The sequence below is a fragment of the Planctobacterium sp. R6 genome, from assembly GCF_055755215.1.
Map to the genome: position 1 here is coordinate 1 of NZ_JBVTQY010000009.1, position 57,156 is coordinate 57,156.

A 57,156-nucleotide genomic window follows, 5' to 3' on the forward strand; every position below is an offset into this window, starting at 1 on the left:
TTCACTCAAACCTGTCATCCACCCCCTGTCTAACAATACGAAAAACTGAGGCGACAACTATCCTGACACAGGGGGACCGAGATGGCAATTGGTTAAGCCCCCCAGTGGTTAAAACGGAAGAAAAGATCACTGTTTTTAGGGATATTTGTTTATTTACTGAAGAGAAAAACGAATGACTAAATCAATAACTATTATCACTATTGGCGCGATACTATTACTCACTTCTGTACCCCTGGCATTTGCTCAGAGCGCAAACGAAAACAGGGCAAAAGCCTATATCGAAGCCGCTGAACATGCCTTGCAGCAAAAAGACTATGAACAAGCACTAGAAGCAGTAACAAAGGCACGGGAGTTTATTGGCCGAGATAACGCCCTGTGTAGTTCACTCAAAGTCAAAACATTAGTGGCGCTTGGTCGATACCCAGCCGCACAAAAAGAGTTGGATTTGTTTTACACGCTGCCATCATCACAAGAACTAATCAGTGAAATGGGACGCCTGCAATTAAAAATTGATAACGGGCCAACTTTTCAATGCAGTGGTAAAGCTAAAGGCGACTTTCCAAATGACTTGATGGGTTTCAAGGTAAACGATGACATATACCACACCACGAAAAGAACCGAGCCAATCGCTTTTACTGTAACTTTTTCACCAGAATCTAAAAAAATATGGAAAATAAAATCAATCTCTTTCAGTAAGAATGAACCAAAACTTGCCATTTTCTATAATACGCTATTGCGTGAGCCGATTTTATCCGACAACCCCAACTGCATCAATGTACAAAACAATTGGTTTTTAATTTCTTGCGATAAGAGAGGCTCGTCAGTTTTGGACCCTACCAACTATGATATTGCCATTTTTCCCACTAAAGAAACGGGACAATTTGGTAGCAGAAGTTACAAAGTTTTTGATCCAAAGCATGGTTACTTTTTCAATCGTATTTCTGCTAGTGATCTTACATGTAAACATATATAGCTTGAGAGTGTGGCATCATTTCACAAATAACCGTTGGCTGTATTGCATTAGAGCTGGCATAGTGCCATTCAGCTTCAAGCTGACACACCAATAATAGATGAAGACTTTAAAAACTTTTTTTAAGATCATCTCGGTACCGTCCAACGTTTTAGGCTTTCATCAACATAGCACGCATCCGTTTCTGGTCTGGCAATACGTTTATATAACACTGAACTACACATGGTTGGGTCGGCGTTACCTACCCCGCCAAGACGGGCGAAAACCACTTCACCAGAGTCACTAACATAAGCAAGCTGCGAAAGATAATAATCTGAAATGAAAGCAATCGGCTGGGGAAATTCATTACCAGATAGGTTAATAACCTCTTCGGTTAAGTAAAACGCATAAGATGAATGACCTTCTTCGCTTGTTACCAATACAGTGTATTTACCCTTTTCTGAGAGCCCCCATAACCACTGAATACTGCCGTCTTCGCGCTGAACATCAAGTAAATGCAGCTGATTATATTCATCTAACTGATAAAGCAACAAATCGTTACTTGTGTTATCCACTCCAATGGTGCTGGCACTGCATAATGAGGAAGAATTTTGGGGAATAGAAAAACACTGAAGTGTTAAATCTGTTGTAAAAGCAAGGGGATTACTACTTACACATACGCTAACATTGAATACAAAAAACATCACCCCTGGAAGGAATAACCTCATATATTTACCCTGCTGTTGCTTAATCACATCAAATTTATTTAGGCAATTTACTTATATTTTTGCCAATAAATATCTAACAAGTAAAAGCAATTAATTAACCTGCTACACAATCGTTAGCTCCCTGTTAACACTAATGTCCAAATAAACCAGCTCAATGCAAAAGTAACGCCTGTTAATAAGGCAAGAAACCATACTAAAAATTTTTTTTGGTCACGTTTTACTATAGAAAAACAAAGCGTCATTAATGGAAGTAAAATGATAGCCAATAGCAACAATGGCGGTAAGAATTTACCAACCCCAAAACGAATAGATAATACAAAATAAACACTGACAAAAAAGCTTGTAAGTAAGAAAACAACAAGGCCAGTTCTTAATTCTTGATAGGTTATCGCAATAACAACTAAGACAACGTACAAGACCAATGATAAATATGGCAGGTTGAGAATACCGGGTATATGCAACACAGATTCGGGAAATATTTGCCAAAGATCCACTACTATTCCTTTTTGTAAATGAATTCAAGCAATGCAATTATGCGTTGGACTACAACATTAACATCTGGCAACTTGTGAATTCAAAAATTTTGCGTTCATAATATTAATACATAGTGACTCAGTTCGTATCGATAAACCAGAAGGACTAAGTGCCATACTCTCAGTAACTTGAAAACGAGTTATTGGAAATTTCGCTGCCTGATTTCCTTCAAACGCCACATATCCCTCGTCACAAATTCCGTCATTATTAGGACCTGGAATTACGGCTCTAACGGTACGGTGCTCATTTTCTACGCAAAATTCAATAAAGACATTTTCGTTTGGTAACTCATTGTTAATATGAAAGCTCTTTATCTGCTCTAATGGGTATACTTCGTTCGATTCATTGATTGTTATGCTGATTTGTTTTTCTATCTCATTTGGCGGTAGCTGCTCAAAAACCTCATAAGCCGTTTGCCATTTTGCAGCCTCACCTTGCAATTCATACATCTTTAGTTTGGCAGCCAACACTTCACGCGATTGCGTTTCCATTGCTTCTATATAGTTAAAATATCGCATTGATAACAATAATTGGCAATTGGGCGACATTAGTTCCACTCTACTACTGCAATGAGCTTCCAGTACTTTTAACTCAGCAGAATCGTCGCCGTTTAGCATTGACAATGCAATTACCTTCAGAGCCCATATGGGGTAAATGTTTCTCTGAATATTTGATAGCGTATGTGAAGAGCTTCGAATATGATCAAAAAGATCAATTACCTGCTGATATTCCTGCTGATTGAAGAGCATTGCAATTTGTTGCCTAAGCTCAGTTAGTGGTATATTTTCTACATCCATCTTGTGTTACCTAATTTCCTTTGCCAATTTAGCTTATTACTACCAATAAGCGTGTATTTTCTATTTCTCTCCATTGCGAACATGGAAAGTACCTAAGAAACTCGGGCCCTACCAGAAGGCACTTTTTAATGACTGATAACGGGATTAAAGCGTGAATAATCTTTTATCTTCTTTACAATTTAGGGCATTTGGCTTAACTGCCGCGCGGTTTTTGCGTTAAAGTGAACAATCAACATTCCCCTTAAATTTTCAATATCACGCACGACATACCTATCAGCAGTTTCTGGCTGGCTAATAACCCATTCAATGTAATCAACAATGGTTTCAGGCTCACCATTTTATGGTCTGCTGAGTCGCGCCTGACATTCAGGTGAGTTAGAATTTCATCTTCCAGGTTTTTAACAATGTCTTTACCAGTTACATTTGCATTCACCAATGTAATACACAGTGAATTACTAATCTTCTCCATCTCAGGATTCGCAGGTAAAGAGCTTAGTGCATTATTACCCCATGCGCTAACGCTTGTTAAACTAAGGAGCAAGAGTACTAGGTTGATGGTTTTGTAAGCAACGTTGCTCATAGTATTATTTTTTCTTTGTGAATTGTTTTTGTTCGCTCGATTAAGCATAAACCGATTTAATCGTGTTGCAACTGTCTGCGTATCACCATAGTTAAACTCACTAACAAGTAAATGAGCAACCTGTTAAATAAAACACCTGAGGTGGGTAATTAAGGATTTAGGCTACAACAATGAAGAAAACCTCATCTTGCACAACAAGACCAGGTAAAAATCCAACCTCAAATTGCATTTTCATGAAATTAGCCTTTTGGGCATCTTTAAACCATTGATTTTTCGCTGTTGAAAGTCTCGATTTGTAATGCGTTGCTCAAATCTTAACTTTCTGCCGTTTCATTTGAATTGCTGTTACAAGGCTGTGTTTTGGCTTGTTTCAGTGCTGATTTCACCACTCATAAAAAAGCGCGGTTTCCCGGGCTCTGATTAATTTTGTTTGATTTGTTGTTTACAAAGATAGGTGCAAAATCGGGTACGGTTTTCCCTGGCCGTCTTTTTCTGAACGCCCGATTACGTTAAAGCCAATGTGTTGATAAAAACCCAATGCTTGTGGATTTTGTTCGTTCACATCAACTTTGCTGGCTTGTTGGTTTTGAATTGCATTGTGAGTTAACAAAGCTCCGATACCTTGTCCACGTACGCCAGGATCTATAAATAACATTTCGATATTACCGTCATGTACACCACAAAATCCGGTTATTTTTCCGGATTGACTGATGGCGCATGTTAAATCGACAGCATCAAAATAATGCTCAAGGATAAGTGGTTTTAACTCCTGAATATCAGATTCTGTCAAAAAATCATGGGTTGCTCTGACGGATGCCTCCCAAATGTCAATTAACGTTAGGTAGTCAGATTTAGTTGCGGCTTGGATTTCCATTGCTAAAGATTCCCTGGATTTTGATTTAAATATTAATCTCAATTGCTGATTGTGCCATCGTAACTGTCGGTTAAGAAGTGCCTGTATATCAATTAGATGTTAGAAAATGTGTTTTTCGGTGCTTACTCAGCTTGTTGTTTACAAGATTTGGAGATTTAGGCAAACATCAGCCAATATTCGGCATTCAGGAAATGGCTTTTTATCATTAGTATTCTCATAACAGAGCAAACAAGCATATGCGTCGGATAACACCTGCCTAATAAGGTATTTAATAATCAGGCTGATTAAAAACCCAACATGAGCCATATTGAATAATATCCCGTAATGCCCTTTAACTTGCCCTGCCCGACAACGAATCAACTCAAACAGGAGTGACTATGAAAACTATTGGTTATGCCGCCCAAAGCCCTGACAGTGCGCTTGCACCCATTCACTTTGAACGACGTGCCCTGCGCGCGAACGATGTGGCTATGGAAGTGCTGTATTGCGGTGTTTGCCACTCTGATCTGCATACGGCAAGGAATGATTGGGGCTGGACCCAGTATCCCAACGTACCGGGCCATGAAATTGTCGGTCGCGTTACAGCTATTGGCAGTGGCGTGAACCGTTACAAGGTTGGTGACACCGTCGCTGTGGGATGTATGGTAGACAGTTGCCAAACCTGTAATCACTGTCACGATGGTGAAGAGCAGTTTTGTAGCAGTATGATCCAAACCTACAATAGTCCGGACCTGCATGACGGCCAGATCACGTTTGGTGGCTATTCCAGGCATCTGGTTGTACGTGAGGAATTCGTATTGCGCGTGCCCGAAGCGTTAGATCTGGCACTCGTTGCCCCGTTATTATGTGCCGGCATTACCACTTATTCACCATTAAAAACCTGGAATGTTAAACCAGGTACCCAGGTGGGTGTCGTCGGCCTGGGGGGACTGGGTCACATGGCCGTTAAACTCGCTTCAGGTATGGGCGCCAACGTCACGGTGATCAGTCGAAGCGCAGATAAACAAGCCGATGCGCTGGCTCTGGGGGCTGATTCTTTTTTGGTTTCCAGTGATGCAGATGCGATGAAAACGGCCGCGTCAAAATTCGATATCATCATCGACACTGTACCGGTAAAACACGATCTGAATCCATACATGCCGCTGCTGGATGTAGATGGTACTCTGGTACTGGTTGGTCAGGTTGGCCCGGTAGCTGAAACCAACACGACACCGATGATCCTGGGCCGACGCCGCATTGCGGGATCATTGATCGGTGGTATTGCTGAAACTCAGGAGATGCTGGAGTTTTGTGCTGAAAAAGGCATTCTGCCTGAATGCGAAATGATCCGCATGGATGAAATAAACCATGCCTTTCAGCGTATGGAAGCCTCTGATGTACGCTATCGCTTTGTTATTGATATGTCATCTCTGGATGTCGCCTAATATATCAACTGAATGCAGGCCTGCCGGCCTGCATTTTTTTAAAAAGTGCCGCCTCGTTTAGCTTTTCATTAATACAAGTCAATATCTCACTCGCTTTCATTGCTTTATTACGCCTTGTTTATTTTAAAGGCGTCTGTTAGTTACGCATAACTGTCCTTTTGGATTTAACAGGCTTATTTTAACAGCGACATATTGCCGTTACCCCGTGGTTAGTGAAGCTATACGTTGGTCCGTTGAAAGCACCAACTCAACCAGTTTTTCCTGATTGTAATCGGCTTTTTTCATTAACTTTTTGATTTCCGGACCCAGCAATCTCAGGTTTGTGCGGCGCTTATCTGAAAACAAAAAAGCCGCAGCCCTGGTATAATACCCACCTAAACTTGTAAAAAACTGACGGGTAAACTCAACACCTGTAGTTTCAAACTCCGACATCTCAAACAGGTCCAGTTCCAACCATATTTTGATGGATTCAGTGGCAAAGTTATTCACATCATAAAAGCCAGGATTACTCAGATCCGCATCAGATAGGATTTTAGCCTCGCGCGACCCCACTTGTCGTTTTGCGATATTGTCTTTGTAGTCGATTGCCGTGCTATAGATACTGCAGGCTACGCTATCGATTACCGACTGACTGTAGCCAAGTTCAACCAGTTTCTTATAGGAGACATCAATACTGATCTGTTCGTGCTCCTGGCGCTGGATAATATTGCCGATATCATGCAGTGCCGCTGCTAAGCCTATACGTTCGTAACATTGGTCTGTGGGCGAAATACCATCAATAATGGCGAGTTTTAGGGCTACTGAAAGTACCCCTTTAACCGGATGAAAAGTATGGCAGACATTGTGAAAAAACAGCTTTTTTAGTTTGTCTTCGTTCTGTTGCAGATAGGTTTTTGCAAAGGCTACGATTTCTAAAAAGGATTCTGACTGAGGCAGATACTGACCATTGTTGTGGCTAAAGATATCCAGCGTCATGAATTCGTGCAAACTGGCGACGGGGTCCTGATTATTGGCGACGTAGTCTGCTGGCAGGAAAAAGCATGTTTCTTGATCTATTACTACGGGGCGCAGTGGGTAGGAAATATCTCCGAACATCTTTCTCCGCTGGGTTTAGTCAGAATTCGTTCTATTAATCATAGAGTTACCTCTCCGGTGTTGCAACATTTTGTTTACAAACCGGGTTAGCTGCAACGCCCTTATAAGCACTACTTGCATAGCAAAACAACAAATGGCCACAATCTTCGATTTTTAGCAGCTAAAACGGCCTGACAACATAGAATTAAAGCAGGTTATTTGCTAGGTTTAACACAGAAGTGTGTTGACCTTTACCGTACAAATTTACGCCAAGGCGCTGCTCTGAGTAGGCAAGTCATAGCGCTCTTGTATGCCAGAACTGCTTAGCGATAAGGTTAAGACACTGACTTTAATGCCCTATTTTAACAATTTCATCAGGCATTTAACGGATCTCACAAACATGTTCCAAATTGGCTGCTACCTAATCCAGGAAAAACTTTTCGAAAGTTCAGGGACCATTGTTTTTCGTGCGAAAAATACCCATTCCGCAAAAAATGGCTTTCCCGAAAGCGTTGTACTGAAGCAACTTAAATATGACTACCCTACCGCTGAACAGTTAGCCCGGTTCAGGCGCGAGTTTGAATTGACCAAAAAGCTTTCCGGTGCCGGGGTTATTGGCACCCACGAGTTGATCCGCCACGAAAACACGCTGGTTATGGTGATAGAAGATTTTTATGGGGAATCGTTAGCAACGGTATACAAAGAAAGGGCGATGCGTTTACCTGAATTCTGGCGTTTTGCCCTCAAGGTGGTGGATTGTCTGGCTGTCGTGCATGATGCCAAAGTTATTCACAAGGACATAAACCCTTCCAATATCCTGCTGAATACTCAAAACCAAAAAATAAAGCTCATTGATTTTGGTATTTCTATTGAACTGGCGTCGGAAAGCATAGACGCCGAAAAACCCGGTGTGTTGAAAGGTACATTAGCCTACATATCGCCGGAGCAAACCGGCAGGATGAACCGGGTGCTGGACTATCGCACGGACTTTTATTCTCTGGGTATTAGCTTTTATCAGATGCTGACCAATACCCTGCCGTTTGATGCAGACGATCCCATTGAGTGGGTACATGCCCATATCGCGAAAGTGCCAAAATCGCCTCATGAACACAATTCCCGTATTCCCAAGCCCTTATCCGACTTGGTAATGAAGCTCATCGCTAAAAATGCCGAGGATCGCTATGTCACGATTGCCGGCTTAAAGCGGGATCTGGAAATTTGTCGCCGGGAACACAGTACAACCGGTGATATCGGGCAATTTGTGTTGGGCGCCAACGATCATTCCGGTGAATTGAATTTATCGCAAAAAATATACGGTCGTGAACTGGAATTAGCCACCATGCTGGGCCTCTATGACAAGGTTGTGAATGGTCGCAAATCGCTGTTAACAGTATCAGGGGCTTCGGGAATTGGTAAAACCTCATTGATCAGGGAAATTCAAAAACCCGTAGTGTCACGGCAAGGTTATTATACCGAAGGCAAGTTCGATCAGTTTGAGCGTTCTACCCCCTACTCGGCCATTGTTCAGGCAACGACGTCTCTGGTCAGACAAATCCTGACGGAAAACCAGGAACAAATCGAAAACTGGAAATACCGTTTCCTTCAGGCCCTGGAAGGAAACGGACAACTGGTTATCGATGTCATCCCGGAGATGAAGCACATTATTGGTGAACAGCCCACCTTAGCTAACATTCAGGGAACTGAACTGGAAAACCGGTTTCATCGCACCTTTCAGCGATTTATGCGGGCAGTTTGTGACACAGAGCGGCCGCTGGTTATCTTTCTCGATGATATGCAGTGGTGTGATCTGGCCACCTTAAAACTGGTTTCGCTGTTACTCAACGATAACCACATTAAACATCTCTATCTGGTTCTGGCCTGGCGAGACAACGAAGTACTTGCAACACATCCTCTGGCACAATCGTTGGATGAGTTAAACAGTACCGATATCATTCGCAGCAACCTAAAATTAAGCCCGTTATCGGCGCAGGATATGAACCGCTTTATTGCCGACTCCACCGGCCTGGATTTGCAATCCTGTCGACAACTTGCCTCTTTGTGCTTTGACAAAACGCTGGGCAACCCCTTCTACCTGAATCAATTTTTATTGTCGCTTTACGATGCAGGACAAATACGATTCAGCCATGAGCGCATGCAGTGGACCTGGGATATTGCAACATTGGTGTCTGCCGACAGCACCGACAATGTGATTGATTTGATGTTAAAAAAAATGAGTAGCCTGTCAACCGACACCCAGGCCTTACTGCAGCGCGCGGCGTGCATCGGCAATCGCTTTGAGTTAAATACGCTGGCGACCATCAGCCACCAAACGCTGCAACAGGTGGCAAAGCAATTAATGGAAGCCCTTAAAGCCGGGTTCCTGGTGCCGGTTGATGAGGCATGGCTGTGGGCACAGTACCTGGACACAGATGTTCCCTTCTCCACCACTACAGAGCTGAAAAATCGGGCAGAGTATCGATTTTTGCACGACCGGGTGCAACAGGCTGCTCATGCTTCCATGTCGAAAGAACAGCGCAGCAAACTACATTTGCAAATTGGCCGCATTTTGAGTGAAAAACTGTCTGGCTCTGAACTCAACGAACGTATTTTTGAGGTGGTTAATCATTTCAACGTCAATATCGACGCCCTGAAAAACAGCCAGGAACGGCTAAACGTCGTGAATATGAATCGCCTGGCCGGTGAGCGCGCCCGTGCCAGTGCGGCATTTGCGACAGCGGCCGATTACTTTTCGGTGGCGCTCGGATTAATTAACGATAACGACTGGCAAACTAAAACCGATATTATCATTGGTATTTATCTGCAGGCTGCAGAAATCAGCTGTATCAACAACAGTTATGATGAAATGGCGGAAATACTGCAGGAATTAGAGCAACGTACCGCAGATAAATTTGCCAAACTGAGTGCCATGAAGATCAGAATTTTGGCACTGATTGCGCAAAACCGTTCTGATGAAGCGGTGGATGTTGGCCTTGCTGCCATGGCTTTGTTTGATATAGACATGCCCCGTCACCCCACTCAGCAAGACGTTGAACAAGCTATTACGTCTACCTTGCTGTCATTATCAGCAGTTGAGGATCATTTTTTAATAGCAGAAAACGACGCGCAGGGACCAGAAACACAAATTGCCCTGGATGTATTAAACGTGTTTGCGGCAGCGGCGTTTCGCAGCCAACCCATGCTATTTGCGTTGCTGGTTTGCAAAATGGTGCAATTGTCGGTAACCCGGGGCTGTACCGGTACCACCTCTTTTGCGTTTGCTACCCTGGGTATCCTGCTCTGCGGTTTAGTTGGTGATATCGACAAAGGGGTGCGTTACGCCAATGTTGCGCAACAGTTGGTGGCACGATTCTCTGCCACAGACATTGAAGTTCGCACTTTCTATGTTATCAAAACCTTTGTCGAAATTTGGAAAAAGCCCCTTGAGCATTCTATCAGAGACTTGCGCAGCAATTTTCAACTGGCATTAACCCGGGGCGATTTAGAATACGCTTCCATGTCAGCCATGATGGAGAAGGTGCATAGTTTTTATATTGGCCAAAATTTGCCGGACTTGCTGCAAGGCACAAAAGCCTATCTGGACAGCATTGAAGAAGCCGGACAAGAGGTATTTCACTATTACGTTGCCATGCTGTGTCAGACCATCACAAATCTGCGTGATCCCGGTCAGCAACCCTGGGTGTTAGAGGGCGACTTTTATCAGGAATCCAACAGTGTGCCGATGCACGAAAGTGTTGATGATCACACGGCCATGGCCAAATTGTATAGCTTTAAACAGTTAGCCGCGTTTTTATCGGAAAACTGGGCAGTAGCTGAAGAATACGCACAAAAACTGCACCCCCTTTTGCCGGGGGTCGTTTCCTCTATTTATTTGCCGCAATTTTATTATTGCACCAGCCTGAATCTGGTTATGCGCTACCGGGACACCGTGATGAGCGAAGAGCAGGTAAATGAACTTCGCCAGTACGCCAGTTTACTCAATGGCTGGGCCCAGGGATGCTCACACAATTTTGCCAGCAAAGCCTCGCTGGTAAAGGCTGAGCTAAGCCGCATCACCGCTTCATTTAACCTTAAAACGATCAAATTGTACGAAAAAGCCATCGAAGAGGCCCGCCTCAGTGGCATGCTCCATGAAGAGGCCATAAGTAACGAATTTCTGGGCCGTTTTTGGTTGCAATACAATAAGATTGAAGTGGCACAGATATACCTGAAACGCGCATTTCATCTATACGATCTCTGGGGCTGTGAAGTTAAGAAATTAAAGCTACTGGAAAATTTTGATCAGCTATTAGGTTTTGACTCAACCATAAAAACCTGGGAGAAAACCCCGACTACCGTTACCTCAGGTTATAGTGAAAGTCAGAACCTGGATCTCAATTCGGTAATGAAAGCGTCTCAGGCTATTTCCGGAGAAATTGTCAGAGAAAAACTGATCCACACCATGATGCTATTGGTTGTGGAAAATGCCGGTGCGCAAAATGCCACACTGTTACTGCGCAACAATGGTCTGTGGCAATGGACAGCGAAAGCGACCCTGGAAGACAAAAAAGTGGAATTGTTTGAAGATGATTTCAGCTTTATGACTGATGAAAGGTTGCCCCTGCAGGTATTGCAATACGTATTGCGAACACAACATGCGTTACCGATTCACAATGCCAGTGAAGATCCGCTCTGTGCTCAGGATGCCTATGTGATAAAGCATCGCCCCGAATCCATCTTGTGTGTGCCTATCTCACATCGCAGTGAAGTGTTGGGTTTGTTATATCTGGAAAACAACATACTCAGAAACGCGTTTACACCGGACCGCATTGAAATTATTCAGTTGCTGGCTTCGCAATTAGTTATTTCGATGGAAAATGCGAATTTGTATGCGGAGCTTGAAGCCAGGGTTCATGAGCGCACCCGCAAGCTGCACGAAGCCAACGAAAAACTGACGCTGCTGGCCACCCTGGACTCATTAACCGGCGCCTGTAATCGCAGACACTTTATCGAATTAGCGAATATCGAAATTGCTCGCGCCAAGCGCTCCGGGCGACCACTTGGCATAATGATGCTGGATATTGATCATTTTAAACGGATAAATGATGATTTTGGGCACGCCGCTGGTGATGAAGCGCTAAAAAAAGTAGTTAAAAATTGTATGGATACCCTGCGCCCGGGAGATTTATTTGGTCGAATGGGCGGTGAGGAGTTTGCACTACTACTGCCGGATACGGACATTGAATTGTGCCAGAATGTCGCGCACCGATTACGGACCTCCATCGAATCACTAGAGATCAATTGTCAGCCTCATCAGTTTTCAGTTACAGCCAGTATCGGCGTTTGCGGTTTTAACGGCAGCAATGATTCGTTGGAACAATTGCTCCATTGCGCTGATCAGGCCCTGTACCAGGCTAAGGATAAAGGCCGCAACAGAGTTGAAATTCACCAGGCATAAATCCCCTGCTAACTTGCAGGTGTGCCGGGTGGCACATTCGGGTGGGTTTTATATGCTACACTGTACAGAGTGCAAAAAAAGTTAGGATTTTTCTGTGCTAAATCCTTTGTCAGGGATTACATTTACAGTAGCTTGACAGAACACTATGATTTTAATGAAAAAAACTGCACTCTCTTGCGCAATATTCATCGCGTTTTTTAATGCCGGTGCGATTGCCGCCGATGACAATCTGAATACATCACCTGAACAATATGATATCGAAAACATTACTGTGTATGCGCAAAAACGCGCGCAAAAAACACAGAATGTCAGCGTTGCAATATCGGTGCTACAGGCAGAGCTCATTGAAAAGTTAAATCTGAAAGACACCACCCAGTTGTCGGCGCAAATTCCCAATGTAAAAATCACTGCCAACACTGGAGAAGGTGCTCCCCCGGTGGTTAATATCCGCGGGGTCGGCAGCCTGGACTACAACAATACCACCACCGCCCCCGTTGCCTTTTATGTGGACAACATTGTTGGTGGCTCGTTGAGCAATTCACTGCTTTATTTGTTTGATATGGAACGAATTGAAGTATTAAAGGGCCCGCAAGGAACGCTGTTTGGCAGAAACACAACAGGTGGCGCTGTGCTACTGACCAGTAAAAAGCCAACCTTTGACACCGAAGGCTATCTGACTGCCGGGCTGGCAAACCAGGCGCACCACAAAATCGAAGGGGTTTACAACACGGCGCTGTCAGAGCGCACCGCAATCAGAGCTGGTTTTAGTCAGCAGGACTATGAGTATTCTTCACATAATCTGGAGCCCGGTTATCCCCAGGCCGGAATGCGTCAGGACAATTTCAGACTGCAATTACAACACCAAACAGAAGATCTGTCGGTACTGGTGAAGCTACATGGCGCTGATTGGGACGGCAATGTAAAACCGGTCAGGAGCAAAGGCTATATCTCAGCGACAGGTGAAATTTGCTCACCGGAATTGGCCGGCACCACCGCCTGCACCGACAATTTTGGCTTTAACGTAGGCAGTAACGATTTTCATGCTGTGCGTCTTGATGACAATAGCCCTCATACTACAGAGCGTTTGGGGGCCAGTGTTGAACTTAACTACCAGCTTTCTGCACAACGGAGCTTTACGGCAATTTCCAGCATTAATCAGTTAGACAGATTGCATACCTTCAATTGCGACGCCAGCCCTGCCCGCCTGTGCGACGGCGATCTTGGCGTTGAAAATCAGGTATTCACGCAGGAATTCCGACTGAATCAACAGTTAGGGCAGCATTATTTAATCGCCGGATTGTTTTATCTGGATGAAGATATTGAACAGAAAAACCAGATTGATTTGTTCCGCGATTTCAGGGCGATATTAAATACCGGGCCTGTTCACTTTTTCTATGATAATCAGGTTTTTACAAATTCACTGGGGATTTATGGCCAGTTGGATTATCAACTCAATGACAGCCTGACATTAACAACTGGTTTGCGTTATACCCGTGAAGATATTGACTACTTTGCGACATCTCAGCTCAATGTGCCTCTGATGGCCGGGGATTTTACCGGTATCAATGTACCGGGTTGGCAAATACCCGGGAAAATAAAAGATAATAATCTTTCCGGAAAAATCGCGTTAGTGCAAAAATTGACAGCGCAAACCAGCCTGTACTACAGCGTTAATCGTGGCTTTAAAAGTGGGGGCTACAACGGCAGTCTGGCCTTTTCTGTCGATGAGGCTCGCCTGGCGAAATATGGTCCGGAGACGCTAACCGCCTGGGAAGTGGGCGTTAAATCCGGTGGCAAGGACTTCAGTCTGAATCTGGCTGCGTTTTATTATGATTACCAGGATCAGCAGGTTTTTATGAACCAACAATCTGCCGAACAATTATCAGCCCCCGCTCAGGTTTTAGACAATGTGGGTGAATCGGTGATTTACGGTGCTGAGGCAGATGTTACCTATTTACCCGGAAGTAACTGGCTGTTACAGGCTGGTATCGGCTACTTACCGGAAGCGAACCTGAAAGAGTTTATCAACATTCAGGGACAAACCATCAGGGATAACCGCCTGCCTTTCAGCTCAGAATGGAACGCCAACGGATTGGTAAATTACAGTACTGATACCGAAATTGGCACTTTGAGCTTTCAGTTGGAATTTGACTATCAATCTGCCTTCTATTTTGACCAGAATCAAAACCCACTTGCCCGCCAGAACGCTTATACACTGTGGAATGGCAGTGCGAGCTGGCAACGAGATAACTGGCAGGTGATGCTGTGGGTTAAAAACCTGACAGATGAAGAATACAGTCAGATCCACTTTGATATGGGCCCGACATTCGGTTTGTTACAGGATCTCAAAGGTGAAGCACGGCGTTATGGGGCAGAAATTAGCTATCACTTTTGATAAAAAGTGTGGCGCTGTTTACTGGTAAATTCCTTTCCTTTTGCTACATTTTCAGGAGTTAACATCACATGCCTGCGTGTTGATGTCTGCATTCCAACCTGATTATTAAGGATAAAGGTTATTATGAGTTTAGTTATTCCCTCACTTCCGCAAAAAGATTCGGCGACCCAGCAAGCGGCAAGAGCTTTTCAGCTCTCGGTAGCAGGCACATCGTTTAATTACATGAATACGTATATGTTAGGTGTAGCATTATCTGCTGACCTGCCAGAAGGTGAAGAATTTAATACTCCTTACAAACTAAAATTGATCCCAATTGTTGCGACGATGATGGCCAACCTCATCGCCAATCTTGAGGATATGCTGGAAGAAGAGAAAGCGCTCACCAAAAAACACTCAATTTTGGATCGCATCCGGGATGCAGCAAAAGAATTGATCGATTTTCAGGACACCAGCATCAGCGATAAAGTGGACGCAATCGGTGACATATTTGATGCCCTTGACGATATTCCGGAAGCGCTGGGCGTAGAGCTGCGCAGTTTGCCTTCCAAATTGCAAAGTAGCTTAAAAGCCATCAAAAAATTGGCAAAAGAAGTGGAAAAAAACGGACCCACTGCAATTTTAAAAAGCTCGATGTGGGATTTACTGTCAGCCACCGATCGGCGTGAAATCCTGGAAGCGGAAACCTGGCAGCGATATAAGCAATTGTTTCAAAAGATCCCCACCCCGTTAATGCTGCAGATTGATGATGATAGAAAGCCCTGGATGGCTGACGCGCAGTTCCAGTGTATGGAAGACTGGTTTTTGGGTTATCTCCAGGTCGGGGGCTTTAATACGACAATGCTGCGAGGTGTGCGCTTAAACGCACCAGAAAATACCGACATTGTTGATCTGGACAAGTTACTGACGAAGTTTCCGGTAACAGACAGCATATTAAAAACAGAAGTTGGTGACGACACCGTTAGCTTAAAAGCCGCTGCAGAACAAAATCGTCTCTACGTAGTGGATTACGCCTGTCTTGAAGGCGCCAGCTGTGTACCGGTGCACGGCGAAGAGCGCTTTTTAGGGGCACCTATGTGCCTGTTTTATCTGAACCCGAATCCGCCCGCCGGATATCCACAATCAGAAGGCGGAGCTTTACAGCCCATTGCGATTCAGTTGCTCCAAAGCCCTGATCCGGTAAAAGCCCCGCTGTTTACACCCAAAGATGCCGGCAATGCTAATGATGAAAATGGTTATAAATGGATGATTGCCAAATATTTTGTCAATGTCAGTAATGCCATTCAGCATGAATCGGTGGCGCACCTTGGCGATTGTCACCTGGAAATTGACCCCATGGTGGTGGCGGCAAACCGCAACTTCGCGAAGGTGCATCCGTTAATGGTGTTGTTAAAACCGCATTTTCGGTTCACCATTAATATTAACCAGAGTGCGCTGCACAGTTTGATTATTCCCGGTGGTGTGGTGGCGACGAATGTTGGCCCAAGAATTCAGGATACCTGGGATATGGTGGCTGAGGCCCACAAAAACTGGAAGTTTGATGATAATAATCCTGAGGTGCTGTTTGCACGACGTGGTGTCGATACCCTGCCCAGCTTCCCGTTTCGCGATGATACCATGCTGTTGTGGCAGGCAACCTTTAACTGGGTATCTGATTACATTGATATTTACTATCGCGAAGATGACGACGTGCGCCAGGACTTTGAATTGCAAAACTGGATCAATGAGATGGTTTCCGGAGACTATGCCGGATTTAAAGGCTTTGAACACCTGGAACAAAACCCGGAATCCAGTGGACACCCCTGGGTATTAGGTTCGGTAGATTATTTAAAACGCATTATTGCTCAGATCATTTACATTGCGGGGCCTCAGCATGCGTCTGTTAACTTTGCGCAATATCCACTCATGTCTTTTATGCCCAGTGTGGCAGGCACTATCTATGAACCGGCTCCGGGAAAAGATACCGTAATTAACAACGAAGAAGATTGTTGTAAGTACTATCCTCCATTGGATGTATCCTCGTATACCTACCTGTTCGAATACCTGTTATCCAGCCTGCAGTACGATACCTTTGGTTATTATGATGAGGGGGATGAGAAAGACCAGGGCCCCTACTTTGACGATACCCGGGTATTAGCACCGCTGACGAAGTTTCAGGAGGCGTTACAAGAGATTGAAACTACCATCACAGAGCGTAATAAGACCCGGCCAATGGAATATCCTTTCCAGGTTCCGTCTAAAATTCCGAACAGTATCAGTATCTGATACGAATTAAAAAACCGGAGAGCGCAATGCTTTCCGGTTAGTTCGTACCTGGTGTAATGTTGGTGGAGCCATTCAGGCAACGCTTCAGCGGACTGTCCGCCCAAACAGACGCATCAGGTGGAGTCACGTAGCGGGCGACGATTTCGGCGTAGGTGTTGTCTTGCAACATCCTGTCCATTGCGCTTTGCAAGGCATTTACAATAGTTAAATCGGTGCTTTTATGCAGTGCCAGGTGATTGCCGCCAAGCGCATCATCATTGAGTTCCAATACCGGCACAACATCAGCCGGCGTTAAGCCAACCCGTTTAAGTTGATATGCCAATGTTAGCGAAGAACCTATCATAAGGTCGAGTTTGTTGTGGGCAAACATCTCGCTGTCTTCATGCTTGTTGGAAAAGGTCAGGTATTCCTCGCCTTCTGTCATGCCCAAATCATTGAGAACATCCTGGTAAATATCTCCTCGAGCAATACCCACAGTGTAATTCAGTAAGTCTTGTTCGCCATTAACGATAATATCAGTACGTGACTTTAATCGGTAAAAACACGCATTGCTAAATACCAATGGGCCTGCCCAGCGAAACAGCGCTTCCCGTTTTGGGTAACGCGCAGTGGTAAAAACTCCGGTGTTTTCCTGCGACAATGCCGCGGTATAAGCCCGGTTCCAGTGTACCAGACTAAAATCACATTCAATCTCTGCTAACTCACAGGCGGTAGCCACAATTTCATAGTTGATTCCCGTTAGTTGCTCTTCTTGCAAAAAATTATACGGAGGGAATGACTCAGTAAACAGTTGTAACGGCGTATTATGGGCATTAGCCGCCTGGCTCGCGAACAAAACGCCGGTCATTGCGGTGACGATATAACGCGCCATTTGCATCATTACTGTAACTCTATCATTGGCAACTGGCACACGGGTTTGCCTAACGATTAAAAAAGCGATAGCGGCTGGCTACGCCTTGCAACAGGTTTGAAAAGGATTTAGCCATCCTGGGACCAAAATAATTGTCCAGCATCGAACCCAATAACGGGAACTGCATCCCGAACTCTGACGTCCAGTTGACCCGGGTTTTATCGCCCTCTTTGGTAAACTCCATGCGCCCACCCGGATGATGAATGCGCAACGGCTTTGCGTGCGTGATGCGATATTCTATGACTTTATTTGGCTCAAAGCGGATGATTTCTTCCTGCAGTGTTGCGCCACTTAATTTCACTTCTCTGACGGCACCAACGCCATTGGGATCATCCTTACCTGACTTTAATAGCTGTGCAGCTTTGATGCCCGGATAAAGATTATAGTTACTGTGATCAGTTAACATCTTAAATGCCGCATCAATTGGCATATCTAACAATTCTTCTACTTCTATTTTGTACAAAACAACTTCCTAAACAATGGGTTAGTCGTCAAATACAGTGCTACAACCACCGTACTCATTAAATGCTTTATCCCAACGACGAACGTCGTTAGCTCTGCGCCACCTCTGATGAAAAAACTCCATTAAACAGGGACCGCTTTCCGTCTGGATAAGCAGTGTATCATTTTCCTGTACCTTGTCGTATTCAGGATAGACTTCCTTTGCCCCCCAGAAATGACCACCGTTGTGTTGTGCATACTGCAACCAAAACGACTCAAGCGGCATCCACTGTTGCTGTTGGTTGTGCCAGGCCAGATGGTTGTCATTAAACATCCGGACATCGCCATGGCGCGGGGTACCCTGGGCTAACAATTGCCAGGATAAACAACCTGTCAACAGGATTGCAAGGCAGCGACTTGTCCGGCAATTAAGCATTGTTCCTCTCAGCAGATAACAGCGTAACTTCCCGCTGCGGAAATGGAATGGCAATATTATGGGTTTTCAAGGTTTCCCAAATGATTTTATTGACCTGATATCGACAGGCAAACAATTTGTCAGTTTCCACCCAATAACGCAATTCAATGTTTACCGAGCTATCGGCAAACTCTGCAATCCCGATGAGCGGCGGCGGTTCCTGTGCGACAACATCCATACCCTGTAAGGCATCGCGTAGAAGCGCAATAACCTGATCCAAATCACTGTTATAGGCCACACCTACCTGCATTTCCGTTAATGTATACTTGCGAGAGTTGTGCAGTATTTCACCCACAATATGCCGGTTTGGGATCAGGATTTCGACCCCATCTTCATCTTCCAGTTTGGTAAAGGCCAGGGTGATTTCTCTGACAACCCCGGCAGCACCTTCAACCCGGATGGTATCTCCCACCACAAAAGGCCGGGCAAGAATAATGTTAAACCCTGCCCCATAATTAGACAGCAAACCTTGTACCGCCAGTCCAGCGCCTAAACCTAATGCACCAATTGCGGCCACGAAAGGCGTTATACTGATGCCAATCATGTTTAAACAGATGATGGCTATCATTACCAGAATAGTGATCTTAACCACATTCCCGATAAACTGAGACAAGGTAATATCCAGGTTTTTACGTTTGCATAGCCCCACCACGGCAGACGAAATACGTCGGGCTATAATTAACCCCAGGATAAAGACAAAGAGCGCTCCCAGTAGCTGGAAGCTATACTCCACAAGAAAGTTAACAATCAGGCTGTAGATCTGTTGTACTTGTTCTAATTGTTGATTAGCAGATTCATTCATGGGTTATTCTCAAGTTTTGAGAGGTTCAAATATTAATTCAAACAGGTGTTTATGCCCCAAACAAGCTAACCTGTATATTCTTAACTGACATACTACTACAACATCTGGCTTTGCTACACATAGGCAATTAGTCTTAGATTAAAAATTGCTCATTGTCATTGCTTCTGCTAAAAATAGGCATGCACAACACAAGTGCTGACACAAGAAGCCGATGTTTTACCTTGTTACAGCACAATTTCAAACTCATCTAAACAGCTACCATGAACAACGGACGACAGCATTCAGATATCGATGGCAAGATGGAACTAAAGGTTGCAGCTGAACTTGCGCGGGTTAAGCAGCAGGTATCAGATCTGCAACGGCAATTAAAAGAAGCTGAATCGCTGGCAAATCTGGGCCTTTGGCAGTGGCACATTGCTGAGGATATTGTGGTGTGGTCGGAAAATGCCTACAAAATATTTGAGGTTGAACCGGGTTCTCCTGTTACCTACCAAAAAGTGTTGGAAAGAATCCACCCCGACGACAGAGAAAAGCACAACCAACGCACCCAGGAATGGCTTAAAAATGCCGGGGGAGCACCTTATGAATATCGACTGCGAATTGATGAACGAATAAAGTACCTGAAAGCGTATGGTAAAGTAGAACAGGATCACGATGGCAAGCCAGTGCGATTTTTTGGGGCCATCCAGGATATTACCGAACAGGTGACGCTACAAAACAAGTTGGAAGCGTCACTGACTCATGTGATCAATGACTTTATCCCCATTTGTGCCTGGTGTCAGGCCATAAAAGATGAGCAACAAGGCTGGTTATCCATCGAAGAATATTTACACAGCAAAAATGCCGGTGCGTCTCTGAGCCATGGTATTTGCCCGTCCTGCATGCAAAAGGCAGAAGCCGATTTCGAAGCGAATATGGAAAAACTGCACAACATTAAACAAATGAAATAACGCTAATCTATTGTTTTCAATATATTTTACATTGTGCCGCGGATGGACTTGCAGGGACAAAATTAAGACACTGTCAACCAGTCGCTTCTCAACTTACGCATCCAGGTTAATTATGGCAATTTCTGGTGCTGCGCAATTTTCCGTTCGCGAAGAATTCATAATATTTATCGCGCACTATTATTAACGTGTCACTGCTCAAAATTTTATAACGTCATCAAGACAGCTTAGGGCGTCTTCGTCAACACTTTTGAGATGCGCAGATATGCTAACGACAACACTATAATTCGAAAAAGCGGAAAATGAAGCGTTTCCGGCAACCACAATTTTTTTATCGTTAGCGAATGAAAATGCAGGAACGCCAACAACATCGATTGTTTTATACACAGACTCTGTTTCTATTGGATTGAAGTAGGTTGAGTCAGGAATAATGTAAGATTCAACGCCAAACGCAGCGAGAGCGGCCTGAACTGAACTTTTTTCATATTCAGAACCTGCAAGATGAACATGTCTGACTTCAAGTGCATTGCTATTTGCGGCACAGAACTCGACATCTTCCCAGACGGAAAAGTCTTTAAAACAAGCTGAACAATCTACCGACCAAAAATGAGTCAGGGTTACTTTATTTTCTGAGGATAAAAGATTTTGATATGCAAAGCTCTCAATAACTTCCCCATTAAAATCACGTTTAATATTGATAAGCGTCGATTCAATTTGAAAAATATTTAAGACATGCAAACCAAAAAATACCAGTAGCGACAAAGAGATCGCTGATTGAATGAAATACCTCTTGTTAGAAATTAGATGAAGAAGCAGCGACACTAACGTTGCAACGATGGGGACAACTAAAATGACAAGGACATGAAACAGGCGATCAAATATTACAACGCTACCGAAAGTGACAAGCCAGGGTAGAAGCAGTAACGAAATCCACCACAATCGTTTTTTTAATGAGTGATTTGTTTTCAATAAGTAATATGATGAAAACAAGAACGTAAAAAACAAAATTGATAGCTGAATTCTCCAACCCAAGGCTCCTGAAAGAATACCTGCCAGCAGCGCAATAATTACCACTAAGACCTTGCTCATCAATTTACTCTATACCTCTGTTTGAGCATATGCCGAGGCAAGGATATGCCCCAAATACCCCACAACCGAGCATTTTGTTGCGCAATTATCTGCCCTGCTTGTACAAAGCCCATCGAACCTGGTGGTTAAATTTATTAGGTTCTTAGCCGTCATGCCGATTTAAACCGCCACTTTTCAAATTTAGGTGACACGGAAAAAGCGTTTTCCAGATCTTGCAAATAAACGTCAGCTTGAGCTGCTCCCCATTCTTGAAATGTATAATCCCAAATACCAAGCAGGTCATTCCGAGCTAGAGGTTTAATTTCAATTTTAAGCATCGACCCCGGCATTTTTTCTTGCCTCAGCAATAATGCTGCTCATATCCAAGGGTATAGATGCACCGCTGTTTAGACCATCGTCAATGGCTGTTCGCAGGGCATCCAGCTTTGCCTGATAGACTTCATCCTGTTGCATTTTTAGGCGAAGAGCTTCACGAATAACTTCACTTGCATTATTGTACATGCCTGTATCAAGTTGCTGCTTAATGTAATCTTCAAATACGGTGCTTAAGTTAACGTTCATGGTAAGTACCTCCAAAATCTAATTTACACTCACATGTCTGATATTGTCAATTTTGGACATTAAGAGAGTTGCATCCAAGGACACTTTTTAGTCGTTGTTCAATGGCGAAACAGTGATCGAAATTCAACAGCGAAATGTTGATCGAGGGTTGCAAGGGGCTATGACATGCCCATTGCTCGATGGGGAGAACCACTATAAAGAACGGCTGAGAAGTGTCTGAGTTTTTAGTGGCGATTCAGCTTAAAGCAATCAATAAAGTAATTACTGTCTACGATGCGTCTACAAAGCGAAAGAAGATGACAAATGGCTTAGAGAATTGAATATTAGAATTCTCTCTAAGTTTTTGATTTTATTAAAATAAAAATGGTGCCCGGGGCCGGACTTGAACCGGCACGATCTTACGATCGAGGGATTTTAAATACTTTCAAAATCTCTTTTAAATCAGTATGTTATTGATTTTATTAAAGTTCCTCCACCTGCCCTTCCCCCGCTATGCCTTTTCTTACTGTCACTTTGCAGGCATTATGTAGGCAATGCTTTCAACATAAACATCTATTGAGGCATGGGAATTTTCAAGCATTTGGAACAACACTGAACATCTGCTTTAATTATGTTTTATTGTCGATGCGTTTCATTTTTTTACATTGTGATATTTTTTTCTTGGGACACTTCCGAACCTATGCTCATTAATTAATGTTTCTAAGTGAACAACAGCAATTCAAAGGCCGGCTACCTTAAACCTGCCTGTGTGAACAAAGTCCTCAGCCAGATTGTAAAGGTCCCTTGTCAGATAAATAAAATCTTGTAGATAGATACCAATTTTCATTAGGTAAATTTACAGCTAAGTACAAAACTTTGTGTTAAATATTGGGCTAATCAATTCAAGTAATGAGACCAAAAGGATTTTTAAAATCTTTCCTAATCCTATTAAAACAGCGGGTGTTAAAGAAAATAAGGGGATTAGAGATTTTTACAACCTTTATCAACCCCTTCTTAGCCCTATTGTGTAAGAACAAATTAAAGCTCTATAAAATTGTTTTCACCAATTTAGTGTAATAAAAACGGTGCCCATTTTTTCGTCATGTTTTATTTTTACTTCATAGCCTTTATCTAAAAAAATTTGTTTTACTTCATTTAAAACACTATCACTAACCAACTCTGATCTACACGAATATGTAACTTGCTGCCGATATTCTGGGTTAGCAGCGATAACCTTTAAACGCTTAGTAAGAGCCTCGATTATCCCATCTAATGTTTTAACGCTTTTATCTCTTTTTTCACCTAGTGCCAATGCAGTCGGAATGTCAAATTCATTACTTGTCAACTCTGGTAACTTCGACTCTTCTTCTCTACTCTCCGGTAATTTCGACTCTTCTTCTTTACTCTCCGGTAATTTCGACTCTTCTTCTTTACTCTCCGGTAATTTCGACTCTTCTTCTCTACTCTCTGGTAATTTCGACTCTTCTTTTCTGGTCTCTGAAGATTTGGAATTTCTCATAGATGTGAGCATTTTCTCTAACTCGAAATATTTCGGATGCTCTTCTCTGAAAGCAATTTTTATAAATTCTTGTTTGTAATAATCTATAATTTTGATTATTTCACCTTCATTATATCCATTAGTATATTTATATTGTGTAGATGAAATGCCATAGAATTGCTTAAATCTATTTCTAAATTGCAGTTTAGATTCGATATTAAGATCTTCGATTATCTTTATCTCATCCAATCCAAGCCGCAGAGATTCTGAGCACATATACATTTCAATAAAATATCCGAATAGCTCAACCCCAAATCCCAAATACTTTTTTAAATACTCTTCCAAATCTAAATTGGTAGAAGTCTCATACGATTCAAAGTAACTATTTATAACATCATTTACACCAGCACTTTCAATACCAACATCTTCCAACAATCCAAAAGTAACTGGATTTAACAAAAATCTAACAAGAACTTTATTTGGAAAATGTTCCTCTATATATAATCGAATGTGAGCCTGTAGAGCAGTAGGTGATCTCACGATTTTTGGTATTAACGTTTCAGAAACTAATAACAAATCTTCTGGTCCAATTCCCTCTTGTATTTCAGGGGGTAATAAATTCATGATGTAATTATCTTTTTCATCATTACCAGTATTTTTTTCTGTATTATTCTTTTCATCCAACAAGGGTTCTGGCGAGGGTTCTGGCAACGGTTCTGAATCTGTTTGTTTAGTTGCTTGGGGCGTATCTTTGATGTTGTTTGCCTTTCTCTCTAGTTCAATATTTAACTTTTTCAGGGTCTCAATTTCAAAATCCCTCTCCTCAATCAACCTTCTTTTTTCTATTCTTTCATCCGCAATTTGACTGTATATTTTTTGTGTTTGTTCTTCAGTTAATAACTTTTGCCCTTCTATTTTTTGTTTTATATCTAAAAATTCCTTTCTTCTTTTTAACGAATATTGATAAACGAAATATGATATATGTGTGTAAAAAAATATAAACGCGATAGCTGACAACATTGGAAAAACGAACATGTTAAGAATGACCGAAGTTAAAGTTGGGTATAAAACATCATCAATGAAATAAAAAACCGTTTTGTAATCTTTGCCGGTGAATAGAACATAAAACAAACGATAGTTTACAATGAAAAATGATAAGATTAACGAACCTGTTAATGGACTTGAGACCCTGTCATACAAAGCCGCTTTCAAACTCTGAGACATATCATCTATATTCATTTCCTACTCCCTACCCTTTAATGGCTTGTCCAATATTTCCATGTTTCTAAATTACTACTTTGACTAAGCCTTTCGATATCTAACTTATTGAGAAATTTAAAGAACCTTAGGCCAGACGCAATTTCGATATCTTTAATCTCAACGATACATTCAAAAGGGAAAACAGTGTTTTCGTCATTTGGAATATTGCAGCCTTTATCTAAATCTTTTGAATGATCAAAAAGGAAAGCGACACTCTCGAGCCTTTCCAAATCGATAACAACTTTAAAAAAGCCATGAGGAACACCAATTTTTTTATCCCAAGAACCTTCGCTATCAAACCTGCCAATTTTGGTAACTTCAGCATCAGGAACAAATATCGTCCCGGCAAAGATCTGAAACTTTCTACCTGAATCCAGCATCTCTCTGATATCAGTTTCAAGACGCCACCAAACACCTGGCCTACCATTAAACTTCTTATGAAATTGTGGGGCTACGTTTGTCATTGAATTTATTTCAAGTACCGTACAGGCGTCGTCCTTATCTTCCACCTTAAGTGTTGTTTCAAATTCAGCATCTTTACCGTCATGATCTCTATCACCACCAGAAATGTAATAAGGCACCAAATGACCTCTTGCGTAGTTTTCTTTGGAATCAAACCACCCTACATAGTCTTGGGTAGTTACTTGCGGTAAATCTGGGTCCCTCCTAAATGAACTCCACCTAGAAACCCTTTCAGGTGTATCTCTATATGATTTAATAGCTCGCCAAGCGACCCAACTTGGAACATTGTATTCAGTGTTATAAGACATCACATATCCGCGGCGTGGATACAACGTTGTTTCATCTAAAGGACCACCAAATAAATGCTCTTGCTTGCTATCTTCAGAGTGACTGGAAGTAAATAGCTTCCTACATTCTTCTAAGTTAAGTGCATTAGCATTAGAGCAACAAAAACTTAGCGTTAATAAAAAAAACAACCTAACTATTGTCATCACCTTAAATCCCTTTGGATAATAAATTGCCACTAGAATTATTTTGATGCTATTAGTTTTATAAAGTGTAATCAACAAGGTTTCTTTTTTTAGTGAATAATTGGCTAAGTTAACCCCCGTATTACAGTACGGGGGTTTTTCTTGCTCCGGTTTTGCTAGATGAACCTCCCCACTTCGTGGGGACCCCTTCATCTGCAAAAGCCGGAGTATTTCCCCTGCCGGGGGCGTCACTGGCCGTGACAGGCAGCACTTAAAAGCAAGGCCCCCTGTGACGCCTCAAAATTCGTCAACTTCCTAAATCGGAACCCCAGAGGGGCCCCCTTGCTTCGCAACCCTACGGGCGATTTAGTCCGTTTTGACAAATTTTTCTGGCTTACACATCTTCGTTATCACTTCGAAAGCGGCGGTAAACCGCTCGCGTTGCGAACTAATAACCAAGGGGCTAATACAATGAACCGTTTAAATTATCTGACTATTCGACATAAAAATTTATCAAAAGATATCGAGAACTGGAAAGTAATAGACGAAACCTACGGTGAACGTCCAGACGTTAAGGAAATGATGGCCGAGGCTAGGGAGGAGCTGATAGCAATAGAATTAAAGTTAAGGGAATTGCAAATAGTAGAAAGTGTACAGCTAGATTTTGAATTAGAAGAGTGCCCGGATTGCCCAATGTTTCTGACTGATGGTGGTGACAGATTAGTTTGTCTCTACTGTGGCTTTGAAGACCTGCCCTGCAAGGAAGTTCCTTCAGTCGCCAGCGAAGAGGCACAAAATGAGTAATAAAGACGCAAACTATTCTGCGAAATTAAAGCGCTCAGGCGTCGTTAAAATTACTCTGAGAGTACCGGAAGAATTCAGGGACGAGTTTTTCAGAATGGCGGAATTTTGCCGTGATAACAGAGATTATTATCCTGACATTTGCCGGAGCAAAAGTAAGGGAACCATTAGGGCGATAGGAAATTAAAATATGAACATACACCCCACAGCAAACAGCGTTGATAATATTGGCTTAATAATATTGGGTATTGTCGTTTTACTGGGAGTAGCGATAATTTTATTAGGGATACTTAGTGCACTAATAAAAGACTAGTGCCTCACACTATCAGTTTCTCCATTATCTACGGCTGGCCAATTGTGGATGATGGAGCCTCCGGGTTGATATAACTGTAGCAGCAATTATGAATCCGTTTTTATTTGCTCCCTTGTCCCACGCGCAATAGAAAACGCTGGTTCATAATCTGGCCTGAATCGAAAAACAGCCTGATAATCACCTTTTGATATCTGGACACCGTATCCAACATTTTCTACTTTGTAACCCATATCTTTGAGGTCACTGGAGTAAATCCTGTCATGGACTTTATTGCTCTTATCATACCAGACTACAATCATGTCCCAGACATAACTCCGTCTCAAATCCAGATAAGTAATTTTTGATTCCCATTTGATATTGTTTTCCTGCACAAAGTCCATTGGTTTGGGCTCTGGTGGTGGAGGCAATTTTTTCGGCATTGGCTTTGTGGCTGGCTGCGGTAACGCCTTAACGGGTTTTGTTTCAACAGCCTGAACTTCTTTTGGGGTAAAGTAGCTTTTAAGCGTAAAGATTGCGAAAACCAGAACGCACAAAAACGCGGGAATGCCTAACCGGATAGCATTGGTTTTGAGCAGGTTTAAGCGGTCATCTTCGTAATTATCTGTATTTTCCGTGTCAGCCTGATGTGACGCATACGAACCGAAATAGGTTTCATCATACTTTTCGGTTTTAGACTTAATTTTCTCAAACTTGATATCGCCGCGGGGAGTCGGTACACCCTGAAACGCTGTCCATTTATAGCGTTTATCCATGCCAACCATATCAAGCTTTAAAAACTGTATTTTACGCTGTGTTCTGCGCTTCCAGAGATTGTGACAATCGGCAATTGATTGCCCCATTGCAACTATATCTATCCCCCTGTGACGATGCTCAGTAACAAACTTAGTAATACCCTCATCCAGCTTTTGACGGCCGGAAGGAAAAAAATTTTGCAGCTCATCAATAACGACCAGTGAATCATTCTTAACGTGGTTTTGAATATCAAAAACTGATTCTTCTGGTATGTGGATAAGTAACTCCTGACATCGCTCAACGGTCACCTCACTTAGCTGCGCTATCTTTTCATGGTTCAGCCCATTAATTCTTGCGTAGACATGACGCCCCTTTCTGATGTTCGGTACAATGTGCTTTACAAGCGCTTCATACGACTTTCCCGAGCCGGGTAACCCTTCGTGAAATATCAGCATTTTACCATTGCCCCAGTGTTACCAGTTTGCGCAGCATTCTGAAAGAAACACCCGCCCCAAAGATTGCAAGCCCGGTTGAAAAGGCCGACATATTCAAAAAGTAAAGAATGTCAGACGGCACAGCTTCAAATAAAGTACCTACGCCATTGGTCAGAAATACAGGTGGTTGAAACTTAGTGAACATATACACAATGCCATCCATGAGCATTTCAAACACAAACAAAAACAAGTCCTTAAGAAAGTTAAGGAGCATCAGAAAAAGATCGTGTAACCAGTCAACAAATCCCTGAAACACATCTGTCAGCCAATCCATCATAATATTGCCACCCTAAACGCCATGAATGAAAAGCAAAGAATTACAACGGACTGAATAATCGGCCAGATATTGTTCATAACAGGAGAGCAAAGCTGGTCAATTACAAGGTTGTAATCCATGTACGCTATATACGCAGAATAAATCGGACACTCCCCGGAGAACGACACGTCAAAAAAGCCATCTACCGCTGAAAATAACGGTGCTTCTTTCATTCTGTTAACCGCATCTTCCATAACAGTGCCGTAGTTTTTAGTCTGGTAATCATTTGGCTCAGTTAAATCGATAATCTCCTGAGGAACTGAAAAATCGATAGCGCCACCCGGCCCCAGATTATTCTCGATATCATCAAGCTTTTGCCCAAGTTGATTAGTTTGTGCTGAAATTGCCGAAATTATACCTGCATCATCAAATGCCACATTGACTGTAGTCCCAGACCCGTTGTTGGCGTATACCGGGTCGTCTACTCCATCACCGTCTGAATCCAAATCCTGCTCATTGGGAATACCGTCGCCATCCACATCGGGGTCAGCATAATCAGCCACGTTGTCGCCATCCATATCACCGGACAGGCAGATAAATTCCGTTTGTGTTCCGAGTCCAAAGAAGCCGCACCCTTCCATACATGAAAATCCATCGCAGACATTTGCCGGGTCTTCTGCACAGGCAAGTACGCCGTTTCCAATGTCTTCACAGGTGGTCTGCGGGTCGTTGTCAGCGATATCAGAAAAGGCACTGTCATCAAACATGGGAATGTCGCCATCATAGCAATTCGCCTCAAAATTCGGGGTGTAATACTCACCATCGGATGACATGTCATAGGCACACATTGAGCCGTCATCCCGTTGATTGCAAACCCTTGCATTGCCTGAACCATCTGGCGGAAGCATAAAATCAGGTGATGATGGGCTTTTAGGGCATGAATCACGATTTGAGAGGTCCAACGGGTCAAAACACATGCTAATTTCAGATTGTGTTACCGTGACCGTGTAATAAGGTTTGTTTTGTGGTGGACAGCTGTATACCGTTACGGAGGCGACCTGAACAGCGACCTCATGAATCACTGTCCATGCTGGCGGGTCAAAGCGACCGTCAGTATATCCACAACTGCATTGCCCGGTCAGGACTGAGTTGGCAACACTTGATGACTGAATACTACACCCTGAAACAATCGGGTTTCTGTCGCTTTGCTCGTACGCTGAACAGTAGGCACTTATAGCATTCCCGGGGTCTCCGCCATTGTGCATATCATTCGTAACAGCCACAATGGTTGACTCAGATTTTTGAGCCAGACCGTTACTGATATGAAACAGATGCCCGTCAATATCAAGCCCCTCAGTAATCTGAATATTTGCGACCGCAGAAAATGCCGCTGTCAGACAGAAGACCAGCAGCAGTAAGGACAGATAAAACTTTATAATAAAGAAAAAGGCCTTAAGTGGATGGCAGACGATGTATTTAGCAAGCCAGAAGAATTTTCTAGCTATTGGAATTAAAACCCGCGATTGCTGCATACGCACAGGTCACCCCCAGTAACGCGATAAGACAAAGCCAAATCATAAAACCCCCTCAAAGAATAAAGGGGGCAACCCCCCCTTGAACAACAAAGAAAACCGGATTAGCGGAACCAACCGATAATTTTGTTATAACCCCACTTAGCAACACCGGGAGCAACCTTTACTACGGCTGCTGCGGTGAGCGCAGTGACAACGACGCCAGAGGCGATTTGAGCTAAAATATCTGTAAAATCCATAATGGACTCCTTTAGTCTTTCGTGGCGAAAAATGAAATTACCGTTTGATAGCCCCACGCCACTAAATAGGCAGTCAACGGCAAGAAAAAGAATGCATTAAAAACAAGTTCGTATTGCTCAGCCGGAACGCGCTGGGGCAAAAGTAAATCTTCGATAGTTAAGGGGACCGTTTCGGTATCGCCACCAGAGCCACCAGAGTCAGATTGTCCAGGCGGTGCAATTCCGGTTATCTGTGCGTAATAATTCGGCTCAATAGCAACATAATGGCCGCGTGAAACACACTCAGACGGTGCAATGTCATAGCCGTGATAGTTGACCCCTGTAGTAAATGCACACGCACCAAATTCATAATTTGTCGCACCATCCGTATCACCGGGCGGTGAGTAATAGTTACTGTAATTGGCCGCGGTATCTATCCAGTACATACCGGATTCGGTGCACTGGTCCCATTCAAGACCCGTTGGCTCCAACTGGGTAGCAGGCGGCCCACTTACCGATAAATAACACCCCATCATTGCACCCCGTAAATTAGCTCGTAACTACCGTCGTCCTGATGCTCAAATGTGACCCGGTCAAATACTGACAAGCGCACCATGGCGTGGTCAAATTGTGCAAACGGAATCGCTACGCCAAAACCATTTTTGCCATTACTGATAAAGGTATAATCACCGTCAGGAAAATAACTATTAAAAACGAAGTTAATGTCAGTCGCCTGAAAGACATTTTGGCCTCCCTCGACAAAAATGGTTTTATCCATGGTTATGCGTCCTTTTTAGGGGCCTGATGCTGTCTGACTGGCTCAGCACCAACTACCATGTTTTTCATGGGGTTCTCAGGGTCAGGCTCCAGCTGAACGTCCATGTGCGCGGGGTATGCGTTACCAAGGAATTCTTCAATCAGTTTCGGGTCAGCCTTGACCTTAAAGCCCGACTGTTTTTCGTCTGCATGAAAGCCAGCTACGCGCTTTTCGCCGTTCTCGGTTTTCCATGGTCTTAGTGGTGTACAGCAATAGAGGGTGGCTATTTCGTAGGGCTTATTGTTTGATTTGCCTACGCCTTTTGAATGTTCAAATCCGGTTACGAATAATTGCATGGTTTTACTTCCTCAAGTGGTCTTAAATCAAAGTTAAGTAGATGTTTATAGGTATCCGGCAGGCTGAATTTCCCACCGGTTTCGCGGGCGATAATGGTGTATGCACGTTCAATATCCCCGTTGAAGTGTTCGGCAACGTCTGTAAGAAGTTTGCCGACTTGCCTGCGCGCCCAGCGGATTTTTCCGGCAAATTCCAGACGGGTTTTTACCTGGGCTAACCGGACGCGTTGCAATCTGTCTGCTGAAATCTGTTCTTTGTAGGAAGCGGAAAAGGCACAAAGGGCGGCAAAAGCTGCGGGGAGATCTTCCAGTACGGCGACCGAGACTTTTTTAAGTTCGACCTCTGTCCTGTACCACGTTTTATCAGATACGCCCTGCTCTAGAGATTTGTCGTATATGCGCCAGAAAACCGGACTTTTGCGGCTTCCCACGTAAACGGTATCACCGAACAGTTCTTTGCTGGTGCGGGGGCGTCTGATATCCAGTTGCGGGGTTCTGCCCCCTTTGGGGTTGTTAAAGCCGTTGTCAGCGTAGGCGCTTTCAGCGTATTTAGTGCCGAAATTACCGGTGAAATCATCATAGGCAATGTCGATACGGGAAAGCCTGATAATGCTTAAAACTTTAGAGAGCCAGAAATGCAGTACAAAGGGGCGGATTTTGGCAAAGGTGTGCTGGCAACCGGTGCCGGATATCTGAATGTATACAGTATCGTTGTTGCCACCATAGGCCAGAAATCCGACTTCAATTTTTCCGGTTGGGTCGTACAGACGTCTGGATTCGTTGTAACCGTGCAGGCCTTTATTGCGCGGATGGCCGACTTTGAGGTTTAGAATTTTTTCAATGAACTGGTGGCAGCGCTGATAGCACACCTCTTCAAATTTGGCCTGATAGTCGAGAATCAACGCTTCTTTGGCTTCCAGAGTTTTGGCTTTTCTGAAAAGCGGTTGCGGGAGTCTGACCCACTGGTTGCGTTTTGTTGACTCTTTACCTGCCCGGTTCAGGTGGCGGAAGTCGGCAACCGGCACAGTAAACGCAAGATGGTCAACAAACAAGGTGTCGTGAAGTTTCCATTCTTTATTCATCGAACACCCCCGCCTTGCACAATTCCGGGTAATTCTTCGGGGTGATTTCAGTTAACTGGTATTGGGTGCCGTATTCGCTGGTTAAGAAGTCCCGCAATTCCGACATAGAGTTAAACCATTCATTACGACACGGCCAGTCTGAACATGTGGCGTTCACTCCTGCTCCGTCATTGTCGTAATAGATGGTGATCATCAGATATACGCCTTACCTTCGGCTTCTAAGAGCTTTTTACGTAGCACTGGCATATTTATAAACCGAAGGCCGCCACGACAAAATTGAACAGTTGGCCAATAACCTTTGTCACATTCCTGCTGTATAGATTTAACCGTTCTGCCTTGCAATTTGGCAAAGGCTTCCAATGTAAGGGGTACATCGGGGTTTGATGCTGGACTAATTTCGTCGATTTCGGCAGCCATTGTGGTAACCTTTGGTCGTTAGTTAGGTAAATTTGTTTTACGGGGTGATAATAGGTTCAATAAATGTGCCTTACAAGTACATATTGTGAACTTATCTATATTTTATGGATATATCTTTAGATTTTGATGCTATATGTGGGCGCGTATTTAAAGCCTGTAATCAAAAAACACTAGGCGGAATAGCCAAAGTTTTGGAAATGAGCAAAGGCGCTCCAGATGGTTGGCGCAAGAATAAAAAGATTCCAGGTGATGTACTGATCAAAATCTCAATCGTATTTGATGTATCAATCGATTATTTGGTATTCGGTACAGAGCCAATGGCAGAAAAAAGTAAAGTAGATAAAGCATTCATGAAATCAATGTTAATGCTTGTAGGTACCCAGTGCATGAAAAAAGGAGAGAATTACAACGAAGAATTGATAAAAATGATAGGCGATTATTTTTACAAAACGCTTAACAACGAGAGTGTAGAGAACGATATCACGGAAATGGAAAAATTAGTCAATCTCACTAAGTAACTCTTCTAATCTTGATATTTTATCAACGTCACTTAATTTTTTTAATTCCCTAAATTTCCTCCCTAACATCACATCCTTTGCAGATTGCATAAGCACAATATTTGAATTATCGACGTCATTAAAATTATTGTAGCTTTCCCTATACCTTACAGCCAAGGCTATTATCAAACCACTACAAACAAATATCGTTATCTTTATTGCGACTTCCATAACGTACCACATAGTAAACAGAGTAAAGAAAGATGCACACATTCAGTGATGGTATTGCATAAGTATAAAGCGTAGTAAACCACTGAAACTTAAATGTAATTGAGTCAACCATCGCTGCGAACTGTAAAACGATAAAGGCAAAAAACGTAGTTGATATCATTACATAAAGTTTACTTTTTTGTAGCTGCAGCACTCTATGAAGAACGTTTAAAACCATAATATATAAAAGGTCACAAAGCATCCAAAAAGGAAACCATATATAGTACGAATAATTGTGATGTACGGTTACAAACTGAATCAGGGGATCCCTAACGTCCCTCATAAAAAGTTCCAATGGCACAAGTGATATCAACGCTAAAGATGCACTATCGAAACCTCTACGAGCCAAACAAAAAAAGAATGCAAAAGTATAAAAATATACCATTGCATCCCCTAAACTAAAAAAAAGAAAAAAATCCATAAACCCCCTTTAGTCAGTAGGCGGCTTCCAACCATCCCCATTACCTCTTTCTACCGGAGGTTTCCAGCCATCACCATTTCCATCTGAAAGAAGAGGTCTTATACCACCGCCACCCCCTAGGTTATTAGGGACTGGAAAACTAATATTCCCAGCTTGAAAAGCATTAGTATTAGGAAGGCTATTGTTCCGAGAAGGATTAAAGCCGGAGCCATTTCCAAAACCTTCAAAACAAATGCCAGCAATGCATATAGTATTCCCTGAAGTACTTCCATGCTTGTTCCTTTTTTCGTCTGCAACTACGCTAAACATTAGTGTCAATGCTGTGAATGCTAATAAATATTTTGCTCTTTTCATAGTGTTTAACTCCATATATGGGTAAATAATTTACTTAGCCCTTGATAATCAATTACTTATGATTGGGGCTTTGTTAGGTTACACTGGATTCACAATATGGTTAATTTTTGATTTCTATGAGTATTAAGAAAACGAACGATGGTTGGATTGTTAGACTCTATCCCGATGGGAAAGGCGGTCGTGATATACGGAGGAAGGCTGCAACTAAAGCCGAAGCACTTAGAATTGAACGTGATTTAATTGCAAAAATTGAGAATGATGAAAGCATCGGGACAAAAAAGGATAACACAAGACTTTTAGTTTTAATTAAACGTTGGTTTGACGCTAAAGGCTTCTTACTTACAGACTCCAAAGCCAGATTGATGAAACTTAACAATTTGGCTAATGGTTTAGGAAATCCAATAGCCAGACTGCTTAAAACAGAAGATTTAACCGATTATCGACAAAAGCGCCTTTCTGGAAAAGCGGCAGTAAAACCAGCCACCGTGAAACGTGAATTTGATTATCTAAGAGCCGTATTCAATCAGCAGATCAAATCAGGTCAATTTAATGGTAGTAACCCCGTATTAGGTGTTGAATATGAGAAGCAGCAAAGAAGTGCAGTAAGGTTCCTGACGATTCCAGAGCAAAAGAAACTTTTAAAAGCATGTGAAGAATCAGAGAGCAGGCATTTACTGATTATCGTATTGATTTGCCTATCTACAGGCACTCGTTGGAGTGAAGCTGAAAAGCTAGAACCGGGCCAAGTTTACGATTGCAGAATAATGTTAAACCGAACCAAAGGGAAAAAACCTCGAACATTACGAATAAGTAAAACGCTGTATGCGCTTATAAAGGCACATACCCCCCAATCTAAAGAAAGACTGTTTTGTGGTACCTATGATGCTTTTGAGGCGGCTATAGCTCGTTCTGGTATAGTTTTGCCTGATGGTCAAATGACACATGTTTTACGTCATACGTTTGCTGTCTACTTTATGAAGAATGGAGGAGATATTCTTACGCTAAAAGATGTTCTCGGCCACAGCAGTATTCAAACCACTATGGTTTATCTGGAACATGGAGCAAGTCACCTGGAAAAAATGGCTGAATTAAATCCGGTAGTTTCAAATGACCTGCTAAAGCAAGTTTAGTTTTGTAATTTTTGTAGGCATTTTGTCGGCATTGGCGAGATAATATCTGTTGACAAAGTGAAATACATTTAGAATGTTTTGCCGGTAAGCATTTGATTTTTATGTGGTTTTAAATGGTGCCCGGGGCCGGACTTGAACCGGCACGATCTTACGATCGAGGGATTTTAAATCCCTTGTGTCTACCAATTTCACCACCCGGGCTTAGGGGGTTAGTGCAATTGCACTATTGGATTTTCCAAATTATGGAGGCGGGTCCCGGAGTCGAACCGAGGTCCACGGATTTGCAATCCGCTGCATAGCCACTCTGCCAACCCGCCAGCATTTGGAGCGGGAAACGAGATTCGAACTCGCGACCCCAACCTTGGCAAGGTTGTGCTCTACCAGCTGAGCTATTCCCGCAAATACTTGCTACGTTTTAAGGATGTTTCAGTTGAGTGACGGCACCTCAAAACGTGGAGCAGGATTTTACAGTGAAGCGCCCTACTGTCAACAGAAAAAATGTTCTTTTTAAACTGACTGCTTGATTTTTGGCTTAAGTGCGTCATTTTCAAACAATTTCGCGTTATTTTGCGTATTTACGAATAGTCGTCCATGCGGCAACCGAATACTGGGCCATAGAGTACACCGATAATACGGTGGCAACATAAAGCAAAATATAGCCAAGAGTTACCCAGTACAAAACTTCAAATTCAGACAATAATCCGATTAGTGCCAACATTTGAGCCATGGTTTTTGCTTTCCCCCAGAATGACACCTTTACCGTGTCAGACTCACCGTGCTTGGCCATCCACTCCCTTAACGAAGACACAAAGATCTCACGAGACATCAACAAAATAGCCGGAATAGTGATCCACAAAGTGCTATATGTATGCGTAATCATTAACAGCGCGGCTGCGACAATCAATTTATCGGCTACCGGGTCCAGGAATGCACCAAAACTGGTGGTTTGTTGTAGCTTTCTGGCCAGATAACCATCAAACCAGTCCGTGATTGCGGCTAACCAAAATATAAAGGCGCCGGCCTGATGTGCCCACTGCCAGTCCAGGTAGTAGACAACGACAAACACGGGGATGAGTAATACTCTAAAAAAAGTAAGCAGGTTGGGAATGGTGTACATTGAATTCCTGTAATCTTCTGTCTGTTTTGGTATCAGGCTGAACGGAGCCAGGCATGAATCTTTTCGGCTAATTCGCGGCTAACGCCCGGGACTTGCTCTAGTTGTTCTACGCTGGCGCCTAACACTTCCTGCAAACCACCCATATATCTTAACAGGCTTTGCCGGCGTTTAGCACCTACTCCTGGAATATCTTCCAGTTTTGAGCGTTTCTTTTCTTTCTGACGACGATTGCGGTGTCCTGCAATGGCAAACCGGTGTGATTCGTCACGGATGTGCTGGATCAGATGTAGGGCGATGGAATCTGCCTCCAGCGGAATAGTCTCGTGGCTGCCTGCCATAATCAGCGTTTCCAGTCCCGGCTTGCGCGAAGTCCCTTTTGCCACACCAATCAATTGTGGTGTTTTATCTCCCTGCCAGTCTTCAAAAAAGGCCTCGGCCTGGGCTAACTGACCTTTACCTCCGTCAATAAACAAGATATCCGGAATTTTGGCAGGATCTGAGCCGGGCTTAAATCGCCTTTTTAGGGCCTGGGCCATAGCGGCATAATCATCACCTGGGGTAATTCCTTCGATGTTGTAACGACGGTAGTCGTTCTTAAAAGGCCCTTCGCGATTAAACACCACACAGGAGGCCACGGTTTGCTGGCCCGAAGTATGGGATATATCGAAACATTCCATCCGCTGAATGGGCTTTTGCCATTCCAGCACCTTTTCCAACTCAAGATAGCGAGCGTGAATTGATTTTTGTTGTGATAATAAGGTGGTTAAAGTGGTTTCGGCATTGGTGGTGGCCAGCTCCAGGTAGCGCTTTTTCTCGTCTCTGAGTCCCTGGTAAAAAGTCACCTTGCGCCCTGCTTCCTGACTTAAGGCTTTTTCCAGGGCGTCTTTGTCTTCGAGTTTAAATGGCAAAACCACCTGGCTGGGAATGCTTTTTCCGCCAGACAAATAGTATTGCACCACAAAAGACTCCAATACTTCGTTGAGCTCGGAATTAGCAGGTACCTTAGGCGTAAAGCTTTTGTTGCCCAGTAATTTATTATCCCGGATGAAAAAGCCTTGAATACAGGCGGTACCATTGCGATAGGCCAAACCAAATACGTCCATTTCTTCCTGCGAGCCGCTAACCCATTGCTGCTCCTGAATACGGTTTAATATAGTGATTTGATCGCGATGAACCGCTGCCTGCTCAAAGTTCAGCGACTGACTGGCGCTTTCCATTTTATCTGCCAAAGAAGCGATAACGTCTTTGCTTTTGCCCTTTAAAAACATGCGCGCTAAATCTACCTGGTCCTGATATTCAGGATCAGAGACATAGCCGGGCACACAGGGAGCTGAACAACGCTTAAGCTGATACTGCAGGCATGGTCTGGAGCGGGCGCGATAATAACTGTCTTCGCATTGGCGCACCGGAAAGATCTTTTGCATCAGACGCAAGCTTTCCCGCACCGACCAGGCACTGGGGTAAGGGCCAAAGTACTCACCGCCCTTCTCTCTTTTGGTGCCGCGAAAAATGCTCAGTCTGGGGTGTTGATGACCAGACAGGTGAATATAGGGATAGGACTTATCATCCCGCAGCAATACGTTGTAACGGGGTTTGTACTTTTTTATAAAGTTATTTTCCAGTATGAAAGCTTCGGTTTCTGAATGCGTTACCGTCACATCCATATTGGCTATATTCTTCACTAAGGAAATGGTTTTTACGCTATCCAGATTGGTCTTAAAGTAACTGGATACCCGCTTTTTCAGATTCTTGGCTTTGCCCACATAAATCACATCCCCTTTGTCGTTATACATGCGATAAACGCCGGGTTGCTGAGTGAGATTTTTGAGAAATGCACCAGAGTCAAACGAATTACTCTGGCTTTCTTCCTTGTCTGACATGGGAATTAAAGGTTATCAGATTTTATCAGGTGATGACGTAATGCAAGGTGAGTGAGTTCGACATCGGAGCTGACATTGAGCTTTTCAAACATTCTGTAACGATAGGTATTGACTGTTTTAGCACTGATATTTAATTGCACCGCAATATCCGGAACTTTGGTGCCTTTGGTGATCATGATCATGATTTGCAGTTCACGCTCAGACAGCGACTTAAAGGGATCATCTTCATTCAGATCCAACTGACCCAACGCGATTTGTTGCGCTATCTCGGGTGCAATGTACTTCTGGCCCCTTGCCACTTTCTGGATAGCAATGATCATTTCCTGGGGATCGGCATCTTTGGTGAGGTAGCCAAACGCTCCCATCTGCATCACTTTTGCAGGAAATGGGTTTTCTTTATGTACTGAAAGCGCCACAACTTTGATGTCTTCATTGATACGCAATATTTGCTTGGTGGCTTCAAGCCCGCCTATACCCGGCATGCTCATGTCCATCAATACAATATCCGGTGGATCTTTACGGCACAGTTTAACTGCCGCCTCACCACTTTGAGCTTCGGCTATTACATTGAATCCTTCAACATCATCCAAAATTCGGCGAATTCCAGTTCTGACCAGGTCATGATCATCAACTAACAGAAGTTTTATCAATCTAGTAGCTCCACTCTAACATCAGGAAGTCTCTTCTTGTTTTGCACAATACAACAATAGAATTTAATCAACAGACCGCCATTGGGCAAGTAAAAATATCCAAATTAGTCAATGACAGCCTGAGCCTGCAGCAATTTTCGAAATATTTGACCATTTATTCAACAATCTGAACCGGTTAACGGTAAAATCCGGAACTCAACCGGTTCCATCCCTTAATGGTATCGGGTAAGCCAACACCGTAATTAACTGCCTTGCATTGCTCAAAACTACAACGGATCACCCAGCGGTCCGGGCAGGTTTTGGACTGCATAGGTAACATAGCTTTACAGCCACATCGACATTTCTTGATTTTTTCCATTGATTAAAAAGATATTTTTTGTGAAACGGTAGCGGTTGGGCGGGTTCAATTCAAGTTTAATCTGATCAAGCGATGGTATTATCTTAGGAATGTATCTGTCCCGGCATAAATTACTCCCGGTCGGCTTCAAACAAGTAGAACCGTGACTAAAGATAAACCCCGGTGTTGGCATTTAAGTATTGTCAGGTTGAATTGGAATAATTCAGCAGTTGGTAGCTCTTTATTAAGGCCCACAAAAAAAGCCGCACTAAAGTGCGGCTTTCTTCGAATTTGGCGGAGAGAGAGGGATTCGAACCCCCGGTGGGTTTAACCCCACGCCTGATTTCAAGTCAGGTGCATTCAACCGAGCTCTGCCATCTCTCCAAATTGTGGAGCGCATATTAATGATGTTGTTTAGGGTTGTAAAGGGTTAATTTCCATTAATTTGTTCGACTGCCTTAACTTTAATCAAATTGACCAAATAATTAGCTAATCAGAAAAATTCGAATATCTGGTTACGCTTTTTCGACCTCTTTACAGTGAATTTTAGTTGAAAAATGTGGTCGAAACCCTAAAACTAGCATTAGATAATAATATCTATTTTTTGCTGACTAACTACGGAGTTTAACGATGCAACAAAATTCAGTGTATTCTGCCAGTTCAAGGCCTTCAGTACTGGAGACCAATAAGGTTCTGCGTAATACCTACATGCTTCTTGGCCTGACACTTGTCTTCAGTGCCATTTGCGCCGGTATTACTATGGGCATGAATCTTTCACCAATGGCGGCTTTAGGCATGTCTATTGGTGCATTTGTGTGTCTCTTTATTGTTAACAAACAAGCAGATAAAGCTTCAGGCTTAGCCTGGATCTTTGTTTTCACAGGTTTATTAGGCGGCTCATTAGGGCCACTACTTAACGCCTATTCCGAATTACAGGGTGGTGGTGCGTTAATCATGCAGGCATTAGGTGCGACGGCATTAGTGTTTTTCGCACTGTCTGGTTATGTATTAACAACTAAGAAAGACTTCTCATTTATGGGCGGTTTTTTGATGGTAGGTTTGATTGTTGCCATCGTAGCCAGCATCGCCAATATCTTTATGGGTATTCCGGCGCTGTCTCTGGCAGTAAGTGCAGCGATTGTATTTATCATGTCTGGCCTGATCCTGTTTGATACCAGCCGTATTATTCACGGTGGTGAGACTAACTACATCAGAGCCACTGTGTCTTTATACCTGAACATCTACAACCTGTTCACCGCAATCCTGCACTTGCTGGGTGCGTTTGGTGGCGACGATTAATCTCTGATTAAACAGAGTCAATTAAAACACCCCGCTTTTGCGGGGTGTTTTGTTTTTACGGTTTGTTAAAGTAAACTATCCGTATGAAAACATTCCTGATTTTAGTAACCAGCTCACCAACTGCCTCGGCTAATTGTTATTCCGCTTTACAATTCGCAAAAGCGGCAGCTGAGCAATCCAATAAGGTGGCGCTGTTCTTTTATGGCGAGGGTATTCACAACGCCAATGCTTTTATGCAACCACCCGGTGATGAGCTTAATCTTCACAAGCAATGGACGGAGCTGGCTCAAGACAGCAATGTGGAACTGATTGTCTGTGCTTCAGCTGCGATTAAACGTGGCGTTATTACCGAGGAAGATGCACAGCAAACAAACGCCTTTAACCTCAGTGCACCCTTTCACGCTGGCGGCCTGGCAGAGTTCAGCCAGCTAAGCCAAACTGCTGAGCATTTTATACAGTTTTAATATGACAAAAAACATCGCTTTAGTTATTACTCAGCCGCCATTTGCCAACACCTCCGGGCAAGACGCCGTGGATATGGCAATGGTGTTGGGCACCTTTGAGATCCCCACCGCCATGTTCTTTGTTTCAGGTGGCGTTCGGCAACTGACATCCGTGAATACCACCGGTACCTCATTAAAAGATTTTACCAAAAGCTTTGCAGCTCTGCCCTTTTACGACATTGAGAACATTTATGCCAGTCAATTGGATTTGCAACGGCATAATATCAACCAGCAAGAGTTACCTGATTTTGTGCAGGTACTAACCCCGGCGGATCTGTCGCTGACACTTTCCGAATATCAACGAGTCATTCGATTTTGAGCACCCTACACCTGTTAACCAACAATGCCGGATTTGACTTGCTCAGTGAGCAGGCTTATCTGATTACGCCAGAAGATGCGCTGGTATTAATGGCTGAAGCCGTTTATCTGGCCAATGACAGTTTACCCCTGCAACAGAAAGTTTATGTGCTGCAAGAAGATTTGCAGCTCAGAGGTATGGCATTGCGCAGCTCCAACCTGGAACAACTTAATTACCCGCAGTTAGTCGCGCTGACAGCACAATTTGACAGAACCCTGTCGTGGTAAGGAAAACATTAATGTCCGATACATTAGAATTTAATGGTAAAAGCATTCCGTTGGACAAAAACGGGTATTTACAAAACGTTGAAGATTGGGACGCGGACATGGTGCCGCTGTTAGCGGAATCTGAAAATATCCAGTTAACTGACAGTCACTGGGAAGTAGTCTGGTTTGTTCGCGAGTTTTATCTGGAATTTAATACCAGCCCGGCAATCAGAGCGCTGGTTAACGCCATGAAAAAGAAACTGGGGGAAGATAAAGGAAACAGCCGTTATCTGCATCGACTGTTCCCTAAAGGTGCGGCTAAACAAGCGACTAAGCTTGCCGGATTGCCAAAACCGGCTAAATGCCTGTGAGTTAGTTCTTTTGGCCCATGCCTTCGTTTACTGTCACGAATATTTCAAATCCGATGTAACCGATAAAACCTATGATGGCCAGAATACATAACCAGTATATCCACTTCATCATTTGTTTGAACTCACGACTTCTTGCCATAACGACCCCTGTGATACTTTTTATCCGATAACATTGTTACCGGATAGTATTACGCTACCGAAATTTTTTCCAGTCCACCCATGTAGCCTTGCAGCACTTTTGGAATAGCAACACTGCCATCAGCCTGTTGGTTGTTTTCCAAAATAGCCACCAGGGTACGACCTACCGCCAATCCGGAGCCATTTAGGGTATGAATTAGCTCAGGTTTTTGGTTGTCGGCGGCACGATAGCGAGCCTGCATCCGTCTGGCCTGGAAATCGCCCATATTACTGCAGCTGGAAATCTCTCTGTAAGTGTTTTGCGCTGGCAGCCACACTTCTAAATCGTAGGTTTTGCAGCTGGCAAAGCCCATATCACCGGTGCACAACAGGACTTTACGATAAGGCAGTTCCAGTAACTGCAAAATCTTTTCAGCATGGCCGGTAAGTTCTTCCAGGGCTTCCATGGATTTAGCTGGCTCAACCAACTGCACCAATTCCACCTTATCAAACTGATGTTGTCTGATTAAGCCGCGGGTATCACGCCCATAGGAGCCTGCTTCACTTCTGAAACAGGGGGTATGTGCGGTCATTTTTACCGGTAATTGTTTAGCATCAAAAATAACATCTCTGGCAATGTTGGTCAGTGGCACTTCCGCAGTTGGGATCAGCGCCAGGCCTTGCCCTTCTTCGGTGGCCGGTTTGGTGTGAAACAAATCTTCACCAAATTTAGGCAATTGACCGGTGCCAAACAGCGACTCGTCGTTTACCAGCAAAGGAACGTAGCACTCTTCATAACCGTGCCCGGCGGTGTGAGTGTCCAACATAAACTGCGCCAGAGCGCGATGTAATCTGGCAATTTTACCGTTCATCACTACAAAGCGAGAACCGGTGAGTTTGGCTGCCGTTTCAAAATCGGCACCATTGTTCAACCCAGTTGCGAGATCCACATGATCTTTAACCTCGAAATCAAACGTTTTGGGTGTGCCCCATTTGCTGATTTCCTGGTTTTCGGTTTCGTCTTTACCTGCTGGCACGGCACTGTCAGGCACATTGGGTACAGATTGCGAAATCAGCTGAATTTCTTCCAGTAACGCACTCAATTCATGCTTAGCGGCATCTAATTCGTCACCAAGCTTGCCCACTTCGGCCAGTAAAGGTTGAATATCCTCACCGGATGCTTTGGCTTTACCAATCGACTTGGAACGGACGTTGCGCTCATTTTGTAGTTCTTGTGTTTTTACCTGCAGTGATTTTCTTTTTTCTTCCAGTGCAGCTAACTTTTCAACGTCAAGTTTGAACCCGCGAGCCGCCAGCTTTTCGGCGGTATCTTGCAGATCCGTTCGCAACAATTTTGCATCCAACATGGTGTTTGATTAACCCTTAATAATATGTAGTCCTACCCAGGCAGCGCCCAGGCAACAACTGAGATTCAAAAATATATTCAGAATACCTTTCAGGTAGTGGCCTTGTTGCAAAAGCAATAAACTGTCTACGGAAAAGGTAGAGAAAGTTGTAAAAGCCCCTAAAAACCCTATGGCGATTAACGTCCGCCAGGGAACAATTTCCAGGTGGCCATGCTCGGTCAGGCTGTAAACCCAGCCCAATAAAAATGACCCCACAACATTGACCAGCAGTGTACCAAAAGGAAACCCCTTGCCAAGCCATTGCAGCATGATTTGTGAGATAAAAAAGCGTAGTGACGCACCAAACGCCCCACCAACAGCCACCAACAGATAAATATTTAAACTACTCATAGCGTTTGTTGCTGCTGTTTTTATCCAGTTCGGCTAAATAATCCAGTTTTTCGCGGATTTGTTTTTCTAAGCCTCGGGGTTCAGGGAAATAAAACTTTTGGTCACTGAGTTCTTGTGGAAAGTAGTTTTCACCCGCGGCGTAGGCATAATCTTCGTTGTGAGCGTAGCGGTATTCCTGGCCATGACCCTGTTGTTTTGCAATCTTTGTAGGCGCGTTACGCAAGTGCACCGGTACTTCGGCATCGCCGGTTTCTGCGGCCAATTGCCGTGCTGCTTTAAAGGCTTTGTAAACCGCATTACTCTTGGCCGCACTGGCACAGTACACAGTCGCCTGGGCAATTGCCCTTTCGCCTTCAGCCGGGCCTACCCGATGAAAAATATCCCAGGCATTCACTACAATTTGTAGGGCGCGTGGATCGGCATTGCCAATATCCTCTGATGCAATGGCCAGCAGGCGGCGTGCTACATAAAGCGGCTCGCCTCCGGCTTCTAAAATACGACAGTACCAGTACAAAGCGGCGTCCGGGCTGGAGCCGCGCACTGATTTATGAAACGCCGAAATTAAATCGTAAAAGTGATCGCCCTGTTTGTCGAACTGGACCACCCGTCCCTCTACGGCATATTTGATCTCAACAGGTGTAATTTCAGCTTTGGCAACACTATGAGCCAGCTCTATACAGTTCAGAGCTCGCCTGGCATCACCGGACGCAAAATTACTCAACAGCACCAGCGCATCCTCGGTAATCGACGTATTTAGGTACCCCACAGCACGTGAGATAACCTGCTGGATTTCTGTTTTACTGAGCTTTTCCAGGATGTATAAACGCACCCGAGATAGCAGTGCCCGGTTCAGTTCAAACGCAGGGTTTTCGGTGGTGGCACCAATAAATACGATACTGCCGTCTTCGATATGCGGTAAAAACGCGTCCTGTTGGGATTTGTTAAAACGGTGAACTTCGTCCACAAATAAAATAGTTTTCTGATTAAACTGGGTTCGGTTCTGCTGTGCAGTTGCCACTGCTTCCCGGATATCCTTAATACCAGAGGTAACAGCGGAAAGGCGTATTAACTGAGCATCATTATGGGCAGCCACCATTTCTGCCATTGTAGTTTTTCCGGTTCCAGGCGGCCCCCAAAACACCATTGAATGCAGGTTTCCGGCTTCCAGTGCGGCACGTAAAGGCATGCCCTGACCAAGCAAATGCGCCTGGCCGATATAATCCTGCAGTGTTTTGGGCCTGAGTTGCGCCGCGAGCGGCGAGCCTGATTGTTGCATGGTATTTGTTACTCTGGATTTTGTTACCCTGAACTACCGTTGATCATCCAGGCTATAGCCCTCAGGCAACGTGAAGGTAAAACGCTCATCACTTATGGGCTGATTTTGTTCTACCTCGGAAAAGAACAACTGGTTGGTCTGTTCCATCTTATCCAGAATAGTCAGTGTCGTAAGATTTCCCTGGGTGAATGACAGGGTTAAAGAAATAAAATCGCTATCTGCCTTCAGGCTTTTCATGGTGAAGCTACCTACAGCGGTTTCTTCAACCAGATAGTGTTGCCACATCGGTGAGTCGGGCTGAGCCAGTAGCATTACCGGATGGTCCTGCGCCGCATTTTGTTGGTTAATGGCGACCACCTGCTCCACAAAAGGGTCAACGTGCCACAAGGTATCACCATCGGCAATCAGTTGCATTTCGTTTGGCTCGTATGACTCCCAGTACAATTTCTGTGGTTGTTTTAATAACAATATGCCTTCTGCATTTTGCAGTTCTTCGCCTAACGCATCTGATACCTTTTGCTGAAATTTAGCACTGAAAGATTGCAGTTGCGCTAACTGTTTTTTTAATGCCATTTTGCTGTCATCACTGGCCAGGGCAGAGTGTGAAAGCGTCAATACCAATACCAGATATGTAAACTTTTTAATCATTCATTAGTCCTTAGGTGGCGGTGCAGCCAATACATCGCGATTACCATTGTGCCCGGGTGGCGATACCACGCCGTTTTGCTCCATTTGCTCTACCAGACGGGCTGCACGGTTGTAACCAATTCTGAATTTACGTTGTACACCGGAAACCGAAGCACGACGGGATTCAGTAACAAACGCAACCGCCTCATCATAAAAGGCATCGTATTCCTGATCTTCGTTCTCGGCCTGTTCACCAGGTAGCATGACATCAGCACTGGCTTCCCCGTTTAAGATCTCATCGATGTACTCAGGTTCGCCGCGTTTTTTCCAATCACCAACAACGGCGTGAACCTCGTGATCATCCACAAATGCCCCGTGTACGCGGGTTGGAACCCCTGTGCCCGGAGGCAAATAAAGCATATCCCCCATACCCAACAGGGCTTCTGCCCCTTGTTGATCCAAAATAGTTCTGGAATCAATTTTCGACGACACCTGGAAGGCTATCCGGGTAGGGATATTTGCCTTAATTAAGCCGGTAATTACATCCACCGAAGGTCGTTGTGTTGCCAGTATCAGATGTATGCCCGCCGCACGTGCCTTTTGCGCAATTCGGGCAATCAGTTCTTCTACTTTTTTGCCAACAATCATCATCATGTCGGCAAATTCGTCTACCACAACAACTATGGAGGGTAACTTTTCCAGCTCCGGAGCTTCTTCATCCATACTTTGCTCCGAAGACCAGAGTGGATCTTTTATCGGTGTCCCCTGCTCTTTCGCCTTCATTACTTTGGCATTGTACCCTTTCAGGTTTCGCACACCCATTGCTGACATCAATCGGTAACGGCGCTCCATTTCTCCCACACACCAGCGCAGCGCATTGGACGCTTCTTTCATGTCGGTTACCACTTCTGCCAGTAAGTGAGGGATACCCTCGTACACAGAAAGCTCCAACATTTTTGGGTCTATCATGATAAAGCGCACATCTTCCGGTGTGGATTTATAGAGTAATGATAAGATCATTACATTAACCCCAACTGACTTACCGGAACCGGTTGTACCGGCCACCAATAAATGAGGCATCTTAGCCAGGTCTACCACCACCGGGTTTCCGGAAATATCAGCCCCCAGTACCATGGTCAGGTTGGAGGGATTAGACTGGAATTTCGGTCCACCGATTACTTCACTTAAGAACACGGTTTCCCGGGTTTTGTTTGGCAATTCAAGACCGATTACCGATTTGCCCGGAATGACTTCAACTACGCGCACTGACATGGCTGACATGGCACGCGCCAGATCTTTTGCCAATCCGGTAATTTTGCTGACTTTGACGCCAGGCGCCAAATCCAGTTCAAAACGGGTGATAACGGGGCCTGGGAACACGCCCACTACCCGTGCTTCCACGTTGAAGTCTGCCAGTTTTGCTTCCACCAGACGGGCGATTTGCTCTAACTCTTCTTCTGATATTGGATTTTGCTTTTTGTTCGGTCTGTCCAGCAAGTCAAAAGACGGCACGATACCTTCGGGTACATCTTCCAGTTCTTTAAAGGTTTTTAGCGGCCTGGCGCCTGGAACACCAACCGTAACAGCAGCTTTAGCGGCTTCTTTAGGTTCTGCTGCGGGTGTTGCTTTGGCCTCTTTTGGCGCATCCGGGGCACCTGCATCGTTAGTGATTATTGGCTCTTTGCGTTCGGTGACCTCTTCGGATACCACTTCAACCGTAACAGGCTTGGGCTTAAATAAATTGGTGATAGCAGAAAAGCTGTGGGACTTTTCGTCAGCCGATTTTCTTGCTTCGAACTTGTCTTCTTTGCGCTCAGGTACATCATAATCTTCCTGTACGACTTCCTGATCTTGATCGTCATCCAGTTCGGGCTCCGGGCGCATACTGGTGATTTCAATGTTGTGGGAACTGGCACGTGAAGTAGCAAGTTGCTTATCTTTACTTTTGTCTGTCAATCTTGGGCTGCTACTACCGTCAAACCCCAACAGCAATGGCACCTGAGTGGTCTTTTTGTAGGACCAAACACTGTAAAACCCTAAACCATCAATAATGGTCAGCCACGAAATGCCTGTTAGCAAAGTAAAGCCAGTACAAACAAAACACAGTAAGAGCAGATTGGTCCCCACCAGACTAAAAAAGGGAATAAGAGCGTGACTGATAGCTTCGCCTATCATACCGCCGGAGGTGACAGTCACCATATCATCGACATTGATACTTAAAATACCGGTAAGCCCGATCAGTAATGAGATGGCGCCAATCAAACGCAATCCGATGGTCAGATAATCCAGTTCGTAAACCGATTTACTGGTTTGGAAGATAAACCAGCCAACAAAGGCTGTCGCAAAGGGGATAACCCAGGCCAGATAGCCAAAGCACCAAAATAATACATCGGCAATCCAGGCACCTGCAGGGCCAGCAGCATTGCGTACATCAGAAGAAAACCCGGTCTGACTCCAACCTGGATCTGCAGAATTAAAGGTTGCGACAGAGAGGAACAGAAACAACGCAAAGCCAGCCGACACGATCATGCCAACTTCCATAAGTCTTTGCATACCACTTAAACGAGCCATTATGAAAGCTACTTTCCCTATTAATCTTGTTATTTATTATGATGACTGTTGCGCACAGCTTTTTATTTCACGTTTATCTTAACATAAGACGACTGCTTTACTTCTTCCATTACCACATAAGTGCGAGATTCACTCACCCCGGGCAATCTAAGCAGTATATCACCTAATAATTTTCTGTAACTCGACATATCTGCAACCCGTGTTTTTAACAGGTAATCAAAATTGCCGGAAACCAGATGGCATTCCTGAATATCTTCCAGCTTTTTAACCGCGTTGGAAAAATCTTCAAATATATCCACTGACGTTTTTACCAGGGTGATCTCAACGAATACCAGCATTGCTGCCCCCAACTTTTCTGGCGCAACCTGAGCCACGTAACCGGTAATGTAGCCCTGATTTTCCAGTCGCCTGACACGCTCCAGACAAGGCGTCGGGCTCAACCCCACCCGTTTAGACAATTCTACGTTAGACAGACGGCCATCGTTCTGCAACTCAATAAGTATCTTGCGATCGATACGATCGAGGTCTTTTGGCGTTTTTACCAGCATATTTTATGTCGTCATTTAAACTTTTTCAGATATATAATCTGGGAATATAGCAAAATAAAGTGATTCATTCTGCATTTTTTTACCTATACTCATCAAACATATTTTCTAACGAAATTAGGACCCTACTTGCTATGTTGATTGGTGTACCAAAAGAAATAAAAAATCACGAATACCGCGTTGGATTAACCCCTGCAGCGGTTAAAGAGTTTGTTATGCACGGCCATCAGGTGATGGTAGAAACCGATGCAGGCACGTCAATTGGCTTTACTAACGAACAGTATCAGGATGCTGGGGCAACAATCGTTGCTGCACCTGAAACCATTTTTGAAAAAGCGGAAATGATCGTTAAGGTAAAAGAGCCTCAGCCCAACGAATGTAAAATGCTGTCTGAAGGTCAGACACTGTACACCTATCTGCACTTAGCGCCGGACCCTACCCAAACCGATTTACTGGTTAAATCTGGTGCCACCTGTATCGCTTATGAAACCGTAACCGATCGCACAGGCGCTCTGCCCCTGTTGGCTCCTATGAGCGAAGTAGCGGGTCGTATGTCGGTTCAGGCGGGCGCGCACTTTCTGGAAAAAGCACAAGGTGGTAGCGGTACTCTGCTGGGCGGCGTACCGGGTGTGGCACCTGGTAAGGTTTTGATTATTGGCGGTGGCGTTGTTGGTACTAATGCTGCGAAAATGGCATTGGGCATGGGCGCTGATGTCACCATTTTAGATCGCTCTTTACCGCGATTAAGAGATTTGGACGATATCTTTGATGGCCGGGTTAAAACGGTATTCAGCACGGTTGATGCCATTGAGCATTATTCGTCTAAAGCGGATTTGGTAGTCGGTGCGGTGTTAATCCCTGGCGCTGCAGCGCCTAAGCTGTTAACCAGAGAGCACATTAAAAACATGAAAGAAGGCTCGGTTGTAGTTGACGTTGCCATCGACCAGGGCGGCTGTTTCGAGACTTCTAAAGCCACCACGCATCAGGACCCGGTATATGTAGTGGATGGTGTTGTACATTACTGCGTTGCTAATATGCCAGGCGGCGTTGCCCGTACATCAACTATGGCCTTAAACAATGCCACTCTGCCATTTGGTTTGGCGTTAGCCAACAAAGGACCGAAAAAAGCCATGTTGGATGACCCCCATCTGTTAGCCGGTCTGAATGTGCACAAAGGCAAAGTGACTTATAAAGCGGTTACTGATGCATTGGGTGAACAGCTGGGTCTGGAGTATATGGACGCGGCTCAGGCATTGTCGCTGTAACAAATCGCATGTGATAAAAAAAGCGCCGGGAAATGTCGGCGCTTTTTTGTTTCAGCTTAGTTTAATGGATTAGTATTCCCACCAGTTGTCCTGCCACCAGGCAAGAAACTCGTCAAAATCAATAGAACCATCACCATTTTCATCAATCAGCGCAAAACCTTCCTGCGCCTGAGATTCCTTCGCTTTGGGGGAAATAACTTTTAATAGTTCAAAAAACTCACCAAAGTCGATTTCGCCGTTTTTGTCATTGTCGAAGAAATCAAACTCTTCACGGATCTGGTTAATTTTTTCTTGATCTATTTCTTTTGTGTCGCTCATCAGTAAGCTTCCGTTTTCTGTTCTTTAACCCAGTGTAAACGCTAGACTGCGCTGGTGTCTACACTTGCGTTTTCCATATGGACTGAGCCTCACTTAGCTTTTAGCAGCCTGGCGTTGAGCACGTCGCTCGTTGATTTTCAACTTGCGCATTTTGTTCATAACATCACGCGCTTCTGTGCCAATATGCTCTTCATTACGCTCTTTAGACAAGGCAATTTGCTTCTCTCTTTCACGAAAACGCTCTATTTGAGCATCACTGTGTTGGCCAAAACAATGCGGACAGGAAACGCCTGATTCATACTTATCGCTTTGCTTATCTTCTTCAGTAATTGGCAGTCGGCAGGCGTAACATTGGTCGTAGTGGCTTTTTTCCAGATCGTGATTAACGGCTACCCGGTTATCAAATACGAAACAATCACCTTCCCATAAACTCTGCTCTTTGGGCACATCTTCCAGGTATTTTAAAATACCACCTTCCAGGTGATATACCTCTTCAAAGCCTTGTTCTTTCATGAAAGCAGTGGACTTCTCGCAGCGAATGCCGCCGGTGCAAAACATCGCTACTTTCTTGTTTTTATTGGGGTCCATATTGTCAGCAACATACTGTGGAAACTCCCGGAAAGTCTCTGTTTTTGGATTGATAGCGTGCTTAAAAGTACCAATGCCAATTTCGTAATCGTTGCGGGTATCGATAACCGTCACATCTGGATCAGAAATCAGCGCGTTCCAGTCTTGGGGTTTAACGTAGGTTCCCACCGTTTTACGCGGGTCGATGCCTTCCACGCCCATGGTAACGATTTCTTTTTTCAATTTTACCTTGGTGCGGTAAAAAGGTTGCGTGTCTTCGTATGATTCTTTGAAGGAAATCGGATTGATGCGCTCATCCTGATTAAGGTATGCCAGCAAGGCATCAATGGCTTCTCTGGTACCTGATACGGTACCGTTTATGCCTTCACTAGCGAGCAGCAATGTGCCCTTTATGCCCTGCTCTTCCATATAGGTTAAGAGTGGCTGACGTATTTCCTGATAGTTTTCCAGTGCCACAAATTTATACATGGCACAGATGACGACCTGATTCATATTGTTCTCCGCTATCCGGATCTTTAATCCGGTGCAAATTAAAATAACCACTGCCAGGATTTCAGGCAGTGTACAAAAAGCGCGCGGATTCTAGCTTACCGAGGCTTTTTATGCAAACCTGCTCAACCGACTCTGGCTAACGGGAAGAGTTTAAAAAAGTTATCTGTGGTGATTTTTGCTAGTTTCTCCAGCGGTATTTCTCTTAAATCGGCGATAAACTGAGCGACATCTTTGACATAAGCCGGCTGATTTTGTTTACCTCTGTGCGGTACAGGAGCCAGCCAGGGCGAGTCAGTTTCCACTAAGAGGCGATCCAGCGGAATTTTTTTCACGACATCTCTGAGTTCAGCGGCGTTTCTGAAAGTAACAATACCCGATATGGAGATATAAAAGCCCAAATCTAAAGCAGCTTTGGCCATCTCCCAGTTTTCAGTAAAACAATGCAAAACCCCACCACACTGTTCGCCGCCGTGTTGTTTCAGTAAGGCGATAGTATCTTCACGTGCGTCTCTGGTATGTATAACCAGCGGTTTGTTGAGCTGATTAGCCACCTGAATATGTTCAACAAAGGATTTGATCTGCACCGCTTTGCTTTCCGGCGAATAAAAATAATCCAGCCCGGTCTCACCAATCGCTACGACGTTTTCTGCCTGTGCCGCTTTTAATAATTCGGCCTGAGGACAGGCTTCATCCTGGTGTAACGGATGGACACCACAGGTTGCATAAACATTAGGCAAACCGTTGATCATATCCATCATACTGTAAAAATCGTTGACCGAAACACAAACACATAGAAAGTGATCAACCCCTTGTGCATTGGCGGTATTAATCACGTCTGTTAATTCTTCTTTGGTTTTATCTAATCGATCAAGATGACAGTGGGAATCCACCAACATTACACACTCCGGTATTATTTAATTGATTACAGCAGGGTCGAAAACTGACGCCAGGATTGTAACATTTTTTCGATGATAAGGGTTTTGTTAACGCCCTGCATGTTCAGGGTTTTACTGGCTGACAACAGTTCATTGTGCATAGCAAACACTTTGAGGCTGAGTTCATCTGAAATCTCGGAGCGCTTTACTTCATTGAGTTTGTAAGCCATCCAGTCCAGTAAAAGGTGATGTTCTTCCAACAGCTTGTTGGGCATAGCGCCACTACTGTTTATCTTTTGCAGATTTTTAAGCCAGTCGAAGCACTCCAGCAGCGCCTCATCTTTGAGTATAGCGTTAATGAGCAAGGGCCGGGACCAATAAAGTGCTAACAGCAATGTATCTGACGGGGTTCCTTGTGCTTGCAACCACTGCTCAACAATCGCCTTATCCGTGATCTGTACCAATTGTTTCTCACAGCGACTCAGTATCGTTGGAAGCAATTCATTGGCACTGGTGGCTGACATCAGAATATAGGTTTTGCGGGTTGGCTCTTCCAGTGTCTTTAACAGTGCGTTAGAGGCTGCCACAGTCATCTTATGGGCATTTTCAATGATCAGTATTTTATCTAACCCTAAGTGAGAAGTTTGATTCAGTCGGCTAATGCCCTCCCGTATGACATCGACCCCAATCGTTTTTTCGTAAGGCGTTAAAATGAGATCCGGATGATTACCCGCGGCATAGAGGGTGCAGGACTGGCACTGACCACATGCACTTTTATTCACACATAACAGGTTACGTGCCATTTGTTGCAGTATTTCTGACTTCCCGGTACCCCGGCTGCCGATAAATAACAAACCATGATGCAATTTTTGTTGTTTGGCGCGGGCCATTAACCCGTTAAACTGATTTTCGAACCAGGGATAAATCATCTTATAAACCTAACTGATACTTTCTGACTGCGGCATTGTGCTGTTGCAGGGTTTCTGAAAACTGGTGGCTGCCATCGCCTTTCGAAACAAAATAATATTCCTCTGTCATGGCCGGATTTAGCGCAGCAACAATAGACTCTTTGCTGGCCATTGCAATGGGTGTGGGCGGTAAGCCTTTAATGACATAGGTGTTGTAAGGAGTACTCTGGCGTAAATGAGCCCGGGTTAAGTTACCATCAAAATTACTTCCAATTCCGTAAATCACGGTAGGGTCGGTTTGCAAACGCATATTATCCCTGAGTCGGTTGACAAAAACACCGGAAATTCGCGGTCGCTCTTCAGCCACTCCGGTTTCTTTTTCGATGATTGACGCCAGTATCAGTGCTTCGTAAGGGGTATTTACAGGTAACATGCCTTGCCGGTTTGCCCACTGTTCCTGTAAAAAACGTTGCATATTATCGTACATGCGTACTACCAACGCTGATAGTGGCGTCTGGTAACGGACATCATAAGTTTCAGGTAACAATAGTCCTTCCAAAGAGGGATGGGTTGTGTCTAACAGGGTTAACAATTCCTCATCGGAAAGATCATTGTGAATAAAGTCCTGTTGTGATAATTCGTTGCGCCACTGTTGCCAGGTAAGCCCCTCCACCAATGTGATGCGATAGGTCTTTTCTTTGCCAGCGGAAATATCAGCCAATAACTGTTGCAGGCTGGCTCCGGGCACCAGACTGTAATGCCCCTGCTTTATGGGATATTCATCGGCCAGCAGGCGAATATGGAGTTTTAGCAGCAGGGAGTTTTCTATCAGCCCCTGTTTGTCGAGCTTGTGCAATAAGCCGGTAAGAGGTTCACCACGCGCCACATCCAAGGTTTGTTCCTGGGTAACATTAATGGGTTGCGCCACAACAGCAAAAAACGCTTTGGATGCAAACCAAATACTCAAAAGTGCGGAGACGCCAACTACGACAATAAAAATCCTGCGTTTGAACACTGCTCTAGATTCCCTTTATAGTTAGATGTTGATTCAATTTCGCCTGTAATCTGGTTACATTCTGGTTGCTTAAATGGATTGATTGCTCAGCACCCAGGCGCAAACAATTCACCGCAACAACACGCATTAAACTATTGCAGATCAGCATGTCGGTGGCCTGCTCTAAGGCATTCAGAGAGGCTCTGATGTGTGTGACCTGTTGGTTGTTTGCATGTAAATACTGAATCAGATGGTTACGCATAACACCTTCAACCCCTGAAAAATGAAGGTCCGGGGTAAACCAACGGTTGTGACTTTTCCAAAACACATTGCCGGCGGTGACTTCCACAATTTTGTTATCCGTATCCAGTACCAACATATCCTGTGCAGCGTTTAGCTCTAGTTTTAACAGACTTTGCTCTAAACGATTCAGGTGCTTTAAGCCCGCGAGCGAGGGCTGTTTGCTCAGGCGATTGCCCGCGACGGATAACTCAATACCTTGCTTTTGCCATTGGCTATAATCAGGTTGCCCTTCCATCACTTTAATGTAACACCTGGGCTGCATTGCAGTGTCACGGGCATAACCTCTGCCACCATCACCTGCAGAGATGATGATTTTGACAACCCCGCAATGTATGGACTTAACCGCTTCTGACACTTGCCTTCTTAGCGAATCCAGGTCTTGTTCTGTTACCGGAATACGCAATTTTTGGCTGCCAGACTTAAGCCGCAACAAGTGCGCTTCCAGCAACTCTATTTCACCACGCTCTATCGCCGCCGTAGTGAAACAACCGTCACCATAACTGGCTGCTCTGGATTCAAAAGGATAATCGAAACTTATATGCATAAAAAAAGCCTGTATAAACAGGCCTTTATTGTGACAGTTTTTGGCTGACTATGAAATACGTTTCAGTAATACAGAACCGTTGGTACCACCAAAACCAAAGGAGTTACACAAGGCGTACTCTTGTTCAAAGCCTTTAGCTTTACCGGCCACAAAATCCAGATCACAACCTTCTCCGGGCGTGGTCAGGTTCATGGTGGGTGGTGCCACTTTATCGCGCAGCGCTAAAATGGTAAAAATGGTCTCCACTGATCCTGCTGCACCCAACAGGTGACCTGTCATGGACTTAGTAGAGCTGACCAACAGCTTTTTCGCATGTTCACCAAAAATTGATTTGATACCAGCTACCTCTGCGACATCACCTGCCGGCGTGGACGTGCCGTGAGCATTGATATAACCCACGACTTCCGGGGAAACACCGGCATCGTTTAGGGCATTTTGCATTGCCGCAGCACCACCTTCGCCGTTCTCTGGTGGTGAAGTCATGTGATAAGCATCGCCACTCATACCAAAACCAACCAGTTCAGCATAAATTTCTGCGCCGCGAGCTTTAGCACTTTCATACTCTTCAAGCACCACGACACCTGCGCCCTCGCCCATGACAAAACCGTCCCGATCGGCGTCCCATGGACGACTGGCGGCCTGCGGGTCGTCGTTACGCGAAGACAGTGCTCTGGCAGCAGCAAAGCCCCCCATGCCTAATGGCGTGATAGCGGCTTCGGCACCACCGGCCACCATAGCGTCGGCGTCACCGTAGGCAATCGTACGCGCAGCAATACCGATGTTATGCACACCAGTGGTACAGGCAGTTACGATATTCAGATTTGGCCCTTTTAAGCCTTCCATAATAGACAGGAAGCCAGAAATCATATTGGTGATGGTAGAGGGTACGAAAAACGGAGAAATTCTTCTGGGACCGGAATTGGTTAGCTTAGTGTGATTTTCTTCAATCAAACCCAGACCACCGATACCGGAGCCGATGGCAACACCGACTCGTGATGCATTGTCTTCGGTGATTACCAGACCAGAATCCGCAAGCGCCTGTTTACCCGCGGCTATACCGTACTGGATAAACAGGTCCATTTTTTTGGTTTCTTTTTTAGGGATATAAGATTCTACGTCAAAGTCTTTAACTTCGCCTGCAAAGCGAGTACTGAAATCAGACGCGTCAAAGCGTGTGATTTCCCCTATTCCACTTTTCCCGGCCAGAACATTTGACCAGGTAGAAGCAACATCGTTGCCGAGTGGAGACAGGATACCAAGACCAGTAACGACAACACGTCTTTTAGACATATAAGCCTCCGCTGGAGAAACTGGAAAGTGTATTTAAAAATATTTTCATACAGATACAAAAAAACGGCCCTGGAGAGCCGTTTTATATTCAACTTTGACTCTTACGCGTCTTTGTTTGCGTTGATGTAGTCGATAGCTGATTGAACAGTTGTGATTTTCTCAGCTTCTTCATCAGGAATCTCAGTGTCGAATTCCTCTTCCAAAGCCATAACCAACTCAACTGTGTCCAGTGAATCAGCGCCCAGGTCATCTACGAATGAAGCTTCTGGTTTAACTTCTTCTTCTTTAACGCCCAGTTGCTCAACGATAATCTTAGTTACGCGATCTTCAATACTCATATTTTTAGTTATCCTAACTTTTAGCAAGTTG

General features: G+C 44.2%; 59 protein-coding genes, 4 tRNA genes and 2 pseudogenes. 15 read left to right on the forward strand and 50 right to left on the reverse strand.

Going from position 1 to position 57,156, the window contains the following annotated elements; all coding sequences use genetic code 11:
- Positions 1-172: 172 nt before the first annotated feature.
- Positions 173-973 (forward strand): tetratricopeptide repeat protein, encoded by an 801-nt coding sequence (locus AC0J20_RS07815; RefSeq protein ID WP_473021263.1) that lies wholly within the window; start codon positions 173-175, stop codon positions 971-973.
- Positions 974-1,098: 125 nt separating this feature from the next.
- Here the strand turns inward: AC0J20_RS07815 and AC0J20_RS07820 are convergent, their stop codons facing one another.
- From AC0J20_RS07820 to AC0J20_RS07840, 5 genes are all read right to left on the reverse strand, one after another.
- Positions 1,099-1,704 (reverse strand): hypothetical protein, encoded by a 606-nt coding sequence (locus tag AC0J20_RS07820; protein ID WP_473021264.1) that lies wholly within the window; start codon positions 1,702-1,704, stop codon positions 1,099-1,101.
- A gap of 86 nt (positions 1,705-1,790) precedes the next feature.
- Complete coding sequence (locus AC0J20_RS07825) at positions 1,791-2,171, reverse strand: hypothetical protein (protein WP_473021265.1); 381 nt, start codon at positions 2,169-2,171, stop codon at positions 1,791-1,793.
- 57 nt (positions 2,172-2,228) lie between these two features.
- The gene (locus AC0J20_RS07830; protein WP_473021266.1) at positions 2,229-3,008 is read right to left on the reverse strand and encodes a hypothetical protein; all 780 of its coding nucleotides are present in this window, start codon (positions 3,006-3,008) and stop codon (positions 2,229-2,231) included.
- A gap of 241 nt (positions 3,009-3,249) precedes the next feature.
- A complete protein-coding gene (locus AC0J20_RS07835; protein WP_473021267.1) occupies positions 3,250-3,588 on the reverse strand; it encodes a hypothetical protein in 339 nt (112 codons plus the stop codon).
- Positions 3,589-4,030: 442 nt separating this feature from the next.
- The gene (locus AC0J20_RS07840) at positions 4,031-4,462 is read right to left on the reverse strand and encodes an acetyltransferase (protein WP_473021268.1); all 432 of its coding nucleotides are present in this window, start codon (positions 4,460-4,462) and stop codon (positions 4,031-4,033) included.
- Positions 4,463-4,839: 377 nt separating this feature from the next.
- Here AC0J20_RS07840 and AC0J20_RS07845 point away from each other — a divergent pair, with 377 nt between their 5' ends.
- Positions 4,840-5,886 carry an NAD(P)-dependent alcohol dehydrogenase gene (locus AC0J20_RS07845; protein ID WP_473021269.1) on the forward strand — a complete coding sequence of 349 codons (1,047 nt, stop codon included), beginning with the start codon at positions 4,840-4,842 and terminating at the stop codon, positions 5,884-5,886.
- Positions 5,887-6,084: 198 nt separating this feature from the next.
- Here AC0J20_RS07845 and AC0J20_RS07850 read toward each other — a convergent pair whose 3' ends face one another.
- Positions 6,085-6,981 (reverse strand): hypothetical protein, encoded by an 897-nt coding sequence (locus AC0J20_RS07850; protein WP_473021270.1) that lies wholly within the window; start codon positions 6,979-6,981, stop codon positions 6,085-6,087.
- Positions 6,982-7,360: 379 nt separating this feature from the next.
- On the opposite strand from AC0J20_RS07850, the gene AC0J20_RS07855 reads away from it, so the two are divergent.
- The 3 genes from AC0J20_RS07855 (at position 7,361) to AC0J20_RS07865 (ending at position 17,072) form a co-directional block, all read left to right on the forward strand.
- Positions 7,361-12,415 (forward strand): diguanylate cyclase, encoded by a 5,055-nt coding sequence (locus AC0J20_RS07855; RefSeq protein WP_473021271.1) that lies wholly within the window; start codon positions 7,361-7,363, stop codon positions 12,413-12,415.
- Positions 12,416-12,569: 154 nt separating this feature from the next.
- The gene (locus AC0J20_RS07860; RefSeq protein WP_473021272.1) at positions 12,570-14,810 is read left to right on the forward strand and encodes a TonB-dependent receptor; all 2,241 of its coding nucleotides are present in this window, start codon (positions 12,570-12,572) and stop codon (positions 14,808-14,810) included.
- A 123-nt stretch (positions 14,811-14,933) separates the two neighbouring features.
- Entirely contained in the window at positions 14,934-17,072 is a 2,139-nt protein-coding gene (locus AC0J20_RS07865; protein WP_473021273.1) for a lipoxygenase family protein, read from the forward strand.
- A gap of 37 nt (positions 17,073-17,109) precedes the next feature.
- Here AC0J20_RS07865 and AC0J20_RS07870 read toward each other — a convergent pair whose 3' ends face one another.
- Genes AC0J20_RS07870 through AC0J20_RS07885 form a run of 4 tightly spaced genes read right to left on the reverse strand, consistent with a single transcriptional unit; the run spans position 17,110 to position 19,700 of the window.
- A complete protein-coding gene (locus AC0J20_RS07870; RefSeq protein WP_473021274.1) occupies positions 17,110-17,952 on the reverse strand; it encodes a substrate-binding periplasmic protein in 843 nt (280 codons plus the stop codon).
- A 40-nt stretch (positions 17,953-17,992) separates the two neighbouring features.
- The gene (locus AC0J20_RS07875) at positions 17,993-18,445 is read right to left on the reverse strand and encodes an SRPBCC family protein (protein ID WP_473021275.1); all 453 of its coding nucleotides are present in this window, start codon (positions 18,443-18,445) and stop codon (positions 17,993-17,995) included.
- Between the two features lie 21 nt (positions 18,446-18,466).
- A complete protein-coding gene (locus tag AC0J20_RS07880) occupies positions 18,467-18,820 on the reverse strand; it encodes a hypothetical protein (protein ID WP_473021276.1) in 354 nt (117 codons plus the stop codon).
- A gap of 31 nt (positions 18,821-18,851) precedes the next feature.
- Positions 18,852-19,700, reverse strand: a complete 849-nt coding sequence (locus tag AC0J20_RS07885; protein ID WP_473021277.1) for a mechanosensitive ion channel family protein — start codon at positions 19,698-19,700, stop codon at positions 18,852-18,854.
- A 260-nt stretch (positions 19,701-19,960) separates the two neighbouring features.
- Here AC0J20_RS07885 and AC0J20_RS07890 point away from each other — a divergent pair, with 260 nt between their 5' ends.
- Entirely contained in the window at positions 19,961-20,650 is a 690-nt protein-coding gene (locus AC0J20_RS07890; RefSeq protein WP_473021278.1) for a PAS domain-containing protein, read from the forward strand.
- Between the two features lie 195 nt (positions 20,651-20,845).
- Here the strand turns inward: AC0J20_RS07890 and AC0J20_RS07895 are convergent, their stop codons facing one another.
- The 5 genes from AC0J20_RS07895 to AC0J20_RS07915 all read right to left on the reverse strand — a co-directional run bounded on the left by AC0J20_RS07895 (position 20,846) and on the right by AC0J20_RS07915 (position 26,062).
- Entirely contained in the window at positions 20,846-21,736 is an 891-nt protein-coding gene (locus AC0J20_RS07895; RefSeq protein ID WP_473021279.1) for a hypothetical protein, read from the reverse strand.
- Positions 21,737-21,885: 149 nt separating this feature from the next.
- Positions 21,886-22,053, reverse strand: coding sequence for a type II toxin-antitoxin system RelE/ParE family toxin (locus AC0J20_RS07900; RefSeq protein WP_473021280.1), 168 nt, complete (start codon positions 22,051-22,053; stop codon positions 21,886-21,888).
- Positions 22,046-22,297 carry a type II toxin-antitoxin system ParD family antitoxin gene (locus tag AC0J20_RS07905; RefSeq protein ID WP_473021281.1) on the reverse strand — a complete coding sequence of 84 codons (252 nt, stop codon included), beginning with the start codon at positions 22,295-22,297 and terminating at the stop codon, positions 22,046-22,048. Before AC0J20_RS07905 ends, AC0J20_RS07900 begins: the two co-directional genes overlap by 8 nt.
- A 1,039-nt stretch (positions 22,298-23,336) precedes the next feature.
- A complete protein-coding gene (locus AC0J20_RS07910; protein WP_473021282.1) occupies positions 23,337-25,013 on the reverse strand; it encodes a hypothetical protein in 1,677 nt (558 codons plus the stop codon).
- 17 nt (positions 25,014-25,030) lie between these two features.
- Positions 25,031-26,062: a DNA/RNA non-specific endonuclease gene (locus tag AC0J20_RS07915; protein WP_473021283.1), complete on the reverse strand. Its 1,032-nt coding sequence runs from the start codon at positions 26,060-26,062 to the stop codon at positions 25,031-25,033.
- Between the two features lie 375 nt (positions 26,063-26,437).
- On the opposite strand from AC0J20_RS07915, the gene AC0J20_RS07920 reads away from it, so the two are divergent.
- Entirely contained in the window at positions 26,438-26,770 is a 333-nt protein-coding gene (locus AC0J20_RS07920) for a hypothetical protein (protein WP_473021284.1), read from the forward strand.
- 396 nt (positions 26,771-27,166) lie between these two features.
- On the opposite strand, the gene AC0J20_RS07925 is transcribed toward AC0J20_RS07920, so the two are convergent.
- From AC0J20_RS07925 to AC0J20_RS07970, 10 genes are all read right to left on the reverse strand, one after another.
- The gene (locus AC0J20_RS07925; protein ID WP_473021285.1) at positions 27,167-28,267 is read right to left on the reverse strand and encodes a zonular occludens toxin family protein; all 1,101 of its coding nucleotides are present in this window, start codon (positions 28,265-28,267) and stop codon (positions 27,167-27,169) included.
- A gap of 1 nt (position 28,268) precedes the next feature.
- Complete coding sequence (locus AC0J20_RS07930) at positions 28,269-28,583, reverse strand: hypothetical protein (RefSeq protein WP_473021286.1); 315 nt, start codon at positions 28,581-28,583, stop codon at positions 28,269-28,271.
- On the reverse strand, positions 28,580-30,100 hold the full coding sequence (locus AC0J20_RS07935; RefSeq protein WP_473021287.1) for a hypothetical protein: 1,521 nt from the start codon (positions 30,098-30,100) through the stop codon (positions 28,580-28,582). The genes AC0J20_RS07930 and AC0J20_RS07935 overlap by 4 nt, the downstream gene beginning before the upstream one ends.
- 98 nt (positions 30,101-30,198) lie before the next feature.
- Positions 30,199-30,333, reverse strand: a complete 135-nt coding sequence (locus AC0J20_RS07940; RefSeq protein WP_473021288.1) for a hypothetical protein — start codon at positions 30,331-30,333, stop codon at positions 30,199-30,201.
- Positions 30,334-30,344: 11 nt separating this feature from the next.
- Positions 30,345-30,848 carry a hypothetical protein gene (locus AC0J20_RS07945; RefSeq protein WP_473021289.1) on the reverse strand — a complete coding sequence of 168 codons (504 nt, stop codon included), beginning with the start codon at positions 30,846-30,848 and terminating at the stop codon, positions 30,345-30,347.
- Positions 30,845-31,090, reverse strand: a complete 246-nt coding sequence (locus AC0J20_RS07950; RefSeq protein WP_473021290.1) for a hypothetical protein — start codon at positions 31,088-31,090, stop codon at positions 30,845-30,847. Before AC0J20_RS07950 ends, AC0J20_RS07945 begins: the two co-directional genes overlap by 4 nt.
- A 2-nt stretch (positions 31,091-31,092) precedes the next feature.
- Positions 31,093-31,425, reverse strand: coding sequence for a hypothetical protein (locus AC0J20_RS07955; RefSeq protein ID WP_473021291.1), 333 nt, complete (start codon positions 31,423-31,425; stop codon positions 31,093-31,095).
- Positions 31,410-32,507 carry a replication initiation factor domain-containing protein gene (locus AC0J20_RS07960; RefSeq protein WP_473021292.1) on the reverse strand — a complete coding sequence of 366 codons (1,098 nt, stop codon included), beginning with the start codon at positions 32,505-32,507 and terminating at the stop codon, positions 31,410-31,412. Before AC0J20_RS07960 ends, AC0J20_RS07955 begins: the two co-directional genes overlap by 16 nt.
- The gene (locus tag AC0J20_RS07965; protein WP_229527340.1) at positions 32,500-32,700 is read right to left on the reverse strand and encodes a hypothetical protein; all 201 of its coding nucleotides are present in this window, start codon (positions 32,698-32,700) and stop codon (positions 32,500-32,502) included. The genes AC0J20_RS07960 and AC0J20_RS07965 overlap by 8 nt, the downstream gene beginning before the upstream one ends.
- Positions 32,700-32,924 (reverse strand): hypothetical protein, encoded by a 225-nt coding sequence (locus tag AC0J20_RS07970; protein ID WP_473021293.1) that lies wholly within the window; start codon positions 32,922-32,924, stop codon positions 32,700-32,702. Before AC0J20_RS07970 ends, AC0J20_RS07965 begins: the two co-directional genes overlap by 1 nt.
- A 104-nt stretch (positions 32,925-33,028) precedes the next feature.
- Between AC0J20_RS07970 and AC0J20_RS07975 the strand changes: the two genes are divergently transcribed.
- Positions 33,029-33,442, forward strand: coding sequence for a helix-turn-helix domain-containing protein (locus AC0J20_RS07975; protein ID WP_473021294.1), 414 nt, complete (start codon positions 33,029-33,031; stop codon positions 33,440-33,442).
- Here AC0J20_RS07975 and AC0J20_RS07980 read toward each other — a convergent pair.
- Together AC0J20_RS07980 and AC0J20_RS07985 are read right to left on the reverse strand one after the other, a co-directional pair.
- Entirely contained in the window at positions 33,422-33,652 is a 231-nt protein-coding gene (locus tag AC0J20_RS07980) for a hypothetical protein (protein ID WP_473021295.1), read from the reverse strand. The two genes, AC0J20_RS07975 and AC0J20_RS07980, sit on opposite strands and share 21 nt — an antisense overlap.
- A 469-nt stretch (positions 33,653-34,121) precedes the next feature.
- Positions 34,122-34,466, reverse strand: a complete 345-nt coding sequence (locus AC0J20_RS07985) for a hypothetical protein (RefSeq protein ID WP_473021296.1) — start codon at positions 34,464-34,466, stop codon at positions 34,122-34,124.
- Between the two features lie 116 nt (positions 34,467-34,582).
- Between AC0J20_RS07985 and AC0J20_RS07990 the strand changes: the two genes are divergently transcribed.
- The gene (locus AC0J20_RS07990) at positions 34,583-35,596 is read left to right on the forward strand and encodes a phage integrase (protein ID WP_473021297.1); all 1,014 of its coding nucleotides are present in this window, start codon (positions 34,583-34,585) and stop codon (positions 35,594-35,596) included.
- Between the two features lie 114 nt (positions 35,597-35,710).
- Here the strand turns inward: AC0J20_RS07990 and AC0J20_RS07995 are convergent.
- The 7 genes from AC0J20_RS07995 to AC0J20_RS08025 all read right to left on the reverse strand — a co-directional run bounded on the left by AC0J20_RS07995 (position 35,711) and on the right by AC0J20_RS08025 (position 39,964).
- Positions 35,711-35,797: transfer RNA gene (locus AC0J20_RS07995), tRNA-Leu, on the reverse strand.
- Positions 35,798-35,839: 42 nt separating this feature from the next.
- A tRNA-Cys gene (locus tag AC0J20_RS08000) sits at positions 35,840-35,913 on the reverse strand.
- A gap of 6 nt (positions 35,914-35,919) precedes the next feature.
- Positions 35,920-35,995, reverse strand: a tRNA-Gly gene (locus AC0J20_RS08005).
- A 163-nt stretch (positions 35,996-36,158) separates the two neighbouring features.
- Complete coding sequence (gene pgsA, locus AC0J20_RS08010; protein ID WP_473021298.1) at positions 36,159-36,713, reverse strand: CDP-diacylglycerol--glycerol-3-phosphate 3-phosphatidyltransferase; 555 nt, start codon at positions 36,711-36,713, stop codon at positions 36,159-36,161.
- A gap of 32 nt (positions 36,714-36,745) precedes the next feature.
- Positions 36,746-38,593: an excinuclease ABC subunit UvrC gene (gene uvrC, locus AC0J20_RS08015; protein WP_473021299.1), complete on the reverse strand. Its 1,848-nt coding sequence runs from the start codon at positions 38,591-38,593 to the stop codon at positions 36,746-36,748.
- Between the two features lie 5 nt (positions 38,594-38,598).
- A complete protein-coding gene (gene uvrY, locus AC0J20_RS08020) occupies positions 38,599-39,243 on the reverse strand; it encodes a UvrY/SirA/GacA family response regulator transcription factor (RefSeq protein ID WP_229527347.1) in 645 nt (214 codons plus the stop codon).
- A 629-nt stretch (positions 39,244-39,872) separates the two neighbouring features.
- Positions 39,873-39,964: transfer RNA gene (locus AC0J20_RS08025), tRNA-Ser, on the reverse strand.
- Between the two features lie 246 nt (positions 39,965-40,210).
- Here AC0J20_RS08025 and AC0J20_RS08030 point away from each other — a divergent pair.
- The 5 genes from AC0J20_RS08030 (at position 40,211) to AC0J20_RS08050 (ending at position 42,317) form a co-directional block, all read left to right on the forward strand.
- Positions 40,211-40,879: a Bax inhibitor-1/YccA family protein gene (locus AC0J20_RS08030; protein WP_229527348.1), complete on the forward strand. Its 669-nt coding sequence runs from the start codon at positions 40,211-40,213 to the stop codon at positions 40,877-40,879.
- Positions 40,880-40,962: 83 nt separating this feature from the next.
- On the forward strand, positions 40,963-41,343 hold the full coding sequence (gene tusD, locus AC0J20_RS08035) for a sulfurtransferase complex subunit TusD (RefSeq protein WP_473021300.1): 381 nt from the start codon (positions 40,963-40,965) through the stop codon (positions 41,341-41,343).
- Position 41,344: 1 nt separating this feature from the next.
- Positions 41,345-41,701, forward strand: coding sequence for a DsrE family protein (locus AC0J20_RS08040; protein WP_473021301.1), 357 nt, complete (start codon positions 41,345-41,347; stop codon positions 41,699-41,701).
- Entirely contained in the window at positions 41,698-41,967 is a 270-nt protein-coding gene (locus tag AC0J20_RS08045) for a DsrH/TusB family sulfur relay protein (RefSeq protein ID WP_473021302.1), read from the forward strand. Before AC0J20_RS08040 ends, AC0J20_RS08045 begins: the two co-directional genes overlap by 4 nt.
- Positions 41,968-41,978: 11 nt before the next feature.
- Positions 41,979-42,317, forward strand: a complete 339-nt coding sequence (locus tag AC0J20_RS08050; RefSeq protein ID WP_229527352.1) for a TusE/DsrC/DsvC family sulfur relay protein — start codon at positions 41,979-41,981, stop codon at positions 42,315-42,317.
- Position 42,318: 1 nt separating this feature from the next.
- Here the strand turns inward: AC0J20_RS08050 and AC0J20_RS08055 are convergent, their stop codons facing one another.
- From AC0J20_RS08055 to lrp, 8 genes and pseudogenes are all read right to left on the reverse strand, one after another.
- Positions 42,319-42,456, reverse strand: a complete 138-nt coding sequence (locus tag AC0J20_RS08055; protein ID WP_229527353.1) for a hypothetical protein — start codon at positions 42,454-42,456, stop codon at positions 42,319-42,321.
- A 49-nt stretch (positions 42,457-42,505) separates the two neighbouring features.
- Positions 42,506-43,801, reverse strand: a complete 1,296-nt coding sequence (gene serS / locus AC0J20_RS08060) for a serine--tRNA ligase (protein ID WP_473021303.1) — start codon at positions 43,799-43,801, stop codon at positions 42,506-42,508.
- Between the two features lie 9 nt (positions 43,802-43,810).
- Positions 43,811-44,191 carry a fluoride efflux transporter CrcB gene (gene crcB / locus AC0J20_RS08065; RefSeq protein WP_229527355.1) on the reverse strand — a complete coding sequence of 127 codons (381 nt, stop codon included), beginning with the start codon at positions 44,189-44,191 and terminating at the stop codon, positions 43,811-43,813.
- Positions 44,184-45,467, reverse strand: a complete 1,284-nt coding sequence (locus AC0J20_RS08070; protein WP_473021304.1) for a replication-associated recombination protein A — start codon at positions 45,465-45,467, stop codon at positions 44,184-44,186. Before AC0J20_RS08070 ends, crcB begins: the two co-directional genes overlap by 8 nt.
- 33 nt (positions 45,468-45,500) lie before the next feature.
- On the reverse strand, positions 45,501-46,115 hold the full coding sequence (gene lolA / locus AC0J20_RS08075) for an outer membrane lipoprotein periplasmic chaperone LolA (protein WP_473021305.1): 615 nt from the start codon (positions 46,113-46,115) through the stop codon (positions 45,501-45,503).
- A 3-nt stretch (positions 46,116-46,118) separates the two neighbouring features.
- Positions 46,119-47,603, reverse strand: a pseudogene (locus AC0J20_RS08080) (DNA translocase FtsK); the annotation flags it as partial.
- A gap of 588 nt (positions 47,604-48,191) precedes the next feature.
- Positions 48,192-48,665 (reverse strand): annotated as a pseudogene (locus AC0J20_RS08085) (DNA translocase FtsK 4TM domain-containing protein); the annotation flags it as partial.
- A 62-nt stretch (positions 48,666-48,727) separates the two neighbouring features.
- Positions 48,728-49,213 carry a leucine-responsive transcriptional regulator Lrp gene (gene lrp / locus AC0J20_RS08090; protein ID WP_229527359.1) on the reverse strand — a complete coding sequence of 162 codons (486 nt, stop codon included), beginning with the start codon at positions 49,211-49,213 and terminating at the stop codon, positions 48,728-48,730.
- Between the two features lie 131 nt (positions 49,214-49,344).
- Between lrp and ald the strand changes: the two genes are divergently transcribed.
- Positions 49,345-50,475, forward strand: coding sequence for an alanine dehydrogenase (ald, locus tag AC0J20_RS08095; RefSeq protein WP_229527360.1), 1,131 nt, complete (start codon positions 49,345-49,347; stop codon positions 50,473-50,475).
- A gap of 69 nt (positions 50,476-50,544) precedes the next feature.
- On the opposite strand, the gene AC0J20_RS08100 is transcribed toward ald, so the two are convergent.
- The 8 genes from AC0J20_RS08100 to acpP all read right to left on the reverse strand — a co-directional run bounded on the left by AC0J20_RS08100 (position 50,545) and on the right by acpP (position 57,125).
- A complete protein-coding gene (locus AC0J20_RS08100) occupies positions 50,545-50,793 on the reverse strand; it encodes an EF-hand domain-containing protein (RefSeq protein WP_229527361.1) in 249 nt (82 codons plus the stop codon).
- 93 nt (positions 50,794-50,886) lie between these two features.
- Positions 50,887-51,873 (reverse strand): oxygen-dependent tRNA uridine(34) hydroxylase TrhO, encoded by a 987-nt coding sequence (gene trhO / locus AC0J20_RS08105; RefSeq protein WP_473021306.1) that lies wholly within the window; start codon positions 51,871-51,873, stop codon positions 50,887-50,889.
- Positions 51,874-51,995: 122 nt separating this feature from the next.
- Positions 51,996-52,769 carry a TatD family hydrolase gene (locus tag AC0J20_RS08110; RefSeq protein ID WP_473021307.1) on the reverse strand — a complete coding sequence of 258 codons (774 nt, stop codon included), beginning with the start codon at positions 52,767-52,769 and terminating at the stop codon, positions 51,996-51,998.
- Positions 52,770-52,795: 26 nt separating this feature from the next.
- The gene (locus AC0J20_RS08115) at positions 52,796-53,677 is read right to left on the reverse strand and encodes a DNA polymerase III subunit (RefSeq protein ID WP_473021308.1); all 882 of its coding nucleotides are present in this window, start codon (positions 53,675-53,677) and stop codon (positions 52,796-52,798) included.
- A gap of 1 nt (position 53,678) precedes the next feature.
- Entirely contained in the window at positions 53,679-54,671 is a 993-nt protein-coding gene (mltG, locus tag AC0J20_RS08120; protein WP_229527365.1) for an endolytic transglycosylase MltG, read from the reverse strand.
- 4 nt (positions 54,672-54,675) lie between these two features.
- Positions 54,676-55,497: an aminodeoxychorismate lyase gene (pabC, locus tag AC0J20_RS08125; RefSeq protein ID WP_473021309.1), complete on the reverse strand. Its 822-nt coding sequence runs from the start codon at positions 55,495-55,497 to the stop codon at positions 54,676-54,678.
- Between the two features lie 48 nt (positions 55,498-55,545).
- Complete coding sequence (gene fabF, locus AC0J20_RS08130) at positions 55,546-56,787, reverse strand: beta-ketoacyl-ACP synthase II (protein WP_473021310.1); 1,242 nt, start codon at positions 56,785-56,787, stop codon at positions 55,546-55,548.
- Positions 56,788-56,888: 101 nt separating this feature from the next.
- Positions 56,889-57,125 (reverse strand): acyl carrier protein, encoded by a 237-nt coding sequence (acpP, locus tag AC0J20_RS08135; protein ID WP_229527368.1) that lies wholly within the window; start codon positions 57,123-57,125, stop codon positions 56,889-56,891.
- Between the last annotated feature and the right edge of the window lie 31 nt (positions 57,126-57,156).

Bases quoted from the DNA above. Each gene is read 5' to 3' on its own strand.
- AC0J20_RS07815 (WP_473021263.1), top strand. From the start codon at position 173: ATGACTAAATCAATAACTATTATCACTATTGGCGCGATACTATTACTC.
- AC0J20_RS07830 (WP_473021266.1), bottom strand. From the start codon at position 3,008: ATGGATGTAGAAAATATACCACTAACTGAGCTTAGGCAACAAATTGCA.
- AC0J20_RS07835 (WP_473021267.1), bottom strand. From the start codon at position 3,588: ATGAGCAACGTTGCTTACAAAACCATCAACCTAGTACTCTTGCTCCTT.
- AC0J20_RS07840 (WP_473021268.1), bottom strand. From the start codon at position 4,462: ATGGAAATCCAAGCCGCAACTAAATCTGACTACCTAACGTTAATTGAC.
- AC0J20_RS07845 (WP_473021269.1), top strand. From the start codon at position 4,840: ATGAAAACTATTGGTTATGCCGCCCAAAGCCCTGACAGTGCGCTTGCA.
- AC0J20_RS07850 (WP_473021270.1), bottom strand. From the start codon at position 6,981: ATGTTCGGAGATATTTCCTACCCACTGCGCCCCGTAGTAATAGATCAA.
- AC0J20_RS07855 (WP_473021271.1), top strand. From the start codon at position 7,361: ATGTTCCAAATTGGCTGCTACCTAATCCAGGAAAAACTTTTCGAAAGT.
- AC0J20_RS07860 (WP_473021272.1), top strand. From the start codon at position 12,570: ATGAAAAAAACTGCACTCTCTTGCGCAATATTCATCGCGTTTTTTAAT.
- AC0J20_RS07865 (WP_473021273.1), top strand. From the start codon at position 14,934: ATGAGTTTAGTTATTCCCTCACTTCCGCAAAAAGATTCGGCGACCCAG.
- AC0J20_RS07870 (WP_473021274.1), bottom strand. From the start codon at position 17,952: ATGATGCAAATGGCGCGTTATATCGTCACCGCAATGACCGGCGTTTTG.
- AC0J20_RS07885 (WP_473021277.1), bottom strand. From the start codon at position 19,700: ATGAATGAATCTGCTAATCAACAATTAGAACAAGTACAACAGATCTAC.
- AC0J20_RS07890 (WP_473021278.1), top strand. From the start codon at position 19,961: ATGAACAACGGACGACAGCATTCAGATATCGATGGCAAGATGGAACTA.
- AC0J20_RS07895 (WP_473021279.1), bottom strand. From the start codon at position 21,736: ATGAGCAAGGTCTTAGTGGTAATTATTGCGCTGCTGGCAGGTATTCTT.
- AC0J20_RS07900 (WP_473021280.1), bottom strand. From the start codon at position 22,053: ATGCTTAAAATTGAAATTAAACCTCTAGCTCGGAATGACCTGCTTGGT.
- AC0J20_RS07905 (WP_473021281.1), bottom strand. From the start codon at position 22,297: ATGAACGTTAACTTAAGCACCGTATTTGAAGATTACATTAAGCAGCAA.
- AC0J20_RS07910 (WP_473021282.1), bottom strand. From the start codon at position 25,013: ATGAATATAGATGATATGTCTCAGAGTTTGAAAGCGGCTTTGTATGAC.
- AC0J20_RS07920 (WP_473021284.1), top strand. From the start codon at position 26,438: ATGAACCGTTTAAATTATCTGACTATTCGACATAAAAATTTATCAAAA.
- AC0J20_RS07925 (WP_473021285.1), bottom strand. From the start codon at position 28,267: ATGCTGATATTTCACGAAGGGTTACCCGGCTCGGGAAAGTCGTATGAA.
- AC0J20_RS07930 (WP_473021286.1), bottom strand. From the start codon at position 28,583: ATGATGGATTGGCTGACAGATGTGTTTCAGGGATTTGTTGACTGGTTA.
- AC0J20_RS07940 (WP_473021288.1), bottom strand. From the start codon at position 30,333: ATGGATTTTACAGATATTTTAGCTCAAATCGCCTCTGGCGTCGTTGTC.
- AC0J20_RS07945 (WP_473021289.1), bottom strand. From the start codon at position 30,848: ATGATGGGGTGTTATTTATCGGTAAGTGGGCCGCCTGCTACCCAGTTG.
- AC0J20_RS07950 (WP_473021290.1), bottom strand. From the start codon at position 31,090: ATGGATAAAACCATTTTTGTCGAGGGAGGCCAAAATGTCTTTCAGGCG.
- AC0J20_RS07955 (WP_473021291.1), bottom strand. From the start codon at position 31,425: ATGCAATTATTCGTAACCGGATTTGAACATTCAAAAGGCGTAGGCAAA.
- AC0J20_RS07960 (WP_473021292.1), bottom strand. From the start codon at position 32,507: ATGAATAAAGAATGGAAACTTCACGACACCTTGTTTGTTGACCATCTT.
- AC0J20_RS07965 (WP_229527340.1), bottom strand. From the start codon at position 32,700: ATGATCACCATCTATTACGACAATGACGGAGCAGGAGTGAACGCCACA.
- AC0J20_RS07970 (WP_473021293.1), bottom strand. From the start codon at position 32,924: ATGGCTGCCGAAATCGACGAAATTAGTCCAGCATCAAACCCCGATGTA.
- AC0J20_RS07975 (WP_473021294.1), top strand. From the start codon at position 33,029: ATGGATATATCTTTAGATTTTGATGCTATATGTGGGCGCGTATTTAAA.
- AC0J20_RS07980 (WP_473021295.1), bottom strand. From the start codon at position 33,652: ATGGAAGTCGCAATAAAGATAACGATATTTGTTTGTAGTGGTTTGATA.
- AC0J20_RS07985 (WP_473021296.1), bottom strand. From the start codon at position 34,466: ATGAAAAGAGCAAAATATTTATTAGCATTCACAGCATTGACACTAATG.
- AC0J20_RS07990 (WP_473021297.1), top strand. From the start codon at position 34,583: ATGAGTATTAAGAAAACGAACGATGGTTGGATTGTTAGACTCTATCCC.
- pgsA (WP_473021298.1), bottom strand. From the start codon at position 36,713: ATGTACACCATTCCCAACCTGCTTACTTTTTTTAGAGTATTACTCATC.
- uvrC (WP_473021299.1), bottom strand. From the start codon at position 38,593: ATGTCAGACAAGGAAGAAAGCCAGAGTAATTCGTTTGACTCTGGTGCA.
- AC0J20_RS08030 (WP_229527348.1), top strand. From the start codon at position 40,211: ATGCAACAAAATTCAGTGTATTCTGCCAGTTCAAGGCCTTCAGTACTG.
- tusD (WP_473021300.1), top strand. From the start codon at position 40,963: ATGAAAACATTCCTGATTTTAGTAACCAGCTCACCAACTGCCTCGGCT.
- AC0J20_RS08040 (WP_473021301.1), top strand. From the start codon at position 41,345: ATGACAAAAAACATCGCTTTAGTTATTACTCAGCCGCCATTTGCCAAC.
- AC0J20_RS08050 (WP_229527352.1), top strand. From the start codon at position 41,979: ATGTCCGATACATTAGAATTTAATGGTAAAAGCATTCCGTTGGACAAA.
- AC0J20_RS08055 (WP_229527353.1), bottom strand. From the start codon at position 42,456: ATGGCAAGAAGTCGTGAGTTCAAACAAATGATGAAGTGGATATACTGG.
- serS (WP_473021303.1), bottom strand. From the start codon at position 43,801: ATGTTGGATGCAAAATTGTTGCGAACGGATCTGCAAGATACCGCCGAA.
- crcB (WP_229527355.1), bottom strand. From the start codon at position 44,191: ATGAGTAGTTTAAATATTTATCTGTTGGTGGCTGTTGGTGGGGCGTTT.
- AC0J20_RS08070 (WP_473021304.1), bottom strand. From the start codon at position 45,467: ATGCAACAATCAGGCTCGCCGCTCGCGGCGCAACTCAGGCCCAAAACA.
- lolA (WP_473021305.1), bottom strand. From the start codon at position 46,115: ATGATTAAAAAGTTTACATATCTGGTATTGGTATTGACGCTTTCACAC.
- lrp (WP_229527359.1), bottom strand. From the start codon at position 49,213: ATGCTGGTAAAAACGCCAAAAGACCTCGATCGTATCGATCGCAAGATA.
- ald (WP_229527360.1), top strand. From the start codon at position 49,345: ATGTTGATTGGTGTACCAAAAGAAATAAAAAATCACGAATACCGCGTT.
- AC0J20_RS08100 (WP_229527361.1), bottom strand. From the start codon at position 50,793: ATGAGCGACACAAAAGAAATAGATCAAGAAAAAATTAACCAGATCCGT.
- trhO (WP_473021306.1), bottom strand. From the start codon at position 51,873: ATGAATCAGGTCGTCATCTGTGCCATGTATAAATTTGTGGCACTGGAA.
- AC0J20_RS08110 (WP_473021307.1), bottom strand. From the start codon at position 52,769: ATGTTGGTGGATTCCCACTGTCATCTTGATCGATTAGATAAAACCAAA.
- AC0J20_RS08115 (WP_473021308.1), bottom strand. From the start codon at position 53,677: ATGATTTATCCCTGGTTCGAAAATCAGTTTAACGGGTTAATGGCCCGC.
- pabC (WP_473021309.1), bottom strand. From the start codon at position 55,497: ATGCATATAAGTTTCGATTATCCTTTTGAATCCAGAGCAGCCAGTTAT.
- fabF (WP_473021310.1), bottom strand. From the start codon at position 56,787: ATGTCTAAAAGACGTGTTGTCGTTACTGGTCTTGGTATCCTGTCTCCA.
- acpP (WP_229527368.1), bottom strand. From the start codon at position 57,125: ATGAGTATTGAAGATCGCGTAACTAAGATTATCGTTGAGCAACTGGGC.